The organism is Duganella violaceipulchra, assembly GCF_019166075.1.
Taxonomy (GTDB): Bacteria; Pseudomonadota; Gammaproteobacteria; order Burkholderiales; family Burkholderiaceae_D; genus Rugamonas; species Rugamonas violaceipulchra.
In genome coordinates this window covers 508,639-566,309 of the sequence record NZ_JAHTGR010000003.1, presented here as the reverse complement: position 1 = coordinate 566,309, position 57,671 = coordinate 508,639, and the positions used below count along the sequence as shown (strand labels likewise).

Here is a 57,671-nt window from a genome sequence, read left to right as displayed (position 1 = left end):
CACAGGCCGAGGTCGAAATAGTTCGGGTCGGCGTTCACCGCCAGCTTGCCGTTGCGCGGCACGCCCAGATTGATCAGGCCGTAGTCGGTGAACTGCGGGAAGGCCCCGCCCTGCGCGATTTTGCTGATGTGGCAGGACGCGCAATTGCCCTTGGCCGCGTCGTTGAACAGCGCCAGGCCGCGCGCTTCCCGCGGCGTCAGCCTGGCCTGCTTGCGCAGGTAGGCGTCGTACTTGCTGGTGTAGGGATAGAAATCGGCCGGGCTCTGCTGGAACACTTCCAGCGCCATCAGCGCGCCACGCATGGCAGCGTCCGGATGGTCGAAGATGTCGTCGCCGAAGGCTTGCCGGAACCGCGGCGCCAGCGGGCCGGCGCGCAGCCTGGCCACCACCGCCGCGTCGTCCCGGTTGCCCATCTCGCGCGGCGACAGCAGCGGTCCGCGCGCCTGCTCGTGCGCCGAGCGCGCGCGGCCGTCCCAGTCGTAGCCGCCGGTCGGGCCGGCGTCGACGCTGTCGTCGCCGTCGTCGTCGTGATAGTGCTCGCTGAACGGCGGCACCGTCTGCAGGTACTTCAGCGACGGCGCGGCGCGCGTGCCGGGCGTGGCGCCGTCGCCGCCGCCCAGTTGCACCGCCAGCCGATTGGCCGGGCCGTAGGCGTTGCCGGGGTTGTGGCAGCTGGCGCAGCTCTGGCGCCCGGACGCCGACAGGCTCGGCTCGCTGAACATGGCGCGCCCCAGCGCCGTCAGCACCGCCACGCTGGGCTGGTGCGGCAGCGGCGCGTAGGCGGCAGGGGCGCTGGCGGCGGCGGCGGTGGCGGCGGCGGGTAGGGTCGGCGATTTCTGGCAGGCGAGCAGCAGCGCGGCGGCGAGGGCAACATAAATCCTTTTCATGCCGCAAGCCTAGCAGCGTGACATGACACCGACATGACAGATAGGAAAGGATACAAAGCGAAACATGAAATTTCATCACCCTGAAATATTTCAAACCTAGCATGAAGCGCTTTGATACCCACCCTACAAGGCAAGAAGATGAAACTGAACCCGATGCGCCCGCTGCCCCTGATGCTGATGTCGATCGGCCTGGGCGCCGGCCTGATCGCCTGCGGCAGCTCTTCCGACAATGTGCCCACGCTCAAGGGCCAGGTGGTCGGCAGCTACTATGAAAACGCCGTGGTCTGCCTGGAAAGCGCCACCGTCAAGCTGAGCTGCGACAACGGCTCGTCGACCGTGCGCACCGGCGCCGACGGCAGCTACACCATCACCGGCACCGACAAGGGCGCGCTGCTGGTCACGGTCGGCACCGACGCCATCCGCCACGACGCCGTCGGCGACGCCGGCGTCAAGGTCAGCCAGAAACTGCTGCTGCGCGCGCCGAACGGCCACACCGGCGTGGTCAGCGCCATCACCACCGAACTGGTCACGCTGATGGACGCCAACGGCGGCGACTTCGCCGCCGCCAGCGCCAGGCTGGCCGCCAAGCTGGGCGTGGCCGAAGCCAATCTGCTCGCCGACCTCAACAAGGTGAGCGGCGACGACCAGGCCAGGTTGAAGGCCGAGAACGCCAGCGTGACCGACGTCATCGCCGCCGCCAGCGCGGCAGCCGCGCCGGCCGACGTCGCCGCCGCGCTCAGCGCCGGCCTGGCGCTCAACAACATCAAGAACATCGTCGTCATCTACGCGGAAAACCGCGGCTTCGACAATATGTACGGCCTGTTCCCCGGCGCCAACGGCGTGCCGGGCGTGAACCCGAGCTCGACCAGCGCCTACGTGCCGCAGAAGGACGTCGACAACAGCACCCTGCCGACGCTGCCGCCGACCTGGGGCGGCATGACGGCCGCCGGCCAGAGCGTGGTGATCACGCAGGCGCAGACGGTGGGCATGGCCAACAAGCCGTTCCAGATCGACGACGTCAACAGCCCGCTGTACCTGAACCAGTCCGTCATCACGCGCGACCTGGTGCACCGCTTCTACAACAACCAGATGCAGATCAACGGCGGCGCCAACGACAAGTTCGCGGCCTATTCCGACGCCGGCGGCCTGAGCATGGGCTACTACGACGGCAGCAAGATGAAGCTGTGGGACATCGCCAAGCAGTACGCGCTGGCCGACAACCTGTACATCGGCGCCTTCGGCGGTTCCTTCCTGACCCACCAGTACCTGATCTGCGCCTGCGCGCCGCAATATCCGAACGCCGACACCTCGGTGGCCAAGGGGTCGATCGCCAAGATCGACGTCGACGCCAAGGGCAACTTCGTGCGCCTGACGCCGTCGGCCAGCGCGCCGGCCAGCGCGCTCAACGGCGCGCCGGCCTACGCCAACGACGGCGCCCTCACGCCGGCCGACGCCAGCGGCATGTTCTACGCGGTCAACACCATGCAGCCGCCGTACCAGCCGAGCAGCAACAGTTTCGCGGCCGACGACGGCACCCATCTGTACGCCGACGCCGGCAAGGCCAACACCTTGCCGCCGCAGACGCAGAAGAACATCGGCGATCTGCTGAGCGGCAAGAACATCGACTGGGCCTGGTACGCCGGCGCCTGGAAGGACACCACCGCCGCCACCACCGGCGCGGCCCGCGGCGCGATCACCAATCCGCCCAACTTCCAGTTCCACCACCAGCCGTTCAACTACTACGCCAACATGGACCCGGTGAAGAACCCGGCCTATCGCGCGGCCCACCTGAAGGACTACGACAGCCAGTTCGTGGCCGACGTCGCCAACGGCAGCTTGCCGCCGGTGGCCTTCTACAAGCCGCAGGGCAACCTGAACCAGCACCCCGGCTACGCCAGCGTGGCCGACGGCGACGCCCACATCGCCGACGTCATCGCCAAGCTGAAAAAGAGCCCGCAGTGGAAGAACATGCTGGTCATCGTCACCTACGACGAGAACGGCGGCTTCTACGACCACGCCAGCCCGCCCAAGGGCGACAAGTGGGGTCCGGGCACGCGCGTGCCGGCCATCATCGTCTCGCCATACGTGAAGAAGGGCGTGGACCACACCCAGTATGACTCGGCCTCGATCCTGCGCGCCATCACCCGCCGCTTCAACCTGCCGCTGCTCGATGGCCTGAGCACCCGCGACAAGGCGCTGGCCGCCAACGGCGCCAAGCCGATGGGCGACTTCAGCTCCGCGCTGGCGCTGACGCCGCAAGAGTAGGCGCCGTTGTCAGCAGCGTCGCCTGCCGCGACCACGATATCGCCATCGAGCACAAGACCGTCTCTATTCGTCGGCGCGGCAGGCGGCGGCGAGCTTCCATGCGCGGTCGCCGGGAAAGCGCAGCCAGACCGCCCGCCATGCATTGCGTGTGCCGCAGCCGCTGGCGTTGGCCAGCCGCGATGGGGTGGTCGGCGCGCCGTCGCAGAGGATGACTTCGCCCTCCACTTTGGCGTAGCTGCTCTTGCCGCCGAAGCTGGCACGCAGTTCGGTGCCGTTTGGCAGGAACAGCTGCTTCCATTGATAGCCTTTGCTGGCGTCAGGCAAGGCCTTGGGCGTGGTGTCGCGTTCAAGCGTGGCCGATGCGGCTGGCGCCCCGGCCGCCATCCATTCGCGGATGAGCCGGCACACCAAGGCTTCGGTCTTCGGGCCGAACCAGCCTTCGTCCGTGCGGTCTATCAGCCGGTGAAGCACGTCGGTCGGGATGTGGAAGGGGATAGGGAGGGACATGTTTTTCTCCGGCTCTAAAAGCTCTAATCAGTCTAATTCAATAGAGTTCGCTCTAATTTTTCTAATCTCGGCGCCAAAAACTCTAAAACAAAGCGCGGCGGACTCTAATTTCTCTATTTTTTCTAATCCGCGCCTATTTTTTAGACCGTTTCTAGCGAATTAGTTCAATCTCTATCGAATTAGAGCTTTTAGAGTTTTTAGAGCCCCGAAAAAAAACCTCACCCTGTATAGCGATGGCATGAGTGCGCGGAGTCGGCTGCGGAGCTCTCCAAGTATCAGGCCGTTGTCGACTGCCCGCGCCGATACGCCAGCCGGTACAACAGCGGCAGCACCAGCAAGGTCAGCGCGGTGGACGACAGGATGCCGCCGATGACCACCGTCGCCAGCGGGCGCTGGACTTCGGCGCCGGTGCCGGTGGCGATCGCCATCGGGATGAAGCCCAGCGACGCCACCAGGGCCGTCATCAGCACGGGGCGCAAGCGGCCCAGCGAACCTTCGCGGATCGCCTGCTCCAGCGTGCGCCCTTCCTCGCGCAGGCTGCGGATGAAGGAGATCAGCACCAGCCCATTGAGCACCGCCACGCCGGACAGCGCGATGAAGCCCACCGCCGCCGATATCGATAGCGGTATGCCGCGCAGGGCCAGCGCCGCGATGCCGCCGGTCAGCGCGAACGGTATGCCACTGAACACCAGCAGCCCGTCCTTCAGATTGCCGAACATCGCGAACAGCAGCACGATCACCAGCAGCAGTGCCACCGGCACCACGATCTGCAAGCGCCGCGACGCCGATTGCAGCTGCTCGAACTGTCCACCCCAGCTGGTCCAGTAGCCGGCCGGGATCTGCACCTGTTGCAGACGCTCTTCCGCCTCCGCGACAAACGAACCGATATCGCGCCCGCGCACATTGGCGCTGATGACCACCCGCCGCTTGCCGTCCTCGCGGCTGATCTGGTTCGGCCCCGGCGCGATGGCGAAGGTCGCCACCTCGCCCAGCGGAATGAAGTTGGCCGCGCCGCTGCCACCGGCGCGCGGCAGCGGCACCGGCAGGCGCCGCATCACATCCAGGTCGCTGCGCAACGCATCCGGCAGCCGCACCACGATATCGAAGCGGCGGTCGCCCTCGAACATCGTGCCCGCCTGCTTGCCGCCGATGGCGGTGGCGATGGTCTCCTGCACGTCGCCCACATTCAGGCCGTAGCGCGCGGTCTTGCCACGGTCGATTTCCACCGTCAGCACCGGCAGGCCGCTGGTCTGCTCGATCTTGACCTCGGTCGCGCCGTCCACCTTGCCCAGCGTGGCGGCGATGCGCGCGGCGGTCTCGCCCAGCACCGCCATGTCGTCGCCGAACAGCTTGACCGCGACATCGCTGCGCACGCCCGATATCAGCTCGTTGAAGCGCAGCTGGATAGGCTGCGAGAACTCGAAGGCGTTGCCCGGCAGGCGCTCGGCCGCCTGCTGGATCGCCGCCACCAGCTCCGCGTGCGACTTCCGCGGCGCCGGCCACTGCGACTCCGGCTTGAGCATGATGTAGCCGTCCGAGACGTTGGGCGGCATCGGATCGGAGGCGATTTCCGCCGTGCCGGTGCGCGCGAAGATGCGTTCGATCTCGGGGAACTGCCGCTTGAGCGCCAGCTCCACCTGCTGCTGCATCGCCACCGACTGCGTCAGGCTGGTGCCGGGGATGCGCAGCGCCTGGATCGCGATGTCGCCCTCGTTCAGGCTGGGCACGAACTCGCTGCCCATGCGCGTGGCCAGCAGCACCGACAGCGCCACCGCGATGCCGGCGAACGTCAGCACCACCGGCGTGTTGACCAGCACGCGCGCCAGCAGCGCCGCGTACCAGCCGGTGATGCGGCGCTGCTCCTGCTCGACCACGCTGTCGCCGATGAACAGCGCCACGGCGGCGGGGATGAAGGTGATCGACAACAGCATCGCGCCCACCAGCGCCATCACCACCGTCAGCGCCATCGGATGGAACATGCGCCCTTCCACGCCGGTCAGCGCGAAGATCGGCAGGTAGACCACCATGATGATCAGCTGTCCGAACAGCAGCGGCCTGCGGGCCTCGCGCGCGGCGGCAAACACTTCCGCGTGGCGCTCCGCGCGCGTGAGCACGCGGCCGTGGCGCGCCTGCGCGTGCGCCAGGCGCCGCACGCAGTTCTCGACGATGACCACCGCGCCGTCGACGATGATGCCGAAGTCCAGCGCGCCGAGGCTGAGCAGGTTGGCGCTGACCTGGTAGCTCACCATGCCGGTAAAGGTGAACAGCATCGCCAGCGGGATCACCAGCGCCGTGATCACGGCCGCGCGGATATTCCCGAGGAACAGGAACAGCACCACGATCACCAGCACCGCGCCTTCCAGCAAATTCTTCTTCACGGTGTTGATCGCCTTGTCCACCAGCGTGGTGCGGTCGTACACGGTGACCGCCCGCACGCCGGCCGGCAGGCTGCGGTTGATGTCGGCCATCTTGCGGTCGACCGCCTGCGACACCGCGCGGCTATTCTGCCCGATCAGCATGAAGACGGTGCCCAGCACCACCTCGCGGCCGTTCTCGGTGGCGGCGCCGGTGCGCAGCTCACGGCCGACATCGACCTGCGCGACGTCGCGCACCCGCACCGGCACGCCGTCGACGTTGCTGAGGATGATGTTGCGGATGTCGTCGAGCGAGCGCACCTGCCCCGGCGCGCGCACCAGCAGCTGCTCGCCGCGCTGCTCGATGTAGCCGGCGCTGGCGTTGCCGTTGTTGCGGTCCAGCGCCGTCACCACGTCCTGCAGGGTCAGGCCGTAGGAGGCCAGCCGCTGCGGATCGGGCGCCACCTGGTATTGCTTGGCGTAGCCGCCGATGGAATTGATCTCCGTCACACCGGGCACGTTGCGCAGCTGCGGCTTGATGATCCAGTCCTGGATCTCGCGCAGGTCGGTCGGCGTGTAGGGCGTGCCGTCGGCCTTCTTCGCGCCCGGTTTGGTCTCCACCGTCCACAGGTAGATTTCGCCCAGGCCCGTCGATACCGGGCCCATGGCCGGCGTGACGCCGGCCGGCAGCTGCGCGCGCGCCTCCTGTATGCGCTCGCTGACCATCTGCCGCGCAAAGAAGATGTCGGTGCCGTCCTTGAAGATGACGGTGATCTGCGACAGCCCGTAGCGCGACAGGGAACGTGTCTGCTCAAGTTTCGGCAGGCCGGACATCAGGGTCTCGATCGGGAAGGTCACGCGCTGCTCGGTCTCCAGCGGCGAGTAGCCGGGCGCGGAGGTGTTGATCTGCACCTGCACGTTGGTGATGTCGGGCACGGCGTCGATCGGCAGCTGCTGGTAGTTGTAGACGCCGAGTGCGGCCATGCCGGCCACCGCCAGCAGGACCAGCCAGCGCTGCGCGATGGCGAATTGGATGATGCGTTCAAACATGGTGTCTCCCGTATCAGTGCGCGTGCTCGGCGCTGTCTTTGCCCAGCTCCGCCTTGAGCACGAAGCTGCCCACCGCCGCGTACCGCGCGCCGGCCGACAGGCCCTGGAGGATCTCGGTCAGCTTGCCGTCGCTGCGGCCGGGCACCACCGGCTGCGCGCGGAAGCCGCCCGCCACCTTGACGAACACCACCGGCTTGTCTTCCACCGTCTGGATCGCGTCCGCCACCACGGTGACGGCGGCATCCGAGGCCAGTCCCGACGGCACGTCGACGCTGACGAACAGGCCGGGGCGCCAGGCGCGGTCGGGATTGGCCAGCGCCACGCGGGCCTTGGCGGTGCGGGTCTGCTCGCCCAGCAGCGAGCCGACGTAGGTGATCTTGCCGCTGGCCTGGGCGTCGAAGGCGGAGGCCTTGACCACCACCGTCTCGCCCACGCGCACCAGCGCCAGGTCCTTGGGCGGCACGGCGATTTCCGCCCACACGCCGGACAAATCGGAAATCGTGAACACGGCGGCATCCTCCTTGACCGCCTCGCCCAGCGCCAGATGCTTCTCCATCACCACGCCGTCGAACGGCGCCCGCAGTTCCAGCCGGTTCAGGTCCGCGCCCGCCGTCGTTCCCACCGCTGCGCCGGCGCCGATGGCATTGAGTTTCTGGCGCGCGTTGCGCACCGCGATCTCGGCTTCGCTCAGCGCCTGCTGCGCTTGCAGGTAGTCCTGCTCGGCGGAGATCTTGTCCTGCCACAGGCGGCGTTCGCGTTCGAAGGTGGTACCGGCCAGCGCCAGCCGCCGCTGCGCCGACAGCAGCTCGCTGCGCTGTTCGGACAGGCCGCTGCTGGCGATCACCGCCAGCACCTGTCCCTGTTTGACGTTCTGCCCCAGCTCCGCGCGCACGCTGGTGACCACGCCGGCCAGCTTGGGCACGACGTGCGCGGTGCGGTCCTCGTTGAAGCGGATCTCGCCCGGCAGCGTGATGGCGACGCTGATCCGGGCCGGCGCCGCCACGGCCAGCGTCACGCCGGCGGCCTTGGCCTGGGTGTCGTCGAGCGCGATCTTTTCCGGCTCCACTTCGTGCTGTTCGCCGCGTTCCGGCCCCGCCTGAGCGGCCACGGCCACCGGCGAAGCGCCGCGCCTGGGCATCAGCATCAGGGCGGCCAACAACAGTCCGATGAACGCCATGACGGCGATGGTGATTTTCTGCGTTTTATTCATGTTCTTCTCCGAGGATGCGGCCGATGACGGCCAGCGCGCGGTGCGCGTCCGCCAGGGCGTTCAGATATTGGTTTTGTGCCTGTAGCAAGGTGCGCTGCGCGTCGAGCACGTCGAGGAAGCCGAACTTGCCGTATTCGAAGCCGGTGCTGGCGGCGTCGTAGGCGCTTTGCGCGCCGGGCAGGATGTCGCCGCGCAGGGCTTGCGCCTGCTGGCGGGCGACGTCGAATTCCTCGCGCGCCTGCGCCAGCTCGGCCTTCAGCCGCAGCGCGGTGGCGGCCAGCTCGTCGCGCGCCTTGTCGACGCGACGCGCCGACTCCAGCACGCTGCCCTGGTTGCGGTCGAACAGCGGCAGCGGCAGCGAGATGCCGAACACCGCCTGCGTGCGCCCCAGCTCCTGCGAGCGCTTGCCGCCGACGTTGAGCGTCAGGTCCGGCGTGCGCTTGCCGAGCTCGACCTGCGCCAGGGCCTGGCGCCGCGCCAGCTCCGAGCGGGCCAGCGCCAGCGCCGGCGCCCGTTGCAGGCGGCCGCGCATGGCCCCGGCCGGGGCCAGTTCCGGCAGTTGCGACAGCGTCGCGATGGCGCCGTCGACCCGCTCGAAGCGTGGCGCCGGGTTGCCCCACAGCGTGGCCAGCCGCTGGCGCGCGCCGGCCAGCAGGCCGCGGGCGCGGATCAGGTCCAGCTGCACCGACGACGCGGCCACGCGGGCGCGGGTCTGCTCCACCGGCGACACCTTGCCCGCCACCACGCGGCGCGCGGTGGCGCCGGCCGCGCGCTGCGCCAGCTCGGCCGCCTGCTGCGCCAGGCGCACATGCTCCTGCGCGGCCAGCACGGCGAACCAGCCGTCGATCACGGCGGCGCGGATCTCGGCCCGGCGCAGCGCCAGTTCGGCGGCGGCGCTGTCGCGGCCACGCTCGGCCGCCTGCACGCGGGCGGCGCGCTTGCCGCCCAGCTCCAGCGGCTGGCTCAGTTGAAAGGTGGTTTCGCGCGTGTCCCTGCGGGTGTCGAGGCGCTCGACCGACAGCGTGGGATTGGGCAGCAGGCCGGCCTGCCGCACGGCGCCTTCCACCGCGCCCAGTTCATGGCGGGCGGCGGCCAGTTCCCCATTGGCGCCGCCGGCCAGCGTGAGCGCGGCCTGCAGCGTGAGCGGCGCGGACGGCTCGATTTCGGCCTGCGCATAGGCAGGCCATGCCGCTACGACGAGCGGCAACAGATACTTGTGCATCGAATTCTCCAGACGATAGGAAAAAGAATTCGACGAGACTTTCGCGTCAAAAAAAAGGGGGGCGAGGGCCTCGTCGCGCTAGGCGACGAGCAGCCAATTGGGCCGCGCGGGCCCGTCGGAGATGTGGGACAGATAGAGTGCCGGCAGAGGCGGCGCGTGGCCGCCCACGGTGGCGACCAGCGCCGGCGCGGCGCCGACCGGCACCGAGGCCTGCACCGCGTGCTGGCATACCTTGCAGTCGCTGTGGACCTTGACCGGCTTGTTTTTGTCGGCGCCGTCGTCGGACTGCGCCTGGTGTTGATGGCCATGGTGGCCGAAATGCGTGACCTTGGCCGGCTCGTGCTGGCAATAGACGGCAGCCATCGACCAGGCGTACTGGAGGGGCAGGATGGTCAGCAGCAGGATGAGCAGAAACTTTTTCACGCCGCCATTGTAGCTTGAATTTACAATAAGGCTTCCAGGTCATCGAATAGGCGCAGCGCATGAATCCAGACGAGCAGCCAGCGACATCGCAAGGCGATTTCTTCAACACGCTCAACGACAAGGTCGACGCCCACGGCGCGCTGGTCGACCGCTTCCACGTCGACCTGCAAACCCTGTCCAGGCAGATCGCCGGCTGCGACAAGCTGGTGCGCATGGCGCATATCAGCCTCAACCAGATCGACGCCCGCATCGCCGAGGCGGTGCGGATCGAAACCCAGGCCGCCGTCCAGCTCGAGGCCACCGGGCGCGAGGCGGCGCGCGCCGCCACCGAGGCGGCCGACGCCGCCGTGGCCGGGCTGATCGGCCAGATGCAGGCCGCCAGCCGCGAAGCGGCGCAGGTCTGCGGCGCGCTGCACCGGGCGCGCGGCCAGACCGGCCTGTGGCTGGCCGCCTACATGGCCGGCACCCTGGCGCTGTGCCTGCTGACCGGCTGGCTCGCCTACCGGCTGCACCCGGACACGCCGCTGCCGCCGGAGGTGGCCGCCCTGGCCGAGCTGGGCAAGAAGCACGCGGCGCTGCTCGACAAGGCCGGCGACAAGGAGCTCAAGCTGATCAAGGAAATCCAGGCGCGCCGCGCCAAGCCGAAATAAACCGCCTCAGTTGCCGGCCAGCCCGTATTTGCGCTGGATGCGCGCCAGGGTGCCGTCGGCGCGCAGCGCCTCGTGGGCGGCGCGCCATTTGCGCGCCTCGTCCTCGCTGAAGTCGAGCGAGCCGCCCAGCCAGACGTCGCCGCTGCGGACGATGGCGCTGAAGTCGAAGTCGGCCTCGCGGTTGCCGTCGGCGTTGGCGGCATAGCGGTGGATGTCCTCGCCGCCGTAGGTGGCGTCGGCCACGCCCTTGCCGACCATGCGCATGCATTCCCTGACGCTGGCGCACTCGGCGACCGTGCTGAAGTTCATCTCCTGCAGGGTGCGCTTGTGCGGCGAGCCGCGCAGCACCACCACCGGCCGCCGCGCCAGTCCCGCCAGGTCGCGCAGGTCGACGCTGCCGTGGCGCGCCACAAACACGAAGTGCTGCTGGCGCAGCCGCACCAGCCAGCGGTAGTGCGGCTCGCGCTCGGGCGTGCGGGTCAGCGGCAGCACCGCCGTGCGCGGCAGCACGCCGGTCAGCGCCAGCGCCCGCTGCCACGGGTAGAACTCCACCGTGGCCGGCGCGCCCAGCCGGCGCGCCAGCTCCTGGGCCACCTCCACCATCGAACCGGGACTGTCGCCGCCGGCCGCGATCGCATACGGCGGCAGGTCGGCCGCCACCAGCCGCACCGGCCCGGGCGGCGCGGCGCGCGCCGGCGCCAGCGCGCCCAGCAGCACACCCAGCAGTACGACGCGCAACATGGCGCCCGCCCCGGCCCGCATCATGACGCGCTCCCGTCGCCGTAAGGCAGGCGCAGCGACACCCGCGTGCCGCGCTGGAGCGTGCTGGCCAGCATGACCTGGCCGCGCATCAGACTGACGACCATGCTGTGCACGCTGGCCAGGCCGAGCCCGGCGCCGGTCAGGCCCAGCTGGGTGGTGTAGAACGGTTCGAACACCTGCGCCAGGTGCTCGGGGGCGATGCCGACGCCATCGTCGCTCCAGTCGATGACGATGGCGTCGGCGGCGGCGCGCGCCTCGACCACGATGGCGCCGCCGGCGCGGCGGCCGAAGGCGTGCAGCAGGCAGTTGTCCAGCAGATGTTGGAATACCTGCTGGCAGGCGCCGGGATAGCCGTGCAGCCACAGCTGGTCCGGCAGCTTCAGGGTCAGCGTGACGGCGCGCGCCTGCAGGCCGTGGGCCCAGGCGTCGGCGCAAAAGCGCAGCCGCTCGGCCAGGTCGAAACGGCTGGCCGGCTCCTGGGTCGGCTGGCCGGACAAGCCCTTGAAGCGCTCGACCAGGCGGCTGATCTGCGCCAGCGCGCGGTCGACCAGCGCGCCGCCGTGGGTGACGCTGTCGAGCAGGCCGGCCACCTCGCTGCGGCGCAGCGCGCCGGCGTCCAGCCCGCGCCGCAAGTGCTCGGCCTGGGCCGTGATGGCGCTGGCCGCCACCCGCGCGTTGCCCAGCGGCGTGTTGAGCTCGTGCGCCATGCCGACCACCATGCGCGACATGCCCAGCTGTTTTTCCTGCTGCATCAGCGCGCGCATCGCGTGCGCCAGCTCGTCCGTGCGCTCGCGCACCTGCTGTTCCAGCCGGTCGTGCGCGCTTTGCAGCGCCGCCTCGGCCTGCTGGCGCACCGCCACCTCGCGCCGCAGCGTCTCGAGCGCCTCGCCCAGCTCCTGGTTGCGCTGCACCAGCGAGTTCTCCAGCACCGTGCCGTGCTGCGCCAGCAGGGCGTTCTGGTGCAGCAGCTGCGGCCGCTCCATCACCGCGCTCAGGGTCTCGCCCAGCGAGGTCGCCAGCGCGCGCTTGTGGCGCCGCTCCAGCCCCACCTGGGCGATGGTGGCCCGCAGCGCCGCGTCCAGCCGCCCCCAGCGGCGGCCGTAGCGGCGGATCGCGCACAGCGTGATCTCGCGCAGGCGCGTGCCCTGCGGGGTCTCGTCGTCCAGGCCGGCGTCGTAGGCCAGCAGCGCCGGCCAGGCGCGCTCGCGCGCGCCGTCGGCGCAGTCGGCCAGCAGGACGCACAGGCGCAGCCACGGGCTCCAGTAGCCGTCGCGGCCGAACTTGGCGCACAGCTGGGCCATGTAGTCGCGGCTGGCGCCGGCCTGCTCGCAGCTGGCGCTGACCACGGCCAGGTTGAGCAGCGCCAGGCATTCCTGCGCGTCCAGGCCGAACTCGCGGGTGCGGCGCAGCACCAGCTCGCGCCGCGCCAGGCAGTCGCGCCACAGCGGCGCGGCGGCGGCGTCGTCGGGCTGCTCCAGCGCCAGGTAGTAGGCGCCCGAGGCCGCGCTGTCGAGCAGCATGACGTGGATGGCCGGCGTCAGCTCGCCCGGCTCGGCCAGCATGGCGGCGCAAAATTGCAGCAGTTCCACATGCATCTCGGCGCCCAGCATCACGCGGCAGCGGCTGGCGCGCATCTGCGTGGCCAGGCGCGGCAGCGCGCAGCGCGCGTACAGCTCGGCCGCCCTGGCCAGGCTGTCGAGCGCCGCGTGGTGCAGGCGCAGGCGCACCTGCACCCAGTGCAGCGCCCGCAGCGCGGCGGCCTGGGCCAGCGGATGTTGTTCGGTTTGCGCCTGCAGCTGCAGATTCCTGGCCGGCAGCAGCAGCGTGTCGGCGTCGACGGCGGCGTCGGCGGCCCGCGCCAGCAGCTCGAACGCGGCCAGCTCCAGCGCCTGCGAGCCGTTCAGGCGGCTGGCGGCCAGTTGTCGCAGGGTGGGGGCGTGGTCCGGCATCTCTTGCGCCATCAGGCAGGCGCGCAGCGCGTGCAGCAGCGGCTCCGCCTCGGCCGCTGTGCTGGCGGTCGCGGCATAGGATGGTGTTTCAGATGCGGACATGGCACTGCCCCCGTAACGAACTCACGTGTCGGTCCAGTATTACACGAAGTCGCTTTCAGCTGAACCGCCGCGCGGCCGGCTGTTGTATAAACGTGGATGAAATGGTATTTGCATATTATTAATACAATTAACTTGTTGACGCCGCCCGCCGGCCTGATCGCCGTTTCGCTTATCATAGGCCGACATGGCGACGGCAAAAGGCGGGATGCGGTGAAACTAACCCTGGTGGTATTGGATGGCGTGCAGGCGCTGGACGTGGCCGGTCCGCTGGACGTGTTTGCCGAGGCGAACAACTTGCTGCCCAAGGAGCGGCACTATGCCATCACGCTGGTCGGCGGCCGTCCGGACAGCGTGGTCTGCTCCAGCGGCATCGAGTTCAAGGTCCACAGCGACTACCTGAACCACCACGCCGACAGCGACATGCTGCTGGTGGCCGGCGGCCCGCGCTTCCCGGAATACCGGCCGGAGCCGGCCCTGGTCGACTGGCTGCGGCGGCGCGCGCGCGGCGCCCGCCGCTATGGCGCGGTGTGCAACGGCGTGTTCCTGCTGGGCCACGCCGGCCTGCTGGCCGGCCGCGAAGTCACCACCCACTGGGACCACGCGCAGCGGCTGTCCGACCAGTTCCCCGGCGCCCAGGTGCGGCCCGACAAGATCTTCGTACGCGACGGCAACCTGTTCACCTGCGGCGGCGTGGCCGCCGGCATCGATCTGTGCCTGGCGCTGATCGCCGAGGACTGGGGCCACGAACTGGCGATGAAGGTGGCCAAGCGCCTGATCGTCTACATCCGCCGCGACGGCGGCCAGTCGCAGTACAGCCCCTACCTGGCGGTCGGCCCGGACGAGGACTCGCTGGTGGCCAGGGTGCTCAAGCATGTGACCGACCACATCGGCGACGCCCTGACCATCGAGGAGATCGCCGACGCGGTGGGCGTCTCGCGCCGCACCTTTTCGCGCGCCTTCGCCAAGCATGCGCGGGTGACGCCGTCGGTGTTCGTCGACCAGGTGCGCATCGACTTCGCCCGCAAGCTGCTGGAGGAGACCGACGTGCCGCTGAAGACGGTGGCCTTCCGCTGCGGCTTCAGCAGCGCCACCCAGATGCGCATGATCTTCGCGCGCCAGCTGGCCACCACGCCCAAGCGGTACCGCGAGCGCTTCCGCGCGGACGACCACGGACGGGCCGCTTAGGCGATTTGGGGACATCCGGCACGCCTTTGGGGTCAGCCCGTCCCCGGGCGGGCGGCGCCGGGGCAGAATGGCTTCACGCAAAAAACCCCACGGGAGTCATGATGGAAACCGCACAATTACGCCCCGCCGCCGCGCGGGCCACGCCCTCGCTACGCTACCTGCCGGTCAGCCTGTTCGGCTCGGTCATGAGCGTGGCCGGCCTGGCGCTGGCCTGGCGCCTGGCCAGCAAGACCTATGGCGCCGACCTCGCGGTGTCGAACGCGATCGGCGTCGCCGCGCTGGCGCTGTTCGTGGTGCTGGCGCTGTCCTACCTGGGCAAGCTGCTCAGGCATCCCGAGCTGGTGCGCCACGAATTCTCGCACCCGGTGCTCGGCAGCTTCTTCGGCACCGTCGGCATCAGCGTGCTGCTGCTGTCGAGCGTGATCGGCGGCTACAGCGCCGCCGCCCAGCTGGTGGTGTGGAGCGTCGGCACGGTCGTCACGCTGGCGCTGAGCGCGCTGATGATTTCCCGTCTGCTCAACGGCAACGCCGCGCCCACCAGCGTGGTGCCGGCCTGGCTGATCGCCGGCGTCGGCAGCCTCGACATCGTGGTCACGGGCGGCGCGCTGACGGCGGACTGGACGCACGAGGTGAACCTGCTGGCGGCCGCCATCGGCGGCGTCAGCGCGCTGGTGTTCTTCGTGCTGATCTTCTCGCGGCTGGTGCACCAGGAGCCGCTGGCCGCGACCATGCGGCCGTCCAAGATGATCCTGATGGCGCCGTTCGCGGTCGGCTTCATCGCCTACGTCAACTTGGTGCACCGGGTCGACATGTTTGCCGCGCTGCTGTTTTATTTCGCGCTGTTCCTGTTCGGGATCATCGGCTATCGCCTGGCCGTGAAGCCGGCGCCGTTCTCGCCGGCGTGGTGGGCGATCGGCTTCCCGATGGCGGCGCTGTCCAACGCCGCGCTGACCTACGCCAACGCGGTGGGCGGCGTCGTGCTGCACGGGGTCGCCGCGCTGCTGCTGTTGCTGCTGACAGCCGCGGTGCTGGTGCTGGCCGCGCGCACGCTGTGGGGCCTGGCCGCCGGCCGCCTGCTGACGGCCTAGGAGCGCCTATGCACCTGCCAAAGAAACTGGGCCAGAACCTGGTCGACTACGACGATTTTTACGCCATGCTCACCGATTCCCACCAGGGCCTGGACGACAACCAGAGCAAAATGCTGAACGATCAGCTGGTCCTGCTGCTGTCCAGCCACATCGGCGAGCTGGCGGTGTTGCGCCAGGCGTTCGCGCTGGCGCGGGTCACGGTCGAGTCCTTGAGCGATTGACTGGCGCGGCGCCTATTTCAGCCGGGTCAGATAAGCCTTGAACACGGCGGCCCAGCTGCGGCCGCCGTCGCGCGAATAGGAAATTTCATAGCGGTGCGCATCGGCGCTGATGTCCGACCAGACCCCGCGCGCGAGCAGCGTCCGCCCGCCGCGTTTCACCGTGGCGTAGAATTCGCCGCGGCCGTCCTTGAACTCGCCGATTTCAGGCCCGTTCACCTCGGCGTCCTCGCGGTCGATGTAGGACTGGCTCCATTGGCCCGATTTCTGGTTGTAGAGGAACAGCGTGGCGCCCTTCCAGTTGCCTTCGGGTCCGTGGACATCGAGTTCCTCGATCCAGCCGCTGCCGCCCCACAAGGGCGTCGCCGTCTTGGTGCCGTCGGAGGTTTCGGTCTTGTCGCCACCATCGAACGGGTTGAGCACGCGGGTAATGTGGGTATGCCAGGCGCCGCGGGCGAAATCGAAATCATGGGCGCCGTCGCGCCTGGCTTGCGCCTGCGCCGGCGCGGCCAGCACGGCCAGCACGCCGGTCAGCGCCCACACCCGTCCCAGTTGCATCAGTTGCGTCGGTTTCATGCTGGTCTCCGCGTCGTTTAGATGGCCCACTATAGAAGCGGCGCATGGCGGCGGGAAGTGCCACTTGATCAAAAAATGACTGGGCCAATTGCTCAGGCGAGCTTGAGCAAGGCGCGTCGCAACAAGGCCATCCCGCGGCGTATCTCGGGCAGGTCGACCGCGCCATAGCCAAACACCAGGCCGGCCCGCGCGGGTGAGCCGCAATAATATCGGTCCAGGGTATGCAGCTTGACGTGGTCCGCCAGCAGCGCCTGCGTCACCCGTTCGAGATCGAGCGGAACGCGGGCATGGACGGCGACGTGCATGCCGTAAAACGAGGGGATGGGGTCGAACCACGCTGCGAAGTCTTCACGCAATAGATCGAGCAACAGGCGTCGCCGCTTTTTATAGACCTCGCGCAGCTTGCGCACATGGTGGGCCAGGTGTCCTTCGACGATGAAGCCGGCGACGGCCAGCTGAAGCGGCGTCGAGCAATGCCAGTCGAGACAGTTCTTCGCCGCCGTCAGGGTCGGCATGGCCCAGTCCGGCGCGACGATGAAACCCAGCCGCAGCGCCGGCAGCATGCACTTCGAAAACGTGCCGACATAGAACACGGTATCGGCCGCATCGGCGCTACGCAGTGCCGCCATCGGACTGCCGCCGTAACGGAATTCGCCGTCGTAGTCGTCTTCGATGATGACGGCGCCGCGCTGGCGGGCCCACGTCAGCAGCGCGGCGCGGCGGCGCATCGACATGGCCGCGCCCAGCGGAAACTGGTGGGACGGGGTCACGCAGATCACGGTCGCGTCGGCGGCGATGTCGTCCACCCGCAGCCCTTCCTCGTCGACGCCGACCGGAACCAGCCTGGCGCCCGCCGCGGCGAACGCGGCGCGCAGCGGCGGATAGCCGGGATCTTCGATGGCGACCACGGTGTGGTTCGGGATCACCAGCGTCCTGGCCAGCAGGTCGAACGCCTGCTGCGCCCCGGAGGTGACGAGCACGCTGTCAGGCCCGCTGACCACGGCGCGGGTGCGGCCGATATGGCCGACGATGGCCTCGCGCAGCCGGTAGTTTCCCTGGTTGCCCTGGGCGCTTTTCAGCACGGCCGGCTTTCTCTCGAGCCCGCGCAATTGCCGGGCGCTGATGCGGCGGAACACCTCGTGCGGAAACAGCCGGGTGTCCACCAGCGCCGGCCGGAAGTCGACCAGCCCGGCGTCGGCCGGCGCGCCCGAGGCGGACGGCGGGTCCCGCCAAAACCCCATCGCGTGCTGGACGCCAGGGCTCAACCAGACCGGATTGAGGCGCGGATCGGGCGCGCCGGCCGGGGTTTTCTTCTCCCTGGGCTGGAGCGCGGCGCCGCGCTCGGCGACAAAGGTGCCGGCGCCGCGCCGCGCCACGACCAGGCCTTGGTGCAGCAGCTGGTCATAGACATCGAGCACGGTGTTGCGCGACACGCGGAAGATGGCGCGCGCCCCGCGCGTCGGCGGCAATTGGGCGCCGGCCACCAGGCGGCCGTCCAGAATGGCGGCCTCGAGCTGTCGATACAGCGTTTTCGATGTCGCGCCGACGCCAGCCGTCTCAAGGTCGAGCAGGATTTCAAACAAGGGATCCATTGCGTCGTCGCACCGGGAATAGGAAAATCACCAGGCTATTATCGCGGTATTTTTTATGCGCAGTGGCCCTTTTGCAGGGGCCACCAATCCGGTACATTGATGGCATACCCACAGCGCGCGCACCAGGGCGCAACGCGACCATGAAACTAGCCGTTGAAATTCGAACGCTGGGCCACGCCGATGCTGCCGCGCTGCGTGGCATGCTCGCGATGTTCGGCAAGGCATTTGGCGAGGTCGCGACCTATACCGCGCGCCAGCCCGACGATGCCTACCTGGAGCACCTGCTTTCCAGCGACACCTTCATCGCCATCGCCGCCAAGGCCGGTTGCAACATCATCGGCGGGCTCGCAGCGTATGTCTTGCCCAAGTTCGAGCAGGACCGGGCGGAGCTCTACATCTACGACCTGGCGGTTGCCCAAGAGCATAGGCGGCAGGGTGTCGCCACCGCCATGATCATGGAACTGAAGACACTGGCCGCAGCGCGCGGCATCGACGTGATGTTTGTTCAAGCGGACCTGCAAGACCAGGCCGCGATCGCGCTCTACACAAAATTGGGCGTGCGCGAGGATGTGCTGCACTTCGACATAGCGACTGCGCAAAAAATGATCCCGTGATGGTCTGCCGCCCGGCGCTAGCGAAAGCGCGTGAGCATGTTGGCGAGGCTGCCGTCCTTCAGCGCCTGGCCGATGGCCTGGTCGATTTCCTCCAGCGCCACATGGCCTTTGCGCGAGACGGCGCAGCGCGTGGCGAAGGACATGACGGAGATCGGCGGATAGATCGCCAGCGGCTGCTGGCGGATGCGCTGGTAGTAGTCCAGCACCACCCTGGTGATCAGGATGTGCCGCACCCGGCCGCGCATCAGCTTCTCCATATTGCTTTCCATATTGGGCGCATTGTCGCGCACAAAATCCTTGCCCAACAGCGCGTCCATTTCGGGATGGAAATAACCAAGGATGGTGCCGACCGGCTTGCCGCGCAGCTCCGTGATCGCCTGGACCGGCGGACCGCGCGTATCGGTCACCAACACTTCCTCCGTGGTGAAGACGATACGGCTCCACAGATAGTCACCCGCCAGCCATTCCGGCATGTAGGCGCACAGGATGTCGGCCTCGCCGCCCTGCAACGCATGCTCGAGGCGCTTGCGGGGCAGCATCAAAAAGCGCACCTGGCGCCCCATGTGACGCGCCAGGATCTGGCCGATTTCCTTGTGCACGCCATCGACCAGGCGGCCGTTTTCCACCAGCGCCATCGGCATATTGGCCGTGCTGTCGACCATGACGACCAGTTCCGCCGTCCGTGCGGGCAAGGCCGCGCCCAGCAGGCAGGCCATCAATAGGAGGTGTGCGCGCATCGTCTAGCCAATTGAATTCGTTGAGACTCTATGGTTCACCTCATTCTACAGACATTTCCTCGCGATAAACCTAGCCGAACACGATCAGGCGGCCCGACGTGGCGCCGGCGCGAAACGCGCCAGGCGTGACGCCGACGATCTTTTTGAAGAAACGCGCCATATGGCTCTGGTCGTAAAAGCCACAGGCAAACGCGGCGTCGGCGATGCTCATGCCGCTGCGCAGAAACTGCTGCGCGCGCGATGCGGCGCTGCAACTGGTAGCTGTGCGGCGAGATGCCGACCTCCTGGCGAAAAACCCGGATCAGATACAGGGGGTCCATGTCGACCAGCGTGCCCAGCTCGGTGAGCGTGATGTCCTGGTCGAAGTCGAGATCCAGCCGCTGCTTGACGCGGCGCACCGCCTCGCGTTCCGAGGCGTCCTTTTCCGCAACCGGCAAGCCGTAGCGGCCGAACACCCTGGCCAGCAGCTCGATCAGGATGGTCTCGCGCTCCAGCGACAGGCCGGAGCGCTGTATCATCCGGTGCCGGGACAGGATCTCCCTGGCCAGCTCGGGGTCCTGGCGCAGCGGCTGGCGAAACAGGTGCAGGTAGCCGGACGGCACCTGACCGTGCAGGACCTTGTCGTTCAACCACGCCGGATCGACATAGATCATCTGGTAGCTATAGGCGACTACGCCAAGTCATCCTGGTCCTTGCGGGCCTGGCTGGTGCTGCAGGCCGCCGGCCTGGAATTCGAAACGGTACAAGTGGCATTGGAAGAAGCCGCGACCAGGGCCGGCATCCTGCGCTACAGCCCCTCCGGGAAAGTGCCGGCCCTGAGCAAGGACGGCATCGTCATCAACGATAGTCTGGCGATCGCGGAAGCGATCGCCGAAGCCTGTCCTCAGGCCCGCTTATGGCCGGCCGACGCGCGGGTGCGCGCGCTGGCCCGCGCCGCCGAGATGCATGCCGGATTCACCCATCTGCGCACGCAAATGTCCTTCGGCCTCCCTCTTGGCGACCATCCGGGCGTGCTGTCGCCGGACACCGAAGGGGAAATCCAGCGGGTGTTCCAGATCTGGCGCGGCTTGCAACAGGCGGCCGGCGGCGGCCCTTTCCTGTGCGGCGAGTTCGGCATCGTCGACGCCATGTATGTGCCGGTGGTGTTCCGTTTCCGCCGCTACGGCGTGGCCATCCCCGACGATTTGCAGGCATACGTCGCGGCCATCCTGGACCATCCCCACGTCAAGCGATGGCAGGCGCTGGCGGCACAGGCTCAGACCTAAGCTCCTGCAGCGGGAGCAAAAGGCCGGATCGCCTTCACATGGCGATCCGCGACGGCTTTGAAGTCCTCCGATATACGAGGATCGTCGGCCACGTCCTGCCAAAATTGAAGCGCCATGTCATAACACTTCGATAGATGCCTCAACTCCACTCGGCCCATGTAGGCTGGCAGCCACTCCCGCTCAATAATCTCACCGTGAGCATTGGGACGATACAGCATGGGAAGCATGTCATAGGCATCCAGCAATCGGTGCTTGTGTTCAAATGTCCACGAGACCGCGATATTTCCATGATGCTTGTCTGTGTTGCCGATGAACGAACCGAACAGGTCGAGTATCTCAACGGTCATAATGTCTTTCCCAGACAACTCTCCGAGGCGGCCAAGCTCACGGGCGACAGCTGTCCAGTTCTGCAAATGCTCACATATGAGCAAGTCTCCCCAGCGTCGCCCAGAGGGAGTACCAACTTGCGGAGAGAATTTGACTATGACGTGTTCAACCGACACGCCCTCATCTTCGCGACGGATCACGGCGGTGAACTTAGGCTGCTCGCCACCTGCGGACGAGCCCGGAGACTCGCCTCGCATGGCGTCTTCCGCCATCCCAGGGTAGCGCCCAACACGCTCCCCAGCGGGCATGACTTGTCTCTCCAACGCGGCGAACGACTCGATATACCTGGCACAGGACTCATTACCGAGAATGAGGTCTCCTGCAGCAGGTTCACTGCGCCGGGAAATGTATTTCAATATCTGCTCATCCGTCCAGTGCGAGATGTTGTCTGGCAAATCCAGATCCCGGTTTCTTCCCGGCTCCATGCGCCCCAAAAACCCTTGAGGACGGAGATCGCGGGTGAAAAATGGCATGCCCTTAAATACGGCATAGCCGGTCCCCTCCAAGGGTTTTTGCCGGCCCCTGCTGGAGAAAATGTCGCAACTTTTCAATGTTTTGGGTTTTAGCCACTATGTTTTCGACATTCGATGAATAGAAAAATTAGTTTGTTTTTCATAGGGGCTAATCCATTTTTGAATACTAAAATGAATAGTATTGTGAATGGAATAATCGTATCACATACGTGGCATGGCACACCGAGGCCGGCAAGAAAAAAGCCCTATAGATCAATGATCTATAGGGCTCAGTTTGCAAATGAGGGACGACTGGGTCTTAGAACGGGATGTCGTCATCCATGTCCGAGAAGTTTGGCGCTGGGCGTGGCGCCGGGCGCGGTGCTGGTGCCGGTGGCGCCATCTGCGGACGCGGCGCCGGTGCCTGGCGCTGCTGCTGTGGCGGGGCTTCGTAGCCGCCGCCGTCGTCCATGCCGCCGCCATCACCCATGCCTTGACGGCCACCCAGCATTTGCATCTGCTCGGCGATGATGTCGGTCGCGTATTTCTCGACGCCGTCTTTGTCGGTGTACTTGCGGGTCTGCAGGCGACCTTCGACGTAGACCGACGAACCTTTTTTCAGATACTGGCCAACGATTTCAGCCAGGCGGCCGAAGAACGAGATGCGGTGCCACTCGGTGAGCTCTTTCTGCTCGCCGGTGTTGCGGTCCTTCGATTTGTACGATGTCGCCACGGCAATGTTGGCGATCGCGTCACCGCTAGGCATGTAGCGAATTTCCGGATCGCGACCCAGATTGCCGACGATGATGACTTTGTTGACTGATGCCATGTATGAAACTCCTGAGTAACGACGGCCGTCCCCTCGGGACGGGCTATGTATGGAAAATCTAAACAACGATTATAGACGATGCCGCCGGCCACCTACCGAATTTCCGTGCAGACCAACTTGTAACGCCGCAAGAAAATACTGGTATTATATACAGTGTCGAGCCACCGGAACGCGATCCAGCGCAAGGTCGGCGCAAGTAATCAAACCCGGCTATAGTAACGGGTTGACCCGAAAGGCAAAAAATCCATGGAACAGATCCGCATTCGCGGCGCACGCACGCACAACCTCAAAAACATCAACCTCGACCTGCCACGCAACAAGCTCATCGTGATTACCGGCCTGTCCGGCTCCGGTAAGTCCTCGCTGGCTTTCGATACGCTGTACGCCGAGGGCCAGCGCCGCTATGTGGAATCGCTGTCGGCCTATGCCCGCCAGTTCCTGCAACTGATGGAAAAGCCGGACGTCGACCTGATCGAAGGCCTGTCGCCGGCCATCTCGATCGAGCAGAAAGCCACCTCGCACAATCCGCGTTCGACGGTCGGCACCGTGACCGAGATCCACGACTACCTGCGCCTGTTGTACGCGCGCGTCGGCACGCCCTACTGCATCAACCACCCGGACCACGCCTTGGCCGCGCAGACTGTCTCGCAGATGGTCGACGCCGTGCTGGCCATGCCGGAAGCGACCAAGCTGATGATCCTGGCGCCGGTGGTGGCCAACCGCAAGGGCGAGCATTCCGACCTGTTCGAGCAGATGCAGGCCCAGGGCTTCGTGCGCTTCCGCGTGCAGAGCGGCACCCACGACGCCAAGATCTACGAAGTGGACGACCTGCCCAAGCTGAAGAAGACCGAGAAGCACACCATCGACGTGGTGATCGACCGCGTCAAGGTCAGCGCCGACATCAAGCAGCGCCTGGCCGAAAGCTTCGAGACCGCGCTGCGCCTGGCCGACGGCCGCGCCATCGCGCTGGAAATGGATAGCGGCACGGAGCACGTCTACTCGAGCAAGTTCGCCTGCAACGAGTGCGGCTATTCGCTGCAGGAGCTGGAGCCGCGCCTGTTCTCGTTCAACAACCCGATGGGCGCCTGCCCGGAATGCGACGGCCTCGGCCACATCGAGTTCTTCGATCCCAAGCGCATCGTCGCCTTCCCGAATTTGTCGCTGGCCTCCGGCGCCGTCAAGGGTTGGGACCGCCGCAACCAGTTCTACTTCCAGATGCTGTCCAACCTGGCGGCCTACTACGAGTTCGACCTCGACCTGCCATACGAGCAGCTGCCCAAGACCGCGCAGGAAGTGATCCTGCACGGCTCGGGCAAGACCCACATCCCGTTCACCTACGTCAATGAGCGCGGCCGCACCGTCATCAAGGAACACGCGTTTGAAGGCGTGGTCACCAACCTGTCGCGCCGCTACCGCGAGACCGATTCGATGGCGGTCAAGGAAGAACTGGCCAAGCTCATCAACGAGAAGCAGTGCCCGTCCTGCCACGGCGCGCGCCTGCGGGTGGAAGCGCGCTTCGTCAAGGTCGGCACCGGCAAGCAGGAAAAGGCCATCTACGAGATCGCCGAGAAGCCTTTGCGCGACACGCTGTCTTTCTTCGAGCAGCTGAAACTGAAGGGCGCGAAAAAAGAGATCGCCGACCGCGTGGTCAAGGAGATCATCTCGCGCCTGAAGTTCCTCAACAACGTCGGCCTCGACTACCTGTCGCTGGACCGCAGCGCCGACACCTTGTCCGGCGGCGAAGCGCAGCGCATCCGCCTGGCCTCGCAGATCGGCTCCGGCCTGACCGGCGTGATGTACGTGCTCGATGAACCGTCGATCGGCCTGCACCAGCGCGACAACGACCGCCTGATCGAAACGCTCAAGCACCTGCGCGACATCGGCAACAGCGTGCTGGTGGTGGAGCATGACGAGGACGCGATCCGCACCGCCGACTACATCGTCGACATGGGCAAGGGCGCCGGCGTGCACGGCGGCGACATCATCGCCCAGGGCACGCTGGCCGACATCCTGAAGAACAAGAATTCGCTGACGGCCCAGTACCTGAAAGGCACGCTGAAGATCGCCGTGCCGGCCAAGCGCCACGTGGCCGACCCGGACAAGCAGCTGGTGATCACCGGCGCCACCGGCAACAACCTGAAGAAGGTCAACCTGCACCTGCCGGTCGGCCTGATGACCTGCGTGACCGGCGTGTCCGGCTCCGGCAAGTCCTCGCTGATCAACGACACCTTGTATCCGGCGCTGTCGCGCCACCTGTACGGCTCGCAGACCGAACCATCGCCGCACGATTCGATCAGCGGCCTGGAACACTTCGACAAGGTGATCTCGGTCGACCAGGCGCCGATCGGCCGCACGCCGCGCTCGAACCCGGCCACCTACACCGGCCTGTTCACGCCGATCCGCGACCTGTTCGCGACCGTGCCGACCGCCAAGGAGCGCGGCTACAGCGCCGGGCGCTTCTCGTTCAACGTCAAGGGCGGCCGCTGCGAAGCCTGCCAGGGCGATGGCGTGATCAAGGTCGAGATGCACTTCCTGCCGGACGTGTACGTGCCGTGCGACGTCTGCCACGGCAAGCGCTACAACCGCGAAACGCTGGAAGTGCAGTACAAGGGCAAGAACATCACCGAGATCCTCGACCTGACGGTGGAGGACGCGCACGAGTTCTTCAAGCCGGTGCCGCTGATCGCGCGCAAGCTGCATACGCTGCTGGACGTGGGCCTGGGCTACATCAAGCTGGGCCAGAGCGCCACCACCTTGTCGGGCGGCGAGGCGCAGCGCGTCAAGCTGTCGCTGGAGCTGTCCAAGCGCGACACCGGCCGCACCTTGTACATCCTGGACGAGCCGACCACCGGCCTGCACTTCCACGATATCGATTTGCTGCTGAAGGTGATCCATCGCCTGCGCGACCAGGGCAACACGCTGGTCATCATCGAGCACAATCTGGATGTGATCAAGACGGCCGACTGGATCGTGGATCTGGGACCGGAAGGCGGCGCGGGCGGCGGCAAGATCATCGCCGCCGGCACGCCGGAAGACGTGGCGGCCAATCCTGCCAGCGTGACCGGCAAGTATCTGGGACCGCTGCTGAAATAAATGTGGCACGCCGCTTGCAGTACGCTGCAAGCGGCGGTTGGAACTTTACTGCGCGGTGACGCGAGTCTGCTTCAACTTCTCCGCGACGACCCAGTCCTTGATGTGCGATTCCAGCACATCCATCGGCAACGCGCCCGCGCCCAGCACCTGGTCGTGGAAGTTGCGGATGTCGAAGCCGGTGCCCAGTTCCTTGCGTGCGTAGTCGCGCAGCTCAAGAATCTTCAGCTGGCCGATCTTGTAGCCCAGCGCCTGGCCCGGCCACACGATGTAGCGGTCGGTCTCGCTCTGCACTTCCACTTCCTCGATGCCCGAATGGTCGTGGAAGAAGTTCACCACCTGCTGGCGGTTCCACTTCTTGTAGTGCAGGCCGGTGTCCACCACCAGGCGGATCGCGCGCAGCATTTCATCCTGCAGGTGGCCGTAGTAGCTGTACGGGTCCTGGTAGAAGCCCAGCTCCTCGCCCAGCCGCTCCGAGTACAGCGCCCAGCCCTCGGCATAGGCGGTGTAGTTGCCCTGCTGGCGGAAGGTCGGCAAGCCTTCGATCTCCTGCGCGATGGTCAACTGCATGTGGTGACCCGGCACGCCTTCATGCAGCGCCGTGGTTTCGATGTCGATGGTCGAGCGGTGCTCGAAATCGCCGGTGTTGACCATCACGCGGCCGGCGCGCTTGCCGTCCGGCGAACCCGGCATGTAGGCCGCGGCCGACGCGCCCTTCTCGCGGAACTCCTCGACCGGCTTGATTTCCACCTTACCCTTGGGCAGCACGCCGAACTGCTGCGACAGCTGGGTGTACATCTGGTCCGTATATTTCTGGTACAGGTCGATGATTTCCTGGCGCGATTTCGGATGCAGCTCCGGCTTGGCGGCCACCGCCTTGTTGAAGCTCTTCAGGTCCTGGTAGCCCAGCTTTTGCGCCGTCGCCAGCATCTGCGCCTCGATGCGCTTGACTTCGGACAGGCCCAGTTGATGGATCGCTTCCGGCGACATCTCGGTGGTGGTCGAGGACTTGGCCTTGTAGGTGTAGCGCGCCGCGCCGTCCGGCAGCGACCACATGCCCACGTCCATGCGGCCGTATGGCGCATACTTGGTCTTGGTGTACACGGCCAGCTTCTTGTAGGCCGGGATCACGTCCTTCTGCACCGCCGCCAGTACTTCCTTGCTCAGGCGCGCCTTGTCGGCGTCCGAGAACTCTTTCGGGAATTTTTTCAGCGGCTCGGCGAACGGCGAATCGGCCGGCCTGATGGCCGCCACGTCCTCGCACTGCTTGACGATTTTCGGTATCAGGAATTTCGGCGGCATCAGCTTGTCGTGCACGCCTTTTTCCATCTGCACGCGGGTGTCGTCGAACAGCTTGGGCAGCGTGTGCAGGCGGACGATGTAGTCCTCGTAGTCCTTGACGGTCTCGAACGGCAGCGCCGACACCAGCTGCGGCGCATCGATGTGGATGCCGGAGTTTTGCGCCAGCGGCATCTCCCATTCCTTGAAGCGCCCGCCTTCGACGCTCTGGCGCAGCTGGCGCACCATCAGGTCGCGGTTCAGCTGTTCCTGCAGCGGGAAACCGGAAGTGTCCACCGCGTCGAAGCGCTTGAGGAAGTCGGCCGTGACTTTCAGATCGGCCTCGATGCCGGCCTGCGAGAAGTCGGACCACTTGTCGTTGTAGCGCTTGTCGCCCAGCAGCGACGCCCACTCAGGGTTGGCGCGCATCGTGTAGTCCCACTGTTCCTTGATCAGGGAGTTGAGCGCCTCGCGGCGGCCGGCCAGGTCGGGTGCCGGGGTATCGGCATGGGCCACGCCCAGGATCAGGGAAAACAACAGGGCGCTGGCGACGCCGATACGGGTAGTTGCAGTTGTCATGTCTAGAGGCCTATCAGGAAAAATTGTTGAGCATGCACTGTAGGCCCGCGCCCGCCCCGGCGCGCGTGAATTGCGCTGGAATGTTGAAACATGGGCATGAAATGCATATTCCCGCGATGGGCGTCATCCGTGTCGCAGCAAGTCCCTGGCGGCGCGAAACACCCGGCTGGGGTTGTCCGCCATCAGCGTTTCGACGGTGTTGAAGCCCCAGGCCACGGCGCCGAAAGCGACGCCGGCTTCGGCCGAGACCCTGGCGTCGCGCAGCTCGTCGCCGATCAGCATCGTGTGCTCGCGCGCGACGCCGGTGGCGGCCAGCACCTTGCGCACTTTCGGCAGCTTGCCGAACAGCGAGGCACCGCACTCGAAGTGGCTGAACAGCGCCGCCAGCTCCGGGCCCAGCACGTTGACCACGTTGCTGCGCGAGTTGGAACTGACCACGGTCAGGATCACGCCCTGCGCCTTCAGCGCGCGCAGCACGTCGGCCATGCCGTCGAACAGGCGGATCTCGGCCACGCTGCGCCCCATGGCCGAGCGCATGAAGGTGGCGATGGCCGGCACCTTCCACAGAGGGATCTGGTGCAGCGCCATGATCTGGCGGGCGTCGAGCTGGCGCAGCGCCTGCGTACGGCTGCGGTCCATGCGCTGGAAACCGTATTTGTCGGCGGCCTGGTCGAACGCGTCGACGAACACCGGCAAGGTGTCGGCCAGGGTGCCGTCGAAATCGAAGATGATCAGTTTGCGGTTCAAGCGTTCCTTAGAAAAGTACGAAGTCCTCGTTGCAGCTCGGTAGCGAGCGCAGCACGCACCACAGCGGGCTGCGGTAGGCAAAGTATAGTCCGACGGGGATTAACATCAACAAGGCGGCCATCACATTCTCCTTTTTCGCACATGTGTGCGAAATTAGTTTCAAGAAAACCGCAGACGCGCTGCGGCCGGGTTTATTCCAGGTCGTTGAAGCTTTTGTAGGTCGAGATCAGGCGGCTGAAGGCGCGCTGCATATGGCGCCTGGCCTGCTCGTCGCGCAGGAAACGGGTGTCGTGCATCAGCCCCACGATCAGGCTGTAGATTTCGTAGACCAGCTGGCCGGCGTCGGTGTCGGGCCGCAGGTGGCCCAGCTCCATCGCCTGCAGGATGGTCTTGCGCAGCGCGGCGCGCCAGGCCAGCACGCCTTGCTGCAGGCGGTCGCGCAGCGGGCCGTGCTGGTCGTCGAACTCGAACGCGCCGGCGCTGTACAGGCAGGCGTTGTTCAGGCCCTCGTTACAGGCGCGCTGCGACCAGGTGTTGACCAGCGCGATCAGGCGCGGCAAGCCCCTGGGCTGTTGCAGCGCCGGCAGAAACACCTCCTGCGCGAAGCGGCGGTCGTATTCGTCGAGCACGGCGGCCTGCAAGGTCTCCAGCGAGCCGACGCGGGAAAACACGCCGCTCTTGCTGATGCCGGTGCGCTTGGCCAGCTCGCCCAGCGACAGCTTGCCGATGCCCTCGGCCGCCGCCATGTCCAGCGCGGCGTCGATGATGGTGGCGAAGGTCGCTTCGCTTTTTGCGGTCAGGGTGTCCATGGCTCTAACTTTAGCACACCTGTGCGAAACTGCAAGCATAATCCGGGGTCAGGTCCCCGGAAAAAAAACGGCGCGCATGGGATCACCCACGCGCGCCGCTTTCGGTCTCCTCCAGGCCGGCTTATCGTGCCAGGCGCTTCTCCAACTCAGCCTTGACGGCCGTCAGTTCGGTCGGCAGATGGTAGGCCAGCTTGGCGAACAGTTCATCGTGCAGTTTCAGTTCTTCGCGCCAGGCGTCCTTGTCGATCGAGGTGATCGTTTCGAACTCTTCCGGCGAGAACGGGATGCCGTCCCACTTCAGGTCGCCGAAGCGCGGGGTGGTGCCGAAGATGTTCTCGATACCGCCGGCCGTGCCTTCGATGCGTTCCAGCATCCACTTCAGCACGCGCATATTGTCGCCGAAGCCAGGCCAGACGAAATGACCCTGGTCGTCGGTGCGGAACCAGTTGACGCAGTAGATCTTCGGCAGCGCGGCGGCGTTGAGCTGGCCCAGCTTCTCGCCCATGTTCAGCCAGTGCTGGAAATAGTCGCTCATGTTGTAGCCCATGAACGGCAGCATCGCGAACGGGTCGCGGCGCACGACGCCCATCTGGCCGGCGGCGGCGGCGGTGGTTTCCGAGCCCATGGTCGCGGCCATGTAGACGCCTTCGACCCAGTTGCGCGCTTCGGTCACCAGCGGCACGGTGGTCGAGCGGCGGCCGCCGAAGATGAAGGCCGAGATCGGCACACCGGCGGGATCGTCCCAGGCCGGATCGATCACCGGATTCTGGGTCGCGGTCACGGTGAAGCGGGCGTTCGGGTGGGCGGCCTTGGTGCCGGAGGCCGGCGTCCAGTCCTTGCCCTGCCAGTCGATCAGGTGCGACGGCGCTTCCTTGGTCAGGCCTTCCCACCAGATGTCGCCTTCGTCGGTCAGCGCGACGTTGGTGAAGATGGTGTCCGAACCCAGCGAGGCCATGCAGTTCGAGTTGGTGCGGGTGTTGGTGCCCGGCGCCACGCCGAAGTAGCCGGCTTCCGGATTGATCGCGTACAGGCGGCCGTCGGCGCCCGGCTTGATCCAGGCGATGTCGTCGCCGATGGTGGTCACTTTCCAGCCGTCGAAGGTCGCCGGCGGGATCAGCATGGCGAAGTTGGTCTTGCCGCAGGCCGAAGGGAAGGCCGCCGCGACGTAGTGCTTCTTGCCTTCCGGCGATTCGACGCCGAGGATCAGCATGTGTTCCGCCAGCCAGCCCTTGCCGTCGATCGCCGCGGCCTGGTGGCCCATGTTGGAGGCGATGCGCAGCGCGAAGCACTTCTTGCCCAGCAGCGCGTTGCCGCCGTAGCCGGAACCGTAGGACCAGATCTCGCGGGTCTCGGGGAAGTGCACGATGTATTTGGTGGCGTTGCAAGGCCAGGCGACGTCCTTCTGGCCGGCGGCCAGCGGCGCGCCGACGGTGTGCACGCACGGCACGAACTCGCCGTCGGCGCCCAGCACGTCGTACACGGCCTTGCCCATGCGGGTCATGATGCGCATATTGACCGCCACGTAGGGCGAATCCGACAGTTCCACGCCGATGTGGGCGATCGGCGAGCCCAGCGGGCCCATCGAGAACGGCACCACGTACATCGTGCGGCCGGCCATGCAGCCGTCGAACAGCGGGTTCAGGGTGGCGCGCATGTCCGACGGCGCCATCCAGTTGTTGGTCGGGCCGGCTTCTTCCTTGGTGTTGGAGCAGATGAAGGTGCGGTCTTCGACGCGGGCGACGTCGGTCGGGTCGGAGCAGGCCAGGTAGGAGTTAGGACGCAGTTCCTGGTTCAGCTTTTTCATGGTGCCGGCGGCAACCATTTCAGCGCACAGGCGGTCGTACTCTTCCTGGGAACCGTCGCACCAGTAGATGCGTTCCGGTTTGGTCAGGGCGGCGATTTCCGCTACCCAGTTGATCAACTTTTGCTGCTTGATGTAAGCTGGGACGTTGAGCAGTGCTGCAACGCCACCCATGACGGGTTGATTCATACTACCTCCAATGCTAATTAAAATTCTGCGTGCGGCAGGATCGTCGTCAGCTTTTGGCTTGCGCTCAGATGCCCATTCGAAATGGGTCGGCGGGGTCACGGCGGTCTTGCGCGGCCCGGATGCATGATCGACAGGCCTTATTTTTGAGGCGATTGTACACCCGTCAATAGCCGTTCCAGTCAAAAATGTAGGAGAATTAGTTGAGTAAAGTAGTAAGCTATTCAGGTTCTTTTGCAAGCCGTTATTTCCCTACGAAATTCCTCATAAAATCGGTCATCTCCCATGAAAATTGCGATTCTCGACGATTATCAGAATGCCACGGCGACGCTGGCCTGCATGGATTTATTGCACGAACATGATGTGAAAGTGTTCAATAACTCGGCCCGCGGACTGGGCCAGCTGGCGATCCGCCTGGCCCCGTTCGACGCCCTGGTGCTGATCCGCGAGCGCACCGCGCTCAACCGCGCTTTGCTGGCCAAGCTGCCCAATCTGAAGCTGATTTCCCAGACCGGCAAGCTGGCCGGCCACGTCGACGTCGACGCCGCGACCGAGCTGGGCATCGCGATCGCCGAGGGCGTCGGCTCGCCGACCGCGCCGGCCGAGCTGACCTGGGCGCTGATCATGGCGGCGGCGCGCAAGATCGTGCCCTACGCCTCCAACCTGAAGGACGGCCTGTGGCAGACGGCGTCGATCAACCCGCAGCTCAACGGGCTGGGCGTGGTGCTCAAGGGCCGCACCTTGGGCATCTGGGGTTACGGCAAGATCGGCCAGATCATCGCCGGCTACGGCCGCGCCTTCGGCATGAACGTGATGGTGTGGGGCAGCCAGTCCAGCCGCGACAAGGCGGTGGCCGACGGCCACGCGGCGGCGGCCTCGCGCGAGGCGCTGTTCGAGCAGGCCGATGTGCTGAGCCTGCACCTGCGGCTGCACCCGGACACGCGCGGCATCGTCACTTCCGACGACCTGGCGCGCATGAAGCCGAGCGCGCTGTTCGTCAACACCAGCCGCGCCGAGCTGGTGCAGCCCGAGGCGCTGGAGCAGGCGCTGGCCAGGGGCCGTCCCGGCTACGCCGCGCTGGACGTGTTCGAATCCGAGCCGCTGGCGGCCGACCACCCGCTGCTGCGCATGCCGACCGTGCTGGCCACGCCGCACCTGGGCTATGTGGAGCAGGACAGCTACGAGCTGTATTTCCGCCACGCGTTCCAGAACATCGTCGATTTCGCCGCCGGCAGCTGCGACAAGATCAACAATCCCGGTTACCAGGCCAACGCCCGCTAGCTAGTCGGTCTGCTCCGGGATTTCCGGCAGGCCGGTCAGGTTGATGCGGGGGGCGGGCATGGCGTGCACCTTGCTCCACAGGCCAGCCCAGCCGGGCGGCCAGGGGATGTCCGGCCCGGCGTACGGCGGCAAGGTCGCGCGCACCGGCACCACCGGCACCGGCGGCATGTCGAGCAGCGGGCCGCCGTCGGGGCGCTGCATGTCCAGGCTGTACATATAGCCCGGCAGCAGCGCGTCGCACACGCTGGCGAACCAGGCCGTGTGGTCCTCGTCGCGGCCCAGCGCCTGCGCCAGCCCCTGCGGGTCGAAGCGCGCCAGCGCGTGGACCAGCTCCTCGGTGCTGGCGCCCGGCGTGTCGCCCCAGCCCATCACCGGATTGACGTTGTAGTCGGCGCCCGAGCCATACCAGCCCTCGCGCCACGAGCGCTGCATCCAGTCGCGCCCGCCGGTGAACAAATGCCAGCGCCAATGCAGGCCGGACGGCTTGGGCCAGGAGTACAGGTAGAGCCGCTGATAGCCGGCCTCGTGCAGCGCGCGCACCAGCGCCATCAGGCGCGCGTGCGGCATGCGGTCGGGCGGGGCGCGGCGGAACAGGATGGCTTCGCCGTCGGCGAACTGCACCTCGTCGGTGGACAGGTTCAAGTCCAGCGTCCTCGCCTCGCTGCCGAAACGGGCCGAGATCCAGCCGGTCAGCAGATTGACCGACGTGATGACGCCGTAGCCGCGATGGCGATGGAAGATGACGGTTCCGGGGGCAAGCGCTTTCATGGTATCGAAACGAACAAAGAAACCAGTGTAGCCATAGTATGCCCAACTTTCCAGCCCGCCGACGGACTGTTTTCGGGTTCTGGGGCGCAGGCGGTTTGGGTTATGATGCAGATCATTTTAATCTGCCTGAGCTTTCATCATGACCCTGCGCATCCTCGCCACCGGCGGCACCTTCGACAAACATTACAACGAACTGAACGGCACCCTCGGCTTCGCCGACAGCCATGTGCCGGCGCTGCTGGCGCGCTGCCGCCTGACGGTGGACGTGGCGCTGGAACAGCTGCCGCTGATGGATTCGCTGGACATGGCGGACGCCGACCGCGAGCGCATCCTGGCCTCGTGCCGCGCCGCCAGCGAAAAGGCGATCGTCATCATCCACGGCACCGACACCATGCCGCAGACCGCCGCCGTGCTGGGGCCGGCCCAGCTGGGCCAGACCATCGTGCTGACCGGCGCCATGATCCCCTACTCGATCGCCAATTCCGACGCGATGTTCAACCTCGGCTTTGCCGCCGGCGTGGCGCAAACCTTGCCGCCGGGCGTGTATGTGGCCATGAATGGCAAGATTTTCGCGTGGGATAACGTGCAGAAAAACAAGGCGGCCGGGGTGTTCCAACCGCTGTAACCCCGCAAGCCTGGGGTCTGACCCCGGACGGGGTCAGACCCCTTGCGGCTCGGCCGCCGGGGTACGGAGTCACCTGCGTGGCAGCGCCAGCAAGTCCTTCGCCTCCGGCAAGAGAGTAGTCAAACGCAAGCCATCGGGCGCGGCCAGCATGCCGGCCGCCTCGTTCAACCCGCCCGGCATCGCCAGCGATGACGGCCCGGCAGCCACCTGCTGGCCGCCTTCGCTGAAGGCCGCCAGCGCCTCCACCATGCCGCCCACCCGGCTGCGCAATGAAGGCCCGCCCTGCGCCGTCAGGTGCGGCAGCCTGGCCGCCGCCAGCGCCGCCAGCTGCGCCGTGCTCAGGCCGGCCGTCTGCGCGGTGGCGAACGCCAGCGCCTGCGCCGTCGTCAGCGCGCCGATCTGCGTGGTCGACAGCACCGCCAGCTGCGCGCTGCTCAGCGCCCGCAGGTCGCGCGTTTCCAGCGCCGCCAAGTCGTCCGATCCCAGCGCAGCCAGCAGCGGCTTGCTCAGCGCCGCCATCTGGCTCGTCGTCAGCGCCACGATCTGATCGGTGGTCAGCACGTCGCCGCCGGCGATGTGCGCGGTCGGCAGCGCCGCGATCTGGCGCTGCGACCAGGCCGCGATCTGCCCGGTGCCGAACGCTTGCAACTGTTCCGGCAGCAGCTGGGCGATGGCGCTGGTGCCCAGGCCGCCGATCGCGGTGGTGCTCAGCGCGGCCAGACCCTCGTTGCCCAGGCCGCGCAACTGCGTGGCCGCCAGCGCCGCCACCTGCGCCGCGCTGAGCGCCCCCACCTGCGTGAGCGACCAGGCCGCCAACTGCGCCGTGTTCAAACCGGCGATCACCTGCGACGACAGCGCCGCCAACTGGCCGGTGCGGATCGCCGCCACTTCCTCCGCCGTCAAGGCCTGGTACTGGCGCGAGGTGAGCACGCCGAACTGCGTGACCGTCAAGCCGGCGAACTGCTCCAGGCTCAGGCCGGCCAGCGCAGCGGTGGTCAGCGCCGCCACCTGGCCGCCGGCCAGCGCGCCGATCTGGCGGCTGGTCAGCGCCGCCAGCGTGGCCGGCGCCAGGTTGGCGATCACCGAGGTGTTCAGCCGCGCCAGGTCGCTCAGCTGCAGATTGGCCACCACCTCGGCCGACAGCGCGGCGAACTGGGTGCTGCTGAGCATGGAGGCCTGGCCGCCCGTCAGCGCGTTGATCTGGTCGCTGCCCATCGCTTGCAACTGGTCGGTGCGCAGGCCCACGATGGCGCCCAGCTGCAGCGCGGCGATTTCCGCCGTCTGCATCCGCGCCATCACGTCGCTCGACAGGGCGGCGATGTGCTGGCTGCCCAGGCCGGACGCCTGGGCGGTGGTCAATCCCAGGATCTGTTCGCTGCCCAGCACCGCCAACTGCGCGGTGCGCAAGCCGAAGATGGCCGCCGCTCTCAGCGCCGCGAAGTCCTGCGACTCCAGCGCCGCCACCGCCTCCAGCGACAGCGCGGCGACCTGCGCGCCGCTCAGCGTGGCCGCCTGCGCCGTGCTCAGCGCGATGGCCTGCTCGACCGTCATGCCGGCCAGCGTGGCCGGCTTGAGCTGGGCGATCTGCGCCGTGCTGAGCAGGCCGATCTGGTGGTCCGCGCCGCCCAGCACCGCGAACTGCGCCGAGTTCAGCGCGCCGAACACCGTGGCCGGCAAGGCCGCCAGCGCGGCCGGCGACAGCGCCGCCAGATTGGTGGTCGACAGGCCGACCGCCGACGCCGGATTCAGTTTGGCGATCTGCGCCGTGCTCAGGGCCTGGAATTGTTCGGCGCTCAGGGCGTTCAGGCTGGCCGAGCTGAAGGCGGTCAGCTGGCGCGGCGTCAGCGCGGCGATGCGGTCCGGGCCCAGCAGCGCCAGCAGGCGCGTCGACAGGCCGGCGATCGCCGGCCCCGCCAGCGCGGCCAGGTCGGCGGTCTCGATCGCGGCGAAGGCGGCGCTATTGAGGGCGTTGACCTGGCTGCTGCTGAGCATGGCCACCTGCGCCGTGCTCAGCGCGGCCAGTTGCTCGCCGTTGAACGCGGCGAGCTGGCGCGTCTTGAGGCCGGCGATGGCGCTCGCCTTCAGGGCCGCCAGGTCGCCGCCGTCGAGCGCGGCGATGGCCTGGGTCGACAAGCTGCCCAGCTGGGTCGCGTTCAACGCGGCGGCCTGGGCGCTGGTCAGCTGCGCGGCCTGCTGCGCCGTCAGGCCGGACAGCGCGGCGCTGCCCAGCGCCGCCACCTGGGCGGTCGAGAACAGGCCGAAGTCGCCGTCGCCGCTGGCGCCCAGCGCGGCCAGCTGGGCCGAGCTCAGGCCCGCCATCACCGCCACCCGCAGCGCGGCCAGGCTGGCGCCATCGAGCGCCATGAGGTCGGCGCTCGACAGCACGCCGAACTGGTGCGCGGTCAGCGTGGCCAGCTGGGCGCTGCTCAGCGCGTGCAGCTGGGCCGCTTGCAGCGCATGGATTTGCGCCGTGCTGAGCGCGCCGATGACGGCCGCGCTGAGCGCGTGGATGCGCTCGGCATCGAGCGCCTGGATCTGGCCGCTGCCCAGCGCCGCCACCTGGCGGCTGTGCAGCGCGTGCAGCTGCTCCAGGCTCAGCGACATCAGTTGCGCCACGCTCAGCACGCCGATCTGGCGCGAGCCCAGCGCGGCGATATCGGCCGTTTCAATCGCCGCCAGTTCGGCCGCGCTCAACTGCTTCAACATCGCCGTGCCCAGCGCCGCGATCTGCAGCGTGGAAAACGCCGCCATCTGCTCCGCGCTGAACAGGTCCTCGCCCTCGTGGCGGCGCGCCGGCAGCGCGGCCACCTGGCCGGCCTTGAGCGCGGCGATCTGGGCGGTGCTCAGCGCATGCACCTGTCCCGCCTGCAGGTTGTCGATCAGCGCCACCGACAGCGCGTTGACCTGGCGCGTGCCCATGGCCGCCAGCGCCTCGGGCGACAGGCCGCCGAAGCCCTTGGCACTGAGCAAGCCGGCCTGCACCACCGTCAGCGCCGCCAGCTGCTCCGGCGTCAGCGCCGCCATGAAGGCGGTCGCTTGCGACGCCTGGTTCAGCGTGTAGCTGCGCAAGGCCGCGAAGTCCGCCGGCTGCAGGGCGCCGACGCTGGCCAGCGGCAGCGCCGCCAGCTGCGGCGCGGTCAGGGTGCTGGCCTGGGCCGTGGTCATCGCCGCGATGTATTCCACGCCCAGGTGGGCCATGTCGGCGGTGGTGAGCCGGCTGATCAGACGATTGCCGCCGGCGGCAAACTGCTCCGGGGTCAGGCTGCTGTCGAAGGTCATGGTGTTTCCTTTGTGATGAAGTGGTGGCGAGCGTGAGCTGGGGGAAACGGAAAGATTGAGGATTTGCTATGCTGCGCATGCAAAAAAAGCCCGCACAAGGCGGGCTCATCCTGAACAGCCAGGCAGGCTATTTGGGCAGCGCCAGCACACCGTGGCCGGCGGCCGTCTGCAAGGCTTTCAGGCGCAGCATGTCGCTGTCCACCTGTGCGCCCGCGACGGTGCGGCCGAGGTCGTGGAACTGTTGCAGCGCCCCGGCCAGGCGCGCCGCGTTGGCCGCCAGCACGCCGTCCGGCCGGCCGCCGTCGAAGTCCAGGCCGCCGCCCGGCGCCGTCTGCGCGCCGGCGCTGAACGCGGACAAGGCTTGCGCCATGCCGCTGACCTGGGCGCTCAGTCCCTGCTGGAACCAGACATCGGCGGCCGCGTGCTGCTGGCCGTCGACGGTGGTGTAGCTGGAGGTCAGGCCGATGAGGTTGCCATGATCGAAGGCCCCGCCCCGCTGCACATCCAGGTTCAGGCTGGTGATGCGCAGTGCCGCCAGCGTCTTCAGCTCGCCGGACTGGCTGACGCCGTCGGCATTGGCGTCGACCCACACGCGCAAGTCGCTGTAGCCGGCGTCGAGCGCGTCGACCACGCCGTCGTGGTTGGCGTCGAGTTCCGCCAGCGCCTGGTAGCCGTTGGCGGCGGTGCCGCCGGCGGCCAGCCGGGTGGACGAGCCGAACAACTCGCTGCCGTCGTCGATGCTGCCGTTGTGGTTGCGGTCCAGCGCCAGCAAGCCATCGCCCGCGCCCACCCAGCCGGTGGCCCGTTGCCGGCCGCTGGCGGCTAGGTCGAACTGCACGCCCGCCTCCAGCCCCAGCGTGGTGACGCCGTTGCCGTCCAGGTCCAGCACCAGTGGCGTGTTGAACGTCATGGACGCCAGCTGCTCCGCACTGAAGGCGTTTTGCTGGTCAACGCTCAGGGCGCTGTACTGGGCCAGCGACAGCGCGTGGGTCTGGGTCGTGGTCAGCACCGCCAGCTGCGCCGTCGCCAGCGCCGCCATCTGCGTGGTCGACAGCGCAGCGATCTGGCGCGTGGCCAGGCCGGCCATGTCGCGCGTTTCGATGGCGCCGAGGTTGGCCGCCGTCAGGTCGGCGATCACCGCCGTGTTCAACGCCCCCAGCTGGGCCGAGGACAGCGCCACCATCTGGGCGCCGGTGAACTGGCTGGCGGCCGACGCGTTGGGCAGCAGCGCGGCCACTTGCGCCAGGCTCAGCGCGCTGATCTGGTCGGTGCCCAGCGCCAGCAGCTGGTCGTCGTGCAGCGCGCGGATCGCGGCCGTACCCAGCGCCGCGATATCGGCCGTTTCAATGGTCGCCAGCGCCAGCGCCTGGAGCTGCGCCAGCGCCGCCGAACCGAGCGCGGCGAACTGCGCCGTGGTCAGCGCGTGCAACTGGGCCGTGATCATGCCCGACAGCAGGTTGCCGTCGCGCCCGGCGGCGTTCAGCACCAGCGGATTGATCGCGGCCACGTCTTGCGTGCCCAGCGCCGCCACCTGGCCGCCGCTCAGGGCGATCAGCTGGGTGCTGCCGAGCGCGCCGACCTGGGCGCTGCCCAGCGCCGCCAGCTGGGCGTTGGTCAGCGCCTGCATCTGCTGCGTCCGCAGGCCGGCGATGGCCGCCGTCCTCAGGGCCGCCACGTCCGCCGTCGCCATCGCCGCCAGCACCGTCGGCTGCAGCGCGCCCAGCTGGGCGCTGCCCAGCGCCGCCGCCTGGGCCGTGGTCAGCGCCGCGACCTGGGCCGTGCTCAGGCCCGGCAGGGCGGTGCTGCGCAAGGCGGCGATCTGCTCGGTGCCGAGCGCGGAGATCAGCTGCGCCGCGCTGCCCAGCGGATCGGCGCCCAGCACCGCCATCTGCGCCGACGACAGCCCGGCCAGCGCCGAGGTGCTCAGCGCGGCCAGGTTGTCGGTGCGGATGGCGGCCACGTCGTCGAGCGACAGGCGCGCCAGCTGCTGCGAGCTCAGCGCGCGGATCTGCGCCGAGCTCAGGCCGTAAATCTGTTGCGTGCCCAGCGCGTCGAGCTGGCTGCTGCGCAGCGACACCACCTGGGCCGACGTCAGGCCGGCCAGTTGCGCCGCGCTCAGGGCGCCGAAATTGGCGCCCGACAAGCCGCCCAGCGCCGCCGTGCTCAAGGCGCCGAGATCGGCGCTTTCCAGGCCCGACAAGGCGGCCGTGCTCAAGGCCGCCACCTGGGCGCTGTTCAGCACGCCGGCCTGGGCGGTGGTCAGCGCCGCCAGCTGCATGCTGCTCAGCGCCGCGGCCTGGGCCGTGCGCAGGCCGGCGACGGCGGCGGTGCGCAAGGCCGCGAGATCTTCCGTGGTCAAGCCCAGCAGCAGCGCCGACGGCAGCGCCGCCAGCTGCGCGCTGCTCAGCACCGCCGCCTGGCTGGTGCTCAAGGCCAGCACCTGCACCACCGTCAAGCCCTGCAAGGCGGCAGTACTGAAGGCCGCCACCTGCGCCGTGGTCAGCGCGCCGACGAAGGACGGCGAGCCGTTCGGCTCCACGCCCAGCGCCGCCATCTGCTCCGAGCGCAGGCCGGCGATCGCCACCGTGCTGAGGGCGCTCAGGTGGGCGGTGTCGAGCGCGACCATATTGGCGGTCGACAGGCCGGCCATCTGCAGCGTGCCCAGCGCGCCGGTTTGCGCCAGCGTCAGCCCGGCCACCTGGGCGCTGCCGAGGGCGGCGATCTGGTGGCTCTGCAGCGCCGTCACCTGGCGCGTGCTCAAGCTGTTGAGCTGGGTGAGCGACAGGTTGGCCAGCAGCGACACGTTCAGGCCGGCCACCGCCTGCTGGCTCAGGGCGGCCAGGTTGGTGGTGGACAGGCCGACCACCATCTGGCTGCTCAGGGCGCCGATCTGCGCGCTGCTGAGCACACCGAACTGCGCGGTCGTCAACGCGCCCAGCTGGACGCTGTTGAGCACCGCCAGCTGGGCGCTGCCCAGGCCGGCGATGGCGGCGGTTTTCAACGCGGCCAGGTCGGCCGATTCGAGCGCGGCGATCTGCCGGGTCGACAGCGCGGCCACCTGCTGGCTCAGCAAGGCCGCAGCCTGCGTCGTGCTCAGCGCGACGATCTGGCGCGTGTCCAGGCCGGCCAGCGCGGTGCTGCGCAAGGAAACGATCTGGGCCGTCGTCAAGGCGTCGATATGGCTGACGCCGGCGGTGTCGGTGCCCAGCGCGGCCATCTGCGCGGAACTGAGGGCGGCGATGGCGGCGGTCTTCAGCGCGGCCAGGTCGTCGGTCTGCAGCGCGGCGATCTGCGCCGAGCCGAGGGCGGCGACCTGGGCGCTGCCGAGGGCGGCCGCTTCGCCGGTGGTCAGGGCGACCAGCTGCGCGCTGCCCAGTCCCTGCAAGGCGCTGGTGCCGAGCGCGGCGATCTGCGCGCTGCCCAGCGAGGCGAACTGGGCGCTGGCGAGGCCGCCGCCGAGGGCGGCCAGTTGGGCCGAATTGAGCGCGGCGATCGCGGCCGTGCTCAGGCCCGGCAGCGCGCGGCTGTCGAGCGCGGCCAGGTCGATGGTGCTCAGGCCGGCGATCTGGCGCGAACCGAACGCGCCCAGCTGCGTCGAACTCAAGGCCAGGATCTGCTGGGTGCCGAGGGCGGCGATCTGGTCGCTGCTCAGCGCCATCAATTGCTGCGATTTCAACACCGCCAGCTGCGACGACCCCAGTTGCGCGACCACCCGCGTGGTCAGGGCGCTGATGGCGGCGGTGGTCAGCGCCGCCAGGTTGGCGGTCGACAAGCCGGCCAGCGTGGCGTTGGACAGCGCGCCCAGTTGCAGGCTGCTCAGGGCGGCCATCTGCTGGGTGGTCAGGGCGGCCAGCTGGGTGGCGCTGAGCGCCCGCATCTGGTCGGTCGACAGGCCGCTCAGCGCGGCCGCGCGCAAGGCCGCCACATCGGCCGCTTCCAGCGCGGCGATGTCGCTGGTGCCGAGCCCGGCCAGCTGGGCGCTGCTCAGCGCGGCCGCCTGGGCCGTGCTCAGGGCGACGATCTGGCGCGTGCTCAGGCCGCCGATGGTGCTGCTGCGCAGCGCGGCGATCTGCAAGGTCGACAGCAGGTCGATATGGCTGGCGCCGCCGGCGTCGTTGCCCAGCTGGGCCAGCTGGGCCGAGCTCAGCGCGGCCAGCGCGGCGACCTTCAGGCCGGCCACGGCGGCCGGGTCGAGCGCGTCGACGGCGGCCGTCGACAGCGCGGCGATCTGGTTGGAACCGAGGGCGCCCAGCTGCGCCGACGTCAGCGCGGCCAGTTGCGCGCTGGCCAGGCCGGCCAGCTGATCGGTGCCGAGGGCGCCGACCTGGCGCGTGCTCAGCGAAGCGACCTGGGCGCTGCTCAGGCGCAGCAGCGCGCTGGTCGGCAAGGCGGCGATCACCGCCGTGCTCAGCGCGCCGACATCGTTGGTCTCCAGGCCGGCGATGGCCGACGAGGACAGCGCCAGCACCTGGCTGCTGTTCAGCGCGGCGACCTGGGCGCTGGTGAGCGCCGCCACCTGGGCGCTGTTGAACGCCGCCACCTGCTGGGTGCTCAGGCCGGTCAAGGCCTGGGTCTTGAGCGCGGCCAGGTCCGCCGTTTCCAGCGCGGCGATGTCGTTGCTGGAGAAGGCGGCCAGCTGGCTGCTGCTCAGCACGGCGGCCTGCGCGGTGCTCAGCGCCGCCACCTGGCTGGTGCTCAGGCCGGCCAGGCCGGTGCTGCGCAGCGCGGCGACTTGCGCCGTGCCCAGGGTGCCGAACTGGCTGCCGGACGGGTCGTTGGCCAGCGCGGCCATCTGCTCGGCGCTCAGCGCGGCCAGCGCCGAGGTGCTCAAGGTGCGCAGCGCGATGGCGCCGAGGGCGGCCACGTCGGCGCTCGACAGGCCGGCGATGTTGCGCGAACTCAGGCCCAGGATCTGCGGCACGCCCAGGCTGGCGACCTGCGCCGTGTGCAGCGCCGCCAGCTGGGCGCTGGACAGCACGCCGAACTGCAGCGAGGACAGGCTGGACAATTGCAGCAGGCTCAGGTTGCCGACCGCGGACGGACTCAGCGCCGCGATATTGGCGGTGCTGAAGGCGGCCATATTGGCGCTGGCGAAGCCGGCGATGGTGTCGGACGACAGCGCCGACAGCTGCGACGCGTTCAGGGTCAGGAATTGCGCCATGGTCAGCGCGGCCAGCTGGCCGCTGGTCAGCGCGGCCACCTGGGCCGAGCTCAGTCCGGGAATGGCGGCGGTGCGCAGCGCGGCCAGGTCGAGCGGCTCCAGCGCGGCGATCGCCTGCGTGCTCAGCGCGCGCACCTGGCCGCTGCTCAAGGCGGCGACCTGGGTGGCCGTCAGCGCCACGCTGTCGGCGGTGCTCAGGCCGACCAGCGCGGCGCTGCGCAGCGCGGCGATCTGGGCGGTGTTCAAGCCCTGCACCTGGGCGCTGCCCAGCGCGCTGAGCTGGTCCGAATTGAGGCCGGCCATGGCGGCGGTGCGCAGGCCGGTCACGCTGGCGGCGTTCAGGGCGGCCACATCGGCCGTCGACAGGTTGGCCAGCTGCAGCGAACTGAGCGCTGCAAGTTGCGCCGACGTCAGGCTGCTCACCTGGGCGCTGTTGAGGGCGTTCAATTGCGTGCTCGACAGCGCGGCGATCTGGCGCGTGCCCAGGCCGGCGATTTGCGCTGTGTCCAGGCCGGCGAAGGCGGCGCTGCCCAGCACGGCGATGGCGCTGGTGTTCAGCGCGGCCAGGTCGCCCGCTTCCAGGCCGACCATGCCGGCGGAGCTCAGGGCGCCGAACTGCGAACTGCTCAGCGCGGCGATCTGGGCGGTGGTAAGCGCGCGCACTTGCGCGCTGCCGAGCGCGGCGATCTGCTGCGTGCTCAGCCCGGCGACCGCCGCGGTTTTCAATGCCGCCACCTGGGCCGTCAACAAGTCATGGACCGCCGACGTCGACAGGCTGCTCACCTGCTTGCTGCTCAGTGCGGCTACCTGGGCGCTGTTCATCACCACCCTGGTGTAGTTGGGGTCGAAGAGTACAGACAAGGCGGACGTGCTCAGAGCGGCGACCTGCGCCGTGGTAACCAAGTCGAAATCGCTTCCGAAAATAGTATAGCCAAAAAAGTTGAACTGAGCCGATGAGAGTGCCGCGAACGCGGCCGTGGTCAAGGCCTTGCCGGCCCCCAAATAAAACAGATCCGAAACATCGGCCGCTGTCAGGGCCGCGGCCTGGCTTGGGCTCAGCGCGGCCACCACGGCGGTGTTCATGCGCTCGAACTGGCTGGAATTCATCCCGGCGATCTGCGCGGTGGTAAGCGCGGCGACCTGCGGCATGCTCAAGGCGTTGATCTGTATCGAGCCCATCGTTCCCAGCAGGGTGGGGCTGAGCGCGGCAATGGTGGAGGGACTCAAGGCCCGCAACTCGGCGCTCGTCAGCCAATGCAAGGCATCGGTGGACAGTGCGTTCAACTGTTTGGTGCTCAGCGACGCGAACTGGGCCGTCGTCAACGAGATCGCCTGGTCGGTCGTCAATGCCGCCATCTGCAGCGTGCCCAGGCCCGCGAGGCTGGCGATTTTCACCGCGGCCAGGTCGGCCGTCTCCATCGCGGCCAGCTGCGCCGTCGACAGGCTGGCGATCTGGGCGCTGCTGAGCGCGGCCGCTTGCGCGGTGGACAGCGCCACCATCTGGTCGGTGGTCAGGCCGGCCAGCACCGAGGTCTTCAACGCGGCCAGTTGGGCCGTGCCCAACAGCGCCAGCTGACCGGCCGCGCCGGCGCCCAGCTGGGCGAACTGGTCGGACGTCAGCGCGCCGACGGCGGCCGAGCTCAGCGCCCTGATGCCGGCGCTGCCGATGGCGGCGATGTCGGCGGTCGACAGGCCGGCCACCTGGCGCGAGCCCAGCGCGCCGATCTGCGCCGAGCCGAGCGCACGGATCTGGTTGCTGCTCAGCGCCGCGATCTGCGTACTGCTCAGCGCGGCGATCTGACGCGTGGCGAGCGCGCTGATTTGCGCCGTGTTCAGCGCGGCCAGCAAGGCCGTGCCCAGTTGCGCCACGGCGGACGTATTCAGGGCCGCCAGGTCGGCGCCCGGCAGACTGGCCAGGGCGTTGCTCGACAGCGCGCCGATCTGGGCGCTGTTGAACGCGGCGAATGCGGCGCTGGAGAGCGCGCCCAGCTGGCTGCTGCTCAGCAACGCCAGCTGGCTGCTGGCCATGGCGGCGACGGCGGCGCTTTTCAGCGCGGCGACGTCGGCCGTTTCCAGCGCGCCGACGGCGTCGCTGGACAGGGCGTTCAGCTGCGTGCTGCCGAGCGCGGCCGCCTGCGCGGTGCCCAGCGCGACGGCCTGCTGCGTGCTCAAGGCGCGCACTTGCGCCGAGCCCAGCGAAGCGACCGCCTGCGTGCCCAGCGCGCCGATGCCGCGCGTGCCGATGGCCAGGATTTCATCGGCCGTCAAGGTCGCCAGCTGGCGCGTGCTCAGCGCGGCCAATTGGCCGGTGCCCATCAGGGCCACCTGGTCGGACGACAGGCTGGCGATATTGGCGGTGCCCAGGGCGGCCAGGTCGGCCGTCTCAAACGCGGCGATGGCCTGGGTGCTCAGGCTGGTGAAGGCCTTGGTGCCCAGCGCCGCCGCCTGGGCGGTGGTCAAGGCCGCGATCTGGGCGCTGCCCAGCGCGCCCATGAAGCCGGACGGCAAGGCGCCGACGGCGTTCAGCACGGTGGAATTGATGGCGGCCAGGTCTTGCGTGGTCAACACCGCGACATTGGCGGTGGCCAGGAAAGCCAGCTGGGCGCTGGTCATGACGGACAGGTGATCGGTGCGCAGGGCCGGCACCTGGAGCGAGCTCAACGCCGCAATATCCTCGCTGGTCCACGACCGCACATCCTGGATGGTCAGGTTGTTGGCGATCTGGGACGTGCTGAGTAAGGGGACGAAGGTGCTCATCACGAGTTCCTAATTTGATAACATCTTTCACTATAGCAGAAATCGCGCTAATTTCTACAGAGCAACGAAATTATTTTCCCGGTTTTTTATCAAAAATTACATGAAAAATGCCGCAAAATCAAAGACTTTGCGGCATTCTTACCCAACAGACATGAGTTTTGTTGCAGTGCGATTAAGCCTTGGCTTCGCCGCCCAGGGCCTCGACCACGTCGGCCATCAGCTTGGCCAGTTCGCCAGTCATCAACATGAAGTCGCCGTCGAAGCGTTCGTCGTCGTTCTTGGTGCTCGATTCCTTTTCGGCGATCACGTCCAGCGGCTTGATGCCCTTGATCGCCAGCGATTCGGTCAGCACGAAGGAGATCTTGCTGTCCCAGGTCATGGCCAGGCGGGTGCACTGCTTGCCGGCGGCGATGTGGCGGCGCACTTCGTCCGCTTCCAGCGTGTGGCGCACGTAGCGCACCGCCGCCTTGCTCTCGCCGGTGGCGCGCAGTTCGGTGTCCATGTCGACCGTGAAGCCGGCCGGCGCGTCGTCCGCCTGCAGCCATTCGGTCATCACGCCCACCGGCGAGCGCTGCACGCGCAGGCTTTCCAGCGGCAGCTTGTCGACCGCCTTGAGCAGCAGCTTGATCACTTCGTCGGCCTTGGCCGGGCTGGCGGCGTCGACCACCAGCCAGCCGTTGACCGGATCGATCCAGGTCCAGACGTTGCTGCGGATCGAGAAGGCGCGCGGCAACAGCTCGTCGGCCACGCGCTCTTTCAGTTCCTTCATCGCCTTCTTGCCCGGCCCGAAGCCCTGGGCTTCTTCCATCTCAGCGGCGCGCGCCTTGGCGACCTGGTTGATGACGGTGTTCGGCAGCAGTTTCTTCTCGGTGCCCAGCAGGATCAGCATCTGTTGGTTGACCACGTGCACCAGGCCGCCGTTCGGGCGCGGCGTGTCCCAGCCCTGGCGCAGCAGCTCATTGCTGCTGGCCGGGACGAAGGAGTGGGACGCCAGCGCCGCTTCCAGTTGTTCGGGGGTATAGGCCCAAGGGGCCGGCAGACGGTAAATCTGTAGATTCTTGAACCACATGTGTTGAGCCTTGTTTCAGTAATGCCAGGGGAGCGCCATTTTACACGGTGATGGCGGCGCCGGACCGATTGTGTTGCTGAGCTAGGCGAACAATTCGCCTTGCCGGGGCAAAGCCGTCTGCGCGCCCGAGCCGGGCGGCTCGAGCGTGCTGGCGCGCACGCCCAGCAGGCGCAGCCGGCGTTGCAGCGGCACCCGCTTCAGGCACTCGCGCGCCGCGTGCAGGATGCCGGTGGCGTCGGCCACCGGCTGCGGCAGGGTGACGTTGCGGCTGACGATCTGGAAATCGTCGAAGCGCAGCTTGATGCTGATGGTGCGGCTGACGTAGCCCTTACGTTTGAGGTCGTCCGCCAGCCGCGCGCACAGCTGGGTCAGGATGCCGGACAAGGTGTCGCGGTCCTGGCGCGCGTGCAGGTCGCGCTCGAAGGTGGTTTCACGGCTGATCGACTTGCTCTCGGTGCTGGTGGAAATCTCGCGGTGGTCGACGCCGTGCGCGGCCTCGGCCAGCCAGGCCGCGTAGTGGGCGCCGAAATGGTCTTGCAGCAGGCCGGCGTCGGCCGCCGCCAGCTGGCCGATGGTGGCTATGCCCAGCGCCGCCAGCTTCTCGGTGGCCTTGGGGCCGATGCCGTTGATCTTGCGCACGCCCAGCGGCCAGATGCGGGCCGGGATGTCCTCGTGGCCGAGGATGGTCAGGCCGTCGGGCTTTTCCAGGTCCGAGCAGATCTTCGACAGCAGCTTGTTGGGCGTCACGCCGATCGAGCACGACAGCCCGGTGGCGTCGCGCACGGCCTGCTTGATGCGCTGCGCCAGCGCGCGCGTCTCGCCTTCGACGTGGGTCAGGTCGATATAGATCTCATCGATGCCGCGGTCCTCGAAATCCGGCGCGATGGCGGCCACGGCGTTCTTGAACAGCCGCGAGCAATGGCGGTAGGCGTCGAAATTGACCGGCAACAGAATCGCGTCCGGCGCCAGCTTGGCCGCCTTCATCATGCCCATGGCCGAGCCGACCCCGAGCGCGCGCGCCTCGTAGGTGGCGGTGGTGATCACGCCGCGCCCCACGTAGTCGCGCAGGCGCGCGAAGGTGTGGCTGCCGTCGGCTTGCGCCACCGGCTGGGCGTCGCGGCCGCCGCCGATGACCACCGGCAGGCCGCGCAACTCGGGATAGCGCAACAGCTCGACGGACGCATAAAACGCGTCCATGTCGAGGTGGGCGATGCGGCGCTGGTCTTCAGCCATGGTGCGGGTAAAATTACTGTGAATACATACAGTATCCACGGAAATCATTGCCGCCGCAAGACCCCACCTTTTGGCCGGACCCGGTGTTACACTTTAGAAACTATCCGTTGCCCCTGGCCGACATGTCCCATCGCTTGCGCACCGTCTTGCTGTGTCTGCTGCTGTCCGCCGCGCCTGCGGCGCGGGCGGCGGACGGCGCTTGCGCGCCGGCGCGGGTCGGCCTGAGCGACCTCGGCTACACGTCCTACCGCGACGGCGCCGCCATCCGCGGCATCACGGCCGACGTGCTGGAGGCGGTGCGCCAGCGCAGCGGCTGCGCCTTCCAGCTGGAGTGGTATCCGCATGGCCGGCTGTATGCGCAATTCTTCAACGGCCAGCTGGACCTGACCGGCGCCTCGCTGCGCACCGCCGAGCGCGACCACTACGGCGTGTGGCTGCCCTACGCCTACACCCATTTCGAGCTGCTGCTGCTCAACAAGAACGCCGGCAAGTTCCACAGCCTGGAAGATTTCGTCGAGCACAGCACGGCGCGCCTGAACGTCACGCGCGGCATCTTCTATTCCGCCGCGACGATGGCGCAGATGGAACGGCTGCAAAAGCTGGGACGGCTGGAATACGTCAGCGACTACGGCGTGGTGTTCCGCAAGATCCTGGCCGGGCGCGCCGAGGGCACGCTGGCGCCGCCGGCCATCCACGTGCTGCACCAGCGCCGCTTCCACATGCTCGGCACGATGAGCGCCACGCCGTTCGCCGAATCGCCGCGCGCGCTGGTGGGCGTGTATGTGTCGAACCGGGTGGCGGCGCCGGTGCGGCGCCGCTATGTCGAGGCGCTGCGCGCCGTCGTCGGCGACGGCACCGTGCAGAAAATCTACGAGCGTTATCTGGGCGAAGAGATCACCCGCCAGATCTTCAGCGGCGGCGTGCGCGACATCCTCGACGCGCTGCCGGACAGCTAGCGGCGTTCACGTTCCCGGAGATCGCCGCACCACCACCAGCACCGCGCCGGCCACCAGGCTGGCGGCCAGCAGATAGATGCCGTTGGCGGTGCTGCCGGTGGCGTCCTTGATGGCGCCGACCAGGTAGGGACTGGCGAAGCCGGCCAGGTTGCCGACCGAGTTGATCAAGGCGATCCCGGCCGCCGCCGCCGCGCCGCCCAGCAGCGCGGTCGGCAAGCTCCAGAAGATCGGGAAGGTGGAGAGGATGCCGGCCGTGGCCACGCTCAGCGCGACCATGGCGACGACGGTGTTGTCGCTGTAGACGGTGGCCACCACCAGACCCAGCGCGCCGGCCACGGCGGCGGCCGCCGCGTGCCAGCGCCGTTCGCCGCTGCGGTCCGAATGGCGCGCGGCCAGCACCATCGCCAGCGCCGCCACCGAATACGGGATCGCCGTCAGCAGGCCGATATCGAACACGTCCTTGACGCCGCTGTTCTTGATCAACTGCGGCAGCCAGAAGCTGACGCCGTACAAGCCCATCACGAACAGGAAGTACACCAGCGCCAGCAGCCATACCGTGCCGCTGCCGAACACCTGCGCCAGCGGCAGGCGCTGTTGATGCTGGCCGTCCGCGACGATGGCGCGTTCCAGCCGCTGCTTGTCGTCCTCGCTCAGCCACTTCGCCGAGCGGATGCCGTCGTCCAGGTAGAACAGCGTCCAGATCCCGATCAGCACCGACGGCAAGCCTTCGAGCAGGAACAGCCATTGCCAGCCGCTGAGGCCATACAGGCCGGCGAAGGTCTTCATGATCCAGCCCGACAGCGGCCCGCCGACCACGCCAGCCACCGCCACCCCGCTCATGAACAGCGCCACCATGCGCGCGCGGCGATGGGCCGGATACCAGTACGTCAGATACAGGATGATGCCGGGGAGCCAAGCAGAAAGCGCAGCAGATAGAACGTCGCCACGCTGTTGGCCAGCATCAGCGCCGACGAGATCACGCCCCAGCTGATCATGATGCGGGCGATCCAGATGCGGGCGCCGGTGCGCGTCATCAGCAGGTTGGACGGCACCTCGAACAGGAAGTAGCCGATGAAAAAGATGCCGGCGCCGGCGCCGTACACCGTATCGCTGAAGCGCAGGTCGGCCAGCATCTGCAATTTGGCGAAGCCGACGTTGACCCGGTCCAGGTAGGCGGCCACGTAGCACAGGAACAGGAAAGGCATCAGCCGCCAGCTGACGCGGCGGTACAGGGTATCGAGCTGGTGATCGTCGTGGCGCATGGGGAGGTCCTTTTTCCTGGTGGCTGGCGCGCGGCCATAGTGACACCGGAAAGCGCGCCGCAAACAAATTTTCTAAATTATTTTCAAAAACCCTTGCGGAACGGATAAACCAGCTTGTAGAATACGGCCTCGTTCAGCAGTTGTGACAAAGTAGTGAAGCAAAGCTGATATGTTTTCTGGGTGCTTAGCTCAGTTGGTAGAGCGGCGCCCTTACAAGGCGTAGGTCGGGAGTTCGACCCTCTCAGCACCCACCAAGAAAACAGAGAAAACGAAATTTGGAGCGGTAGTTCAGTTGGTTAGAATACCGGCCTGTCACGCCGGGGGTCGCGGGTTCGAGTCCCGTCCGCTCCGCCAAATTCCTTTAAGGGCCCGATTCGTCGGGCCCTTAATCATTTCTGCGCCGCTTAACGTTCGCGCTTAATGTTCGCGCTTAACGTTCAATTAAGCTCAGGCTTGCGCATCGGGTGTTATTCTCCCGGCATGATTCTCTCCGCGACGTCATTTTCTCCCTATCTGCGTTTCCGCCTCCGCATGGCGCACCAGGCGATGCTGCAGTTCGTCGCCAGCCTCACCACGTCGCTGGAATACATACTGCTCGGTTTCGGCCAGGTGCTGGTGGGGCTGGTCGCCTGCCTGGCCCTGCCCGGCTTGTTCGCGGCGACGCTGCCGTGGCCGCAGGCGCTGGGCTTGTTCGCCGGCCAGGCGCTGATCGCCAGCGCGCCGGTCTGGCTGCTGCGCAAACGGCTGCTGCCGGCGCAGGCGCTGCTGTGGTGCCGTCCGCTGCCGATTCCGGCCAGCCTGCAATGGCGCGCCAATATCGCCGTGGCCGGCATGGTCATCGTTCCATTGAGCATGGCTTACGCAATTTCCACCACCATCTGGCTGATTCAATGGCCGGACTGGCTGCGACCGGTGGTGCCGCAGGCGCTGCTGCTGACCATCGGCTCGCTGCTGCTGGGCTGGATCGTCTCGACGCTGGTGCTGGCGCGGCGCTGCCGCATGCCGGCCGCCGCCAGGCTCCATCCCGACCGCCCCGCGCCCGGCCCGTATGTGCCGGCGGCGCCGGCCCTGCCCGCCAGCGCCGGCGCCCCGGCGCTGCGCGCGCTGTACCACTGGCGCCAGCTGTTCTGGCTGCCGTTCTGGCGGGCCGAGAACGTGGTCGGCCTCCAGCAGACCGTGCTGCTGCTGGGCGCCGCGCTGGGCATCGCCGCGTGGCTGTGGCATCCGCCCGTGGTGCCGCCGGCGCTGCTGGGCTTCAACGCCGCCATCCTGCTGATGCTGCTGACCGACCGCGGCGACAAGGCCGTCACCGAACAGATCGCCCTGCTGCGCCCGGTCGCGGCGGCGTGGCCGCTGCACATCGACAAGCTGTTCCGCTGTGCGCGCGTGTCCACGCTGCTGCCCGGCGTGGCCGTGATGGCCTGGTTCGCGCTGCTGACCCTGGGCCACCTGGGCCGAACCAGCAGCGCCGGCTACAGCACCACCGTCGCCACCGTCTGGCTGTGCTTTGCCGGCGTGGCGCAGCTCGCCGTGGTCGCGCTGCGCCGCCTGAGCGTGCACGGCCGCGTTGGGCTGGTCATCAGCGCCATCATCATCCTGACCGCCATTGGAAGCGAACTATGGAATTGAACCCCGTGCTGCGCATCGACCAGCTGACCTTCGAATTCGCCAGCCACCCGCTGTTTCGCCGCTTCGACCTGCGGCTGGGCGCCGGCATCACCTGGCTGCGCGGCGAGAACGGCGCCGGCAAGACCACGCTGCTCAAGCTGGCAGGTGGCGCGCTGACGCCGCACGCCGGCGCCATCACGCTCGATGGCCTGGACCTTCAGGCGCAGCCGCTGGCCTACCGCCTGCGGTGCTACTACTGCGGCGGCGACACGCCGCAACTGCCGTGGCTGACGGTGCGCGAGATCCTCGACCTGCACCTGTCGCTGTATCCCGGCACCGACGCCGCGCTGCTCAACGCCGAGCTGCAGGCGTTCCACCTGCTGCACACGCTGGAGCAGCCGGTCACCACGCTGTCGCTGGGCCAGCACAAGAAGATGCAGCTGTCCTTGGCGCTGGCGCTGCCGGTGCGGCTGCTGCTGATCGACGAGCCGTTCAACGGCCTCGACGCGGACGCCATGGCCTATCTGCGGCGACAGCTGGCCGCGCCCGAGCGGCTGGCGCGCCAGTGCATCCTGCTCACCAGCCACCTCGACCCGGCCTTGCCGCTGTCCGCCACCGTGCAACTTTAAGTTATCATTGGAACGATAAAGCGGCGCCGGCCTGGCCCGCCCACCCTGCCCAGCACGGAGTTCCCTTGATCTTTGGTTTCCTCAAATCGCCCGTTTTGTCGCCACGCCTGCTGCGCCTGAAGGAATCGGCGCTGTTCGCCACGCTGACCCCGCTCGAACTGAACATCGTCGACGGCCTGATGCACGAGCGCCGCTACCTGGCCGACGAAATCATCTTCGACGAGGGCGAGGAAGGTCAGGCGCTGTACCTGGTGATGTCGGGCCGGGTGATCATCAGCCGCCAGCTGGGCGCCACACGCGAGGTGGTGGCCGAGCTGTCGGCTGGCTCCTTCTTCGGCGACCTGGCCTTGCTGGACAACACGCCGCGCAACGCGCAGACGCGCGCGCTGGACAACTGCGAGCTGGCGGTGTTCTTCCGCGCCGACTTCATGGGCCTGATGGAAACCGACGCCGTGATCGGCTACAAGATCTCGCTGGCCCTGGCGCGCCACATCGGCAGCCGCCTGCGCGACTGGATGACCGGCAAGCCGCAAGTCGAGGCCCTATGAACTTCCTGCCGACCCAACAGCGCGCCGGGCCAGTGGTCTGGAGCGGCATCATCGCCGCCACCTGCGTGCTATTGTTCCTGCTGCAGCAGATGCTGTTCCTGGCGATTCCCTTCCTGCTGGGGATCGTGCTGTACTACATCCTGCAACCGCCGATGCAGCGCCTGATCCGCCTGGGCCTGAGCCACAACGCCGCCACCCTGATCGTCGGCAGCGTGTTCCTGTTGTTGCTGGTGGCGGCCGGCCTGGTGTTCATCTACTGGGACAGCGGCCCGTCCGACTCATGGCAGGACATGCTGGGCAAGTACCTGACAGGCGGCCTGGAGTTCGTACGCCACACGATGCTGTCGCTGGAGCGGGAGTTCCCCATCCTCAAGCAGATCAAACTGGCGCGCACCGTCAACAGCCGCGTCAGCGGCTTCACCAGCACCTTCGTGCAGAAGCACTTGACCGACATCCTGGTGTCGGTGGCGGCGTGGCTGCCGTCGTTGCTGCTGGCGCCGTTCCTGACCTTTTTCTTCCTGCGCGACGGCCTGCGCTTCAAGAAGTTCCTCGCGCGCGCCGTACCGAACGCCTTCTTTGAAAAGACCCTGCGCCTGCTGCACGAAGTCGACCAGACCGCGCACCGCTACTTCCAGGGCCTGTTCAAGCTGACCATCCTCGACACGGCGGTGCTGGGCTTCGGGCTGTGGGCGATCGGCGTCTCGTCGCCGCTGGTGCTGGGCCTGATCGCGGCGATGCTGGCATGGGTGCCGTATGTGGGCTCGATCGTCGGCTGCGTGCTGGTGGTGATGGTGGCCTCGACCGACGCGCCGGCCGATCCGGGCGTGGCCTACATGGCGATCGGCGTGTTCATCACGGTGCGGCTGCTGGACGATTTCGTCTTCATGCCGATGACCTTGGGACGCAGCCTGCACATCCATCCCCTGATCACGGTGCTGATGATCTTCATCGGCGGCTCGGTGGCCGGGGTGGCGGGGCTGATGCTGGTGCTGCCCTTGCTGGGCGTGGTGATGGTGATCGGCGAAACGCTGGGCCGGCTGATCACCGACCCGCGCCTGCGCGCGCGCCACCGCAACGCCATGGAACTGCGCGCCAGGCAGGCCAGCGCCGACCTGGTCTAAAGTCGGGGGTCAAGTCTGACATTCGGACACGGGCTCAACCGTAGCGGCTTGCTACGGTTGAGCCCGTGTCCGAATGTCAGACTTGACCCCCGATGTTTTACGCGGTCATCGCCTGCTGGTCGGCCGACTCGGCCACCACTTCCTCGTCGTCCGAGCGGATCAGGTGATCGAAGGCCGACAGCGCCGCCTTGGCGCCATCGCCGGTGGCGATGATGATCTGCTTGAACGGCACCGTGGTGACGTCACCGGCCGCGAACACGCCGGGTATCGAGGTCTGGCCGCGCGCATCGACTTCGATCTCGCCGTGACGCGACAGCGCCACCGTGCCCTTGAGCCACTCGGTGTTCGGCACCAGGCCGATCTGCACGAACACGCCTTCCAGCTCGACCTTCTTCGCTTCGCCCGACACGCGGTCGGTGTAGCTCAGGGCGTTGACGATCTTGCCGTCGCCGTGGATCTCGGTGGTCTGCGCCGAGACGATCACGGTGACGTTGGCCAGGCTGCGCAGCTTGCGTTGCAGCACCGCGTCGGCGCGCAGTTCGGCGCCGAACTCGATCAGGGTCACGTGCTTGACCAGGCCGGCCAGGTCGATCGCCGCTTCGACGCCGGAGTTGCCGCCGCCGATCACCGCCACGCGCTTGCCCTTGAACAGCGGGCCGTCGCAGTGCGGGCAGTAGGCCACGCCGTGGTTGCGGTATTCCTTCTCGCCCGGCACGTTGATCTCCCTCCAGCGGGCGCCGGTTGCCAGGATCACCGACTTGGCCTTCAGGATGGCGCCGCTGGCGGTCTGCACTTCGATCAGCTTGCCCGGCACCAGCTTGGCGGCGCGCTGGGTGTTCATGATGTCGACTTCGTATTCCTTGACGTGCTGCTCCAGCGCCACGGCGAATTTCGGACCGTCGGTGGCCTTGACCGAGATGAAGTTCTCGATCGCCAGCGTGTCGAGCACCTGGCCGCCGAAACGCTCGGCCAGCACGCCGGTCTTGATGCCCTTGCGGGCGGCGTAGATGGCCGCCGCCGCGCCGGCCGGACCGCCGCCGACGATCAGCACGTCGAACACGTCTTTCTTGCTCAGCTCGGCGGCCTGGCGGACGCCGGCGTTCGTGTCCAGCTTGGACAGGATCTCTTCGACGTTGGTGCGGCCCTGGCCGAAGTGCTCGCCGTTGAGGAACATCATCGGCACCGCCATGATCTGGCGCGCCTCGACTTCTTGCGGGAACACGCCGCCGTCGATGGTGGTCACCTTGATGCGCGGGTTGATCACCGCCATCGCGTTGAGCGCCTGCACCACTTCCGGGCAGTTGTGGCAGCTCAGCGAGATGAAGGTTTCGAAGACGTAGTCGCCGTCGAGGTTGCGGATCTGCTCGATCACGGCGTCGTCGAACTTGATGGTGTGGCCGCCGACCTGAAGCAGGGCCAGCACCAGCGAGGTGAATTCATGGCCCATCGGCACGCCGGCGAAACGCACGCCGATCTCGGTGCCGGGGCGGTTGATGCTGAACGACGGCTTGCGCTCGGCATCGTCGGTGCGCTTGACCAGCGTGATCTTGTCGCTCAACAGGACGATGTCCTGGAGCAGTTCTTCCATCTCGCGGGCCTTGGCGCTGTCATCGAGAGAGGCGACGATCTCAATCGGTTGCACCACTTTTTCCAAGTAGGATTTCAACTGGGATTTCAGGTCTGCATCTAACATGATTTTTCTTCCTTACATTTCTTTGGGCGAATGCCGGGCCGGACGCCCGGACCGGCATCGCGGTACTACTGTTGTGCTGCGCTAGCGTTCAAGACTTAGATCTTGCCGACCAGGTCCAGCGATGGCTTCAGGGTGGCGGCGCCTTCGGTCCATTTGGCCGGGCACACTTCGCCTGGGTGGGAAGCGACGTACTGGGCTGCCTTGACTTTGCGCAGCAGTTCCGAAGCGTCGCGGCCGATGCCGTTGTCGTGCACTTCCAGCACCTTGATGAAGCCTTCCGGATTGATGACGAAGGTGCCGCGCAGGGCCAGGCCTTCTTCTTCGATCATGACTTCGAAGTTACGCGACAGCAGGCCGGTCGGGTCGCCGATCAGTGGGTATTGCACTTTCTTGATCGCGTCCGAGGTGTCGTGCCATGCTTTGTGCGCGAAGTGGGTGTCGGTCGAGATGCCGTAGACTTCCACGCCCAGTTTCGAGAACTCGGCGTAGCTGTTGGCCAGGTCTTCCAGTTCGGTTGGGCAAACGAAGGTGAAGTCGGCTGGGTAGAACACGAAGACCGACCATTTGCCTTTCAGCGAGGCTTCGGTCAGGTCAACGAATTTGCCGTTGTGGAAAGCGGTTGCCTTGAAAGGTTTTACTTGGGTATTGATCAGAGACATTGTGGTTTCCTCGTGAGGGGTTGTGAATCATTGAGACGCCAGTGTACGGTTTTTTAATCCATATGCAAAATTGATTGTAGCAATAGTTTCAATACGTTTTAACTATCGCCACGGCAGATGGCACCGCTATTATCCCCGTTTCACAAAAAACATGGCCGCCGGGCTTACGCCGGGCGGCCATGGATCACACTCGCTGCTAACGCTGGACAGGCTTAGGGCGCGACCACCGGTTGCGACACCGTCACGCCGAGGATTTTCGGTACGCCGGTGGTGTCGGTGACGGTGATCGACGCGGTGGTGCCGTTGTCGCTCCATGAGGAACTGGTGCTGCCGCCGTTGGCGCCGTCAATCTGGAAGGGGCCGATGCTGATGCCGCCAGTGGCCGACCACGAGCTCTCGTTGGACTGGTAGGTTGCACTGGAAATGGTCAGCGTGATGCTGGGGTTGTAGACCACCAGCATGCCGGTCTTGACCAAGGGCAGAATGCCCCCCTGGCCAAACATATAGACGTCGCCTGCCGAACCATTGCTGAACTCGGAAAGACCCGGCAGATACACGCCGCCAGCCAGCGCGGTGACGGGCGAATACCATTGATCCGGGCTGATGTCGATCACCGCCATGGCGGCGGTGATCGAAATCGACAGGTTCGTATCGGTATAAAACTCGTCGGTCGACTGCCAGCTGCCGCTGGCCTGCAGCGAGAAGAAATCGTCCGAGACCTCGGCGGAACCCCCGGCCCAGGAATTGCCAAAGTCATAGACCGCCTGGGAATTACTGTAGGAAATCGTCACCGCATCCGTCCCCGTGGACAAGCTGTCGATCCATTCCGTACTGGTCATCGACAGGTTCCAGTTGGGCACCGACGGCGAAGTGCCGCCATTATTCAGCGTCACGTAATACGACTTGTTCTGTTGTGCTGCAATCGCGTTGGCCAGGTTCTGGTCGCACTCTTTCACCAGCGACTGGTAAGCGGTGGTGGCCGCGGTCAAATCGGTGTTCGCCGCCGCGATTGCACCTTGGAAGGACGCGCCGTCGCCCGTCAGCCAGCTCACATAGGAGGGAACGCCATTCACGACGAATTGATCCTTCAGGTAGGCTACGTGGGCATCGGTCACCGCATCCGTGTATTGGTTTTGGGCCTCCTGGAGGTTAGCCTGGGCCGTGGCTATGTCCTCTTCCAGTTTTGGCGGCGGCTCCGGCGACAGGCAGTTCAGAAACTGGCCATAGGAGGCATCGAACAGCGCGTCGGTCGACTGGTAAGTTCCGGCCGCGCTCCACTGCGGAATGACCGCACAGAAGTTGTACTGCGCCGGATCGATGAAGCCGAGATCGGCCTTCCAGTCCCATACGGTGGTGCCGGGCATCATCAGCTGGAACGAGCTTGCATCCAGGCCCAGCGGCGCGAGCATCTGCCCGTACAAGCGGGCGTAGGCGTCTTGCTGCGGGGTGGAGGCGGCGGCAGCGAGATGCGGTTTGTGGGCGTGGTGCTGATGACGATGATGATGATGATGTTTTCCGGGAACTAATTTAGGTGCGCGGTCGTTCATGATGATCTCCATTTGCCGGGGAGCGGCGTTAGATTTGCGGGGGCGAGGCAGGCGGCATTGGTTGCCGCTCCTCCCACTAACTCAAGAAGCGTGCCAGGCAAAAACCGGCGATTTCGGTCGAAAACCCATCCGCTTTGTCCATGGACGGGGCTATTTACATGCAATTTGCTCAATTGATATGTCAACAAGGACGGCCGTTTACAGTATGCTGAAGCGATGCTCACCTCATCCCTTTCGCTGGAGCCCGCCGTGACCGTGTTCGACCCCGAGTACACCCTGACTTCACACTCCGCGGCGCCGGGCCAGGCCAGGGGACGCCTGCTGGCGCTGACCATCCTCTGGCATCCGGAGCGGGAGCGCGCGGGCGAGCAGCATGTCCTGGCGCCCGGCAACGCCGAGCTGGAGCTGAACCGTTTCGCGCCCCTGTTCGCCGCCGCCGGCAGCGCCGCCACGCCGCTGGGCCACCGCTGCATCGCACGCGACTCGCTGCGCCTGCGGCGCGATGCCGACGACCAGCTGCATATCGCCATGCCGCTCAGCCGCATGAGCGTTGAACTGAACGGCGCGCTGCTGACGGCCGATGCGCGGCTGACGCCGCAGCAACTGGACGACGGCGCCATCCTGCTGCTGGGCGGCATGGTGCTGCTGTGCGCCCACTGGA

General features: G+C 67.1%; 42 protein-coding genes, 2 tRNA genes and 1 pseudogene (2 of these 45 only partly in view). 18 read left to right on the top strand and 27 right to left on the bottom strand.

Features of this window, described 5'->3' with window-relative positions; genetic code table 11:
• Positions 1–887, bottom strand: the 5' portion of a protein-coding gene (locus tag KVP70_RS08480) for a cytochrome-c peroxidase (RefSeq protein ID WP_217941679.1). The gene continues 388 nt to the left of window position 1, outside the view; the window shows 887 of its 1,275 coding nt (coding positions 1–887); its start codon is at positions 885–887; its stop codon lies beyond the left edge, outside the window.
• Positions 888–1,025: 138 nt separating this feature from the next.
• Here KVP70_RS08480 and acpA point away from each other — a divergent pair, with 138 nt between their 5' ends.
• Entirely contained in the window at positions 1,026–3,152 is a 2,127-nt protein-coding gene (gene acpA, locus KVP70_RS08475) for an acid phosphatase (RefSeq protein WP_217941678.1), read from the top strand.
• 63 nt (positions 3,153–3,215) lie between these two features.
• On the opposite strand, the gene KVP70_RS08470 is transcribed toward acpA, so the two are convergent.
• The 5 genes from KVP70_RS08470 to KVP70_RS08450 all read right to left on the bottom strand — a co-directional run bounded on the left by KVP70_RS08470 (position 3,216) and on the right by KVP70_RS08450 (position 9,918).
• Positions 3,216–3,659, bottom strand: coding sequence for a hypothetical protein (locus KVP70_RS08470; RefSeq protein ID WP_217941677.1), 444 nt, complete (start codon positions 3,657–3,659; stop codon positions 3,216–3,218).
• A 275-nt stretch (positions 3,660–3,934) separates the two neighbouring features.
• Positions 3,935–7,063, bottom strand: coding sequence for a CusA/CzcA family heavy metal efflux RND transporter (locus KVP70_RS08465; RefSeq protein WP_217941676.1), 3,129 nt, complete (start codon positions 7,061–7,063; stop codon positions 3,935–3,937).
• Positions 7,064–7,076: 13 nt separating this feature from the next.
• Positions 7,077–8,273, bottom strand: coding sequence for an efflux RND transporter periplasmic adaptor subunit (locus KVP70_RS08460; RefSeq protein ID WP_217941675.1), 1,197 nt, complete (start codon positions 8,271–8,273; stop codon positions 7,077–7,079).
• On the bottom strand, positions 8,266–9,495 hold the full coding sequence (locus tag KVP70_RS08455; RefSeq protein ID WP_217941674.1) for a TolC family protein: 1,230 nt from the start codon (positions 9,493–9,495) through the stop codon (positions 8,266–8,268). Before KVP70_RS08455 ends, KVP70_RS08460 begins: the two co-directional genes overlap by 8 nt.
• 78 nt (positions 9,496–9,573) lie before the next feature.
• On the bottom strand, positions 9,574–9,918 hold the full coding sequence (locus KVP70_RS08450) for a hypothetical protein (protein WP_217941673.1): 345 nt from the start codon (positions 9,916–9,918) through the stop codon (positions 9,574–9,576).
• Between the two features lie 59 nt (positions 9,919–9,977).
• Here KVP70_RS08450 and KVP70_RS08445 point away from each other — a divergent pair, with 59 nt between their 5' ends.
• Positions 9,978–10,568 (top strand): hypothetical protein, encoded by a 591-nt coding sequence (locus KVP70_RS08445; protein WP_217941672.1) that lies wholly within the window; start codon positions 9,978–9,980, stop codon positions 10,566–10,568.
• A 6-nt stretch (positions 10,569–10,574) separates the two neighbouring features.
• Here KVP70_RS08445 and KVP70_RS08440 read toward each other — a convergent pair whose 3' ends face one another.
• Both KVP70_RS08440 and KVP70_RS08435 read right to left on the bottom strand, forming a co-directional pair.
• On the bottom strand, positions 10,575–11,309 hold the full coding sequence (locus tag KVP70_RS08440; protein WP_217941671.1) for a substrate-binding periplasmic protein: 735 nt from the start codon (positions 11,307–11,309) through the stop codon (positions 10,575–10,577).
• Positions 11,310–11,329: 20 nt separating this feature from the next.
• Positions 11,330–13,381: a sensor histidine kinase gene (locus KVP70_RS08435; protein ID WP_217941670.1), complete on the bottom strand. Its 2,052-nt coding sequence runs from the start codon at positions 13,379–13,381 to the stop codon at positions 11,330–11,332.
• A 210-nt stretch (positions 13,382–13,591) separates the two neighbouring features.
• Here KVP70_RS08435 and KVP70_RS08430 point away from each other — a divergent pair, with 210 nt between their 5' ends.
• The 3 genes from KVP70_RS08430 (at position 13,592) to KVP70_RS08420 (ending at position 15,875) form a co-directional block, all read left to right on the top strand.
• Positions 13,592–14,566, top strand: a complete 975-nt coding sequence (locus KVP70_RS08430) for a GlxA family transcriptional regulator (RefSeq protein WP_262311724.1) — start codon at positions 13,592–13,594, stop codon at positions 14,564–14,566.
• A 98-nt stretch (positions 14,567–14,664) separates the two neighbouring features.
• Entirely contained in the window at positions 14,665–15,654 is a 990-nt protein-coding gene (locus KVP70_RS08425) for an SLAC1 anion channel family protein (RefSeq protein WP_217941669.1), read from the top strand.
• An 8-nt stretch (positions 15,655–15,662) separates the two neighbouring features.
• Complete coding sequence (locus tag KVP70_RS08420) at positions 15,663–15,875, top strand: DUF2783 domain-containing protein (protein WP_217941668.1); 213 nt, start codon at positions 15,663–15,665, stop codon at positions 15,873–15,875.
• Between the two features lie 12 nt (positions 15,876–15,887).
• On the opposite strand, the gene KVP70_RS08415 is transcribed toward KVP70_RS08420, so the two are convergent.
• A complete protein-coding gene (locus KVP70_RS08415; protein WP_217941667.1) occupies positions 15,888–16,448 on the bottom strand; it encodes a hypothetical protein in 561 nt (186 codons plus the stop codon).
• Between the two features lie 92 nt (positions 16,449–16,540).
• The gene (gene pdxR, locus KVP70_RS08410; protein WP_217941666.1) at positions 16,541–18,040 is read right to left on the bottom strand and encodes a MocR-like pyridoxine biosynthesis transcription factor PdxR; all 1,500 of its coding nucleotides are present in this window, start codon (positions 18,038–18,040) and stop codon (positions 16,541–16,543) included.
• A 140-nt stretch (positions 18,041–18,180) separates the two neighbouring features.
• On the opposite strand from pdxR, the gene KVP70_RS08405 reads away from it, so the two are divergent.
• On the top strand, positions 18,181–18,654 hold the full coding sequence (locus KVP70_RS08405) for an AAC(3)-I family aminoglycoside N-acetyltransferase (RefSeq protein ID WP_217941665.1): 474 nt from the start codon (positions 18,181–18,183) through the stop codon (positions 18,652–18,654).
• Between the two features lie 17 nt (positions 18,655–18,671).
• On the opposite strand, the gene KVP70_RS08400 is transcribed toward KVP70_RS08405, so the two are convergent.
• On the bottom strand, positions 18,672–19,391 hold the full coding sequence (locus tag KVP70_RS08400) for a substrate-binding periplasmic protein (protein ID WP_217941664.1): 720 nt from the start codon (positions 19,389–19,391) through the stop codon (positions 18,672–18,674).
• Positions 19,392–19,426: 35 nt separating this feature from the next.
• The gene (locus KVP70_RS35630; RefSeq protein ID WP_439897410.1) at positions 19,427–20,044 is read right to left on the bottom strand and encodes an AraC family transcriptional regulator; all 618 of its coding nucleotides are present in this window, start codon (positions 20,042–20,044) and stop codon (positions 19,427–19,429) included.
• Between KVP70_RS35630 and KVP70_RS08390 the strand changes: the two genes are divergently transcribed.
• Positions 19,973–20,656, top strand: coding sequence for a glutathione S-transferase (locus KVP70_RS08390; protein WP_439897409.1), 684 nt, complete (start codon positions 19,973–19,975; stop codon positions 20,654–20,656). The two genes, KVP70_RS35630 and KVP70_RS08390, sit on opposite strands and share 72 nt — an antisense overlap.
• Here the strand turns inward: KVP70_RS08390 and KVP70_RS08385 are convergent.
• Together KVP70_RS08385 and ssb are read right to left on the bottom strand one after the other, a co-directional pair.
• Positions 20,653–21,549 (bottom strand): hypothetical protein, encoded by an 897-nt coding sequence (locus KVP70_RS08385; protein ID WP_501039837.1) that lies wholly within the window; start codon positions 21,547–21,549, stop codon positions 20,653–20,655. The genes KVP70_RS08390 and KVP70_RS08385 overlap by 4 nt on opposite strands.
• 265 nt (positions 21,550–21,814) lie before the next feature.
• Positions 21,815–22,324 (bottom strand): single-stranded DNA-binding protein, encoded by a 510-nt coding sequence (gene ssb, locus KVP70_RS08380; protein WP_217941661.1) that lies wholly within the window; start codon positions 22,322–22,324, stop codon positions 21,815–21,817.
• A 246-nt stretch (positions 22,325–22,570) separates the two neighbouring features.
• Between ssb and uvrA the strand changes: the two genes are divergently transcribed.
• Positions 22,571–25,417, top strand: a complete 2,847-nt coding sequence (gene uvrA, locus KVP70_RS08375) for an excinuclease ABC subunit UvrA (protein ID WP_217941660.1) — start codon at positions 22,571–22,573, stop codon at positions 25,415–25,417.
• 45 nt (positions 25,418–25,462) lie between these two features.
• On the opposite strand, the gene KVP70_RS08370 is transcribed toward uvrA, so the two are convergent.
• The 4 genes from KVP70_RS08370 to KVP70_RS08355 all read right to left on the bottom strand — a co-directional run bounded on the left by KVP70_RS08370 (position 25,463) and on the right by KVP70_RS08355 (position 30,817).
• Positions 25,463–27,271, bottom strand: coding sequence for a DUF885 domain-containing protein (locus KVP70_RS08370; protein ID WP_217941659.1), 1,809 nt, complete (start codon positions 27,269–27,271; stop codon positions 25,463–25,465).
• A 123-nt stretch (positions 27,272–27,394) separates the two neighbouring features.
• Positions 27,395–28,018, bottom strand: coding sequence for an HAD hydrolase-like protein (locus tag KVP70_RS08365; protein WP_217941658.1), 624 nt, complete (start codon positions 28,016–28,018; stop codon positions 27,395–27,397).
• Between the two features lie 191 nt (positions 28,019–28,209).
• Positions 28,210–28,827: a TetR/AcrR family transcriptional regulator gene (locus KVP70_RS08360; protein ID WP_217941657.1), complete on the bottom strand. Its 618-nt coding sequence runs from the start codon at positions 28,825–28,827 to the stop codon at positions 28,210–28,212.
• Between the two features lie 121 nt (positions 28,828–28,948).
• Positions 28,949–30,817: a phosphoenolpyruvate carboxykinase (GTP) gene (locus tag KVP70_RS08355; RefSeq protein WP_217941656.1), complete on the bottom strand. Its 1,869-nt coding sequence runs from the start codon at positions 30,815–30,817 to the stop codon at positions 28,949–28,951.
• Between the two features lie 282 nt (positions 30,818–31,099).
• Between KVP70_RS08355 and KVP70_RS08350 the strand changes: the two genes are divergently transcribed.
• A complete protein-coding gene (locus tag KVP70_RS08350; protein WP_217941655.1) occupies positions 31,100–32,095 on the top strand; it encodes a D-2-hydroxyacid dehydrogenase family protein in 996 nt (331 codons plus the stop codon).
• On the opposite strand, the gene KVP70_RS08345 is transcribed toward KVP70_RS08350, so the two are convergent.
• Entirely contained in the window at positions 32,096–32,863 is a 768-nt protein-coding gene (locus KVP70_RS08345; RefSeq protein ID WP_217941654.1) for an L-asparaginase, read from the bottom strand.
• A gap of 139 nt (positions 32,864–33,002) precedes the next feature.
• Between KVP70_RS08345 and KVP70_RS08340 the strand changes: the two genes are divergently transcribed.
• Entirely contained in the window at positions 33,003–33,488 is a 486-nt protein-coding gene (locus KVP70_RS08340; protein ID WP_217941653.1) for an asparaginase domain-containing protein, read from the top strand.
• A 69-nt stretch (positions 33,489–33,557) separates the two neighbouring features.
• Here the strand turns inward: KVP70_RS08340 and KVP70_RS08335 are convergent, their stop codons facing one another.
• From KVP70_RS08335 to dinB, 4 genes are all read right to left on the bottom strand, one after another.
• Positions 33,558–36,767: a hypothetical protein gene (locus tag KVP70_RS08335; protein ID WP_217941652.1), complete on the bottom strand. Its 3,210-nt coding sequence runs from the start codon at positions 36,765–36,767 to the stop codon at positions 33,558–33,560.
• Positions 36,768–36,894: 127 nt separating this feature from the next.
• Positions 36,895–44,685 (bottom strand): beta strand repeat-containing protein, encoded by a 7,791-nt coding sequence (locus tag KVP70_RS08330; RefSeq protein WP_217941651.1) that lies wholly within the window; start codon positions 44,683–44,685, stop codon positions 36,895–36,897.
• A gap of 172 nt (positions 44,686–44,857) precedes the next feature.
• Positions 44,858–45,754 (bottom strand): recombination-associated protein RdgC, encoded by an 897-nt coding sequence (locus tag KVP70_RS08325; protein ID WP_217941650.1) that lies wholly within the window; start codon positions 45,752–45,754, stop codon positions 44,858–44,860.
• An 81-nt stretch (positions 45,755–45,835) separates the two neighbouring features.
• On the bottom strand, positions 45,836–46,987 hold the full coding sequence (gene dinB, locus KVP70_RS08320; RefSeq protein WP_217941649.1) for a DNA polymerase IV: 1,152 nt from the start codon (positions 46,985–46,987) through the stop codon (positions 45,836–45,838).
• A gap of 122 nt (positions 46,988–47,109) precedes the next feature.
• Here dinB and KVP70_RS08315 point away from each other — a divergent pair, with 122 nt between their 5' ends.
• The gene (locus tag KVP70_RS08315) at positions 47,110–47,943 is read left to right on the top strand and encodes a substrate-binding periplasmic protein (RefSeq protein ID WP_217941648.1); all 834 of its coding nucleotides are present in this window, start codon (positions 47,110–47,112) and stop codon (positions 47,941–47,943) included.
• 6 nt (positions 47,944–47,949) lie between these two features.
• Here KVP70_RS08315 and KVP70_RS08310 read toward each other — a convergent pair.
• Positions 47,950–49,148 (bottom strand): annotated as a pseudogene (locus KVP70_RS08310) (MFS transporter).
• 235 nt (positions 49,149–49,383) lie between these two features.
• Between KVP70_RS08310 and KVP70_RS08305 the strand changes: the two are divergent.
• The 6 genes from KVP70_RS08305 to KVP70_RS08280 all read left to right on the top strand — a co-directional run bounded on the left by KVP70_RS08305 (position 49,384) and on the right by KVP70_RS08280 (position 53,111).
• Positions 49,384–49,459: transfer RNA gene (locus KVP70_RS08305), tRNA-Val, on the top strand.
• Positions 49,460–49,482: 23 nt separating this feature from the next.
• Positions 49,483–49,559 (top strand) — tRNA-Asp (locus tag KVP70_RS08300).
• A gap of 192 nt (positions 49,560–49,751) precedes the next feature.
• A complete protein-coding gene (locus KVP70_RS08295; RefSeq protein ID WP_229224675.1) occupies positions 49,752–50,834 on the top strand; it encodes a hypothetical protein in 1,083 nt (360 codons plus the stop codon).
• Positions 50,825–51,442, top strand: coding sequence for an ABC transporter ATP-binding protein (locus KVP70_RS08290; protein ID WP_217941646.1), 618 nt, complete (start codon positions 50,825–50,827; stop codon positions 51,440–51,442). Before KVP70_RS08295 ends, KVP70_RS08290 begins: the two co-directional genes overlap by 10 nt.
• Before the next feature lie 65 nt (positions 51,443–51,507).
• Positions 51,508–51,990 (top strand): cyclic nucleotide-binding domain-containing protein, encoded by a 483-nt coding sequence (locus KVP70_RS08285; RefSeq protein WP_116993826.1) that lies wholly within the window; start codon positions 51,508–51,510, stop codon positions 51,988–51,990.
• Positions 51,987–53,111: an AI-2E family transporter gene (locus KVP70_RS08280; RefSeq protein WP_217941645.1), complete on the top strand. Its 1,125-nt coding sequence runs from the start codon at positions 51,987–51,989 to the stop codon at positions 53,109–53,111. Before KVP70_RS08285 ends, KVP70_RS08280 begins: the two co-directional genes overlap by 4 nt.
• A 97-nt stretch (positions 53,112–53,208) precedes the next feature.
• Here the strand turns inward: KVP70_RS08280 and ahpF are convergent, their stop codons facing one another.
• From ahpF to KVP70_RS08265, 3 genes are all read right to left on the bottom strand, one after another.
• Positions 53,209–54,804: an alkyl hydroperoxide reductase subunit F gene (ahpF, locus tag KVP70_RS08275; protein ID WP_217941644.1), complete on the bottom strand. Its 1,596-nt coding sequence runs from the start codon at positions 54,802–54,804 to the stop codon at positions 53,209–53,211.
• Between the two features lie 95 nt (positions 54,805–54,899).
• Positions 54,900–55,463 (bottom strand): alkyl hydroperoxide reductase subunit C, encoded by a 564-nt coding sequence (gene ahpC / locus KVP70_RS08270; RefSeq protein ID WP_217941643.1) that lies wholly within the window; start codon positions 55,461–55,463, stop codon positions 54,900–54,902.
• 212 nt (positions 55,464–55,675) lie between these two features.
• Positions 55,676–57,010 carry a hypothetical protein gene (locus KVP70_RS08265; protein WP_217941642.1) on the bottom strand — a complete coding sequence of 445 codons (1,335 nt, stop codon included), beginning with the start codon at positions 57,008–57,010 and terminating at the stop codon, positions 55,676–55,678.
• Between the two features lie 216 nt (positions 57,011–57,226).
• On the opposite strand from KVP70_RS08265, the gene KVP70_RS08260 reads away from it, so the two are divergent.
• Positions 57,227–57,671: the beginning of a sigma 54-interacting transcriptional regulator gene (locus KVP70_RS08260; protein WP_217941641.1), read on the top strand. The gene runs 1,142 nt beyond the window's last position; 445 of the gene's 1,587 nt are visible here — the first part of the coding sequence; it begins with the start codon at positions 57,227–57,229; its stop codon lies beyond the right edge, outside the window.

Bases quoted from the DNA above. Each gene is read 5' to 3' on its own strand.
- acpA (WP_217941678.1), top strand. From the start codon at position 1,026: ATGAAACTGAACCCGATGCGCCCGCTGCCCCTGATGCTGATGTCGATC.
- KVP70_RS08470 (WP_217941677.1), bottom strand. From the start codon at position 3,659: ATGTCCCTCCCTATCCCCTTCCACATCCCGACCGACGTGCTTCACCGG.
- KVP70_RS08465 (WP_217941676.1), bottom strand. From the start codon at position 7,063: ATGTTTGAACGCATCATCCAATTCGCCATCGCGCAGCGCTGGCTGGTC.
- KVP70_RS08460 (WP_217941675.1), bottom strand. From the start codon at position 8,273: ATGAATAAAACGCAGAAAATCACCATCGCCGTCATGGCGTTCATCGGA.
- KVP70_RS08455 (WP_217941674.1), bottom strand. From the start codon at position 9,495: ATGCACAAGTATCTGTTGCCGCTCGTCGTAGCGGCATGGCCTGCCTAT.
- KVP70_RS08445 (WP_217941672.1), top strand. From the start codon at position 9,978: ATGAATCCAGACGAGCAGCCAGCGACATCGCAAGGCGATTTCTTCAAC.
- KVP70_RS08440 (WP_217941671.1), bottom strand. From the start codon at position 11,309: ATGTTGCGCGTCGTACTGCTGGGTGTGCTGCTGGGCGCGCTGGCGCCG.
- KVP70_RS08435 (WP_217941670.1), bottom strand. From the start codon at position 13,381: ATGTCCGCATCTGAAACACCATCCTATGCCGCGACCGCCAGCACAGCG.
- KVP70_RS08425 (WP_217941669.1), top strand. From the start codon at position 14,665: ATGATGGAAACCGCACAATTACGCCCCGCCGCCGCGCGGGCCACGCCC.
- KVP70_RS08420 (WP_217941668.1), top strand. From the start codon at position 15,663: ATGCACCTGCCAAAGAAACTGGGCCAGAACCTGGTCGACTACGACGAT.
- KVP70_RS08415 (WP_217941667.1), bottom strand. From the start codon at position 16,448: ATGAAACCGACGCAACTGATGCAACTGGGACGGGTGTGGGCGCTGACC.
- pdxR (WP_217941666.1), bottom strand. From the start codon at position 18,040: ATGGATCCCTTGTTTGAAATCCTGCTCGACCTTGAGACGGCTGGCGTC.
- KVP70_RS08405 (WP_217941665.1), top strand. From the start codon at position 18,181: ATGAAACTAGCCGTTGAAATTCGAACGCTGGGCCACGCCGATGCTGCC.
- KVP70_RS08400 (WP_217941664.1), bottom strand. From the start codon at position 19,391: ATGCGCGCACACCTCCTATTGATGGCCTGCCTGCTGGGCGCGGCCTTG.
- KVP70_RS35630 (WP_439897410.1), bottom strand. From the start codon at position 20,044: ATGATCTATGTCGATCCGGCGTGGTTGAACGACAAGGTCCTGCACGGT.
- ssb (WP_217941661.1), bottom strand. From the start codon at position 22,324: ATGGCATCAGTCAACAAAGTCATCATCGTCGGCAATCTGGGTCGCGAT.
- uvrA (WP_217941660.1), top strand. From the start codon at position 22,571: ATGGAACAGATCCGCATTCGCGGCGCACGCACGCACAACCTCAAAAAC.
- KVP70_RS08370 (WP_217941659.1), bottom strand. From the start codon at position 27,271: ATGACAACTGCAACTACCCGTATCGGCGTCGCCAGCGCCCTGTTGTTT.
- KVP70_RS08360 (WP_217941657.1), bottom strand. From the start codon at position 28,827: ATGGACACCCTGACCGCAAAAAGCGAAGCGACCTTCGCCACCATCATC.
- KVP70_RS08355 (WP_217941656.1), bottom strand. From the start codon at position 30,817: ATGAATCAACCCGTCATGGGTGGCGTTGCAGCACTGCTCAACGTCCCA.
- KVP70_RS08350 (WP_217941655.1), top strand. From the start codon at position 31,100: ATGAAAATTGCGATTCTCGACGATTATCAGAATGCCACGGCGACGCTG.
- KVP70_RS08345 (WP_217941654.1), bottom strand. From the start codon at position 32,863: ATGAAAGCGCTTGCCCCCGGAACCGTCATCTTCCATCGCCATCGCGGC.
- KVP70_RS08340 (WP_217941653.1), top strand. From the start codon at position 33,003: ATGACCCTGCGCATCCTCGCCACCGGCGGCACCTTCGACAAACATTAC.
- KVP70_RS08335 (WP_217941652.1), bottom strand. From the start codon at position 36,767: ATGACCTTCGACAGCAGCCTGACCCCGGAGCAGTTTGCCGCCGGCGGC.
- KVP70_RS08330 (WP_217941651.1), bottom strand. From the start codon at position 44,685: ATGAGCACCTTCGTCCCCTTACTCAGCACGTCCCAGATCGCCAACAAC.
- KVP70_RS08325 (WP_217941650.1), bottom strand. From the start codon at position 45,754: ATGTGGTTCAAGAATCTACAGATTTACCGTCTGCCGGCCCCTTGGGCC.
- dinB (WP_217941649.1), bottom strand. From the start codon at position 46,987: ATGGCTGAAGACCAGCGCCGCATCGCCCACCTCGACATGGACGCGTTT.
- KVP70_RS08315 (WP_217941648.1), top strand. From the start codon at position 47,110: ATGTCCCATCGCTTGCGCACCGTCTTGCTGTGTCTGCTGCTGTCCGCC.
- KVP70_RS08295 (WP_229224675.1), top strand. From the start codon at position 49,752: ATGCTGCAGTTCGTCGCCAGCCTCACCACGTCGCTGGAATACATACTG.
- KVP70_RS08290 (WP_217941646.1), top strand. From the start codon at position 50,825: ATGGAATTGAACCCCGTGCTGCGCATCGACCAGCTGACCTTCGAATTC.
- KVP70_RS08280 (WP_217941645.1), top strand. From the start codon at position 51,987: ATGAACTTCCTGCCGACCCAACAGCGCGCCGGGCCAGTGGTCTGGAGC.
- ahpF (WP_217941644.1), bottom strand. From the start codon at position 54,804: ATGTTAGATGCAGACCTGAAATCCCAGTTGAAATCCTACTTGGAAAAA.
- ahpC (WP_217941643.1), bottom strand. From the start codon at position 55,463: ATGTCTCTGATCAATACCCAAGTAAAACCTTTCAAGGCAACCGCTTTC.
- KVP70_RS08265 (WP_217941642.1), bottom strand. From the start codon at position 57,010: ATGAACGACCGCGCACCTAAATTAGTTCCCGGAAAACATCATCATCAT.